This window comes from Pseudomonas sp. S32 (assembly GCF_016648095.1).
GTDB classification, from domain to species: Bacteria; Pseudomonadota; Gammaproteobacteria; order Pseudomonadales; family Pseudomonadaceae; genus Aquipseudomonas; species Aquipseudomonas parafulva.
Genome location: NZ_JACVVF010000030.1, coordinates 1 through 57,133 on the forward strand (window position 1 = coordinate 1; position 57,133 = coordinate 57,133).

Annotated in this window: 52 protein-coding genes (1 of these 52 cut by a window edge); 24 read left to right on the forward strand and 28 right to left on the reverse strand. The window is 62.6% G+C overall.

The genetic code is table 11. The features are described from left to right. Positions 1–81: 81 nt before the first annotated feature. The 5 genes from IAE38_RS16440 to rplM all read right to left on the reverse strand — a co-directional run bounded on the left by IAE38_RS16440 (position 82) and on the right by rplM (position 3,763). Entirely contained in the window at positions 82–861 is a 780-nt protein-coding gene (locus IAE38_RS16440) for a cytochrome c1 (protein ID WP_201165301.1), read from the reverse strand. Further along, positions 861–2,072 carry a cytochrome b gene (locus tag IAE38_RS16445; protein ID WP_201218345.1) on the reverse strand — a complete coding sequence of 404 codons (1,212 nt, stop codon included), beginning with the start codon at positions 2,070–2,072 and terminating at the stop codon, positions 861–863. The genes IAE38_RS16440 and IAE38_RS16445 overlap by 1 nt, the downstream gene beginning before the upstream one ends. Then, on the reverse strand, positions 2,072–2,665 hold the full coding sequence (gene petA / locus IAE38_RS16450) for a ubiquinol-cytochrome c reductase iron-sulfur subunit (protein WP_028635199.1): 594 nt from the start codon (positions 2,663–2,665) through the stop codon (positions 2,072–2,074). Before petA ends, IAE38_RS16445 begins: the two co-directional genes overlap by 1 nt. A gap of 262 nt (positions 2,666–2,927) precedes the next feature. Beyond that, positions 2,928–3,320 carry a 30S ribosomal protein S9 gene (rpsI, locus tag IAE38_RS16455; RefSeq protein WP_003251821.1) on the reverse strand — a complete coding sequence of 131 codons (393 nt, stop codon included), beginning with the start codon at positions 3,318–3,320 and terminating at the stop codon, positions 2,928–2,930. Between the two features lie 14 nt (positions 3,321–3,334). After that, complete coding sequence (gene rplM / locus IAE38_RS16460; RefSeq protein WP_008097538.1) at positions 3,335–3,763, reverse strand: 50S ribosomal protein L13; 429 nt, start codon at positions 3,761–3,763, stop codon at positions 3,335–3,337. Positions 3,764–4,021: 258 nt separating this feature from the next. Here rplM and IAE38_RS16465 point away from each other — a divergent pair, with 258 nt between their 5' ends. Continuing rightward, complete coding sequence (locus IAE38_RS16465; protein WP_028635200.1) at positions 4,022–5,062, forward strand: NADP(H)-dependent aldo-keto reductase; 1,041 nt, start codon at positions 4,022–4,024, stop codon at positions 5,060–5,062. Between the two features lie 251 nt (positions 5,063–5,313). Next, a complete protein-coding gene (locus tag IAE38_RS16470) occupies positions 5,314–6,234 on the forward strand; it encodes a GlxA family transcriptional regulator (RefSeq protein WP_201165320.1) in 921 nt (306 codons plus the stop codon). Positions 6,235–6,362: 128 nt separating this feature from the next. Here the strand turns inward: IAE38_RS16470 and zapE are convergent, their stop codons facing one another. From zapE to IAE38_RS16485, 3 genes are all read right to left on the reverse strand, one after another. After that, positions 6,363–7,457, reverse strand: coding sequence for a cell division protein ZapE (zapE, locus tag IAE38_RS16475; protein ID WP_201218315.1), 1,095 nt, complete (start codon positions 7,455–7,457; stop codon positions 6,363–6,365). A 108-nt stretch (positions 7,458–7,565) separates the two neighbouring features. Then, a complete protein-coding gene (locus tag IAE38_RS16480; protein ID WP_201218316.1) occupies positions 7,566–8,915 on the reverse strand; it encodes a tryptophan--tRNA ligase in 1,350 nt (449 codons plus the stop codon). 25 nt (positions 8,916–8,940) lie between these two features. Beyond that, positions 8,941–9,576, reverse strand: a complete 636-nt coding sequence (locus tag IAE38_RS16485; protein WP_201218317.1) for an alpha/beta hydrolase — start codon at positions 9,574–9,576, stop codon at positions 8,941–8,943. A gap of 135 nt (positions 9,577–9,711) precedes the next feature. Between IAE38_RS16485 and IAE38_RS16490 the strand changes: the two genes are divergently transcribed. Continuing rightward, on the forward strand, positions 9,712–10,149 hold the full coding sequence (locus IAE38_RS16490; RefSeq protein WP_028635205.1) for a YhcB family protein: 438 nt from the start codon (positions 9,712–9,714) through the stop codon (positions 10,147–10,149). A 65-nt stretch (positions 10,150–10,214) separates the two neighbouring features. On the opposite strand, the gene IAE38_RS16495 is transcribed toward IAE38_RS16490, so the two are convergent. Continuing rightward, a complete protein-coding gene (locus IAE38_RS16495; RefSeq protein ID WP_201218319.1) occupies positions 10,215–11,411 on the reverse strand; it encodes a methionine gamma-lyase in 1,197 nt (398 codons plus the stop codon). 126 nt (positions 11,412–11,537) lie between these two features. Between IAE38_RS16495 and IAE38_RS16500 the strand changes: the two genes are divergently transcribed. Then, a complete protein-coding gene (locus IAE38_RS16500; protein WP_028635207.1) occupies positions 11,538–12,017 on the forward strand; it encodes an Lrp/AsnC family transcriptional regulator in 480 nt (159 codons plus the stop codon). A gap of 33 nt (positions 12,018–12,050) precedes the next feature. On the opposite strand, the gene IAE38_RS16505 is transcribed toward IAE38_RS16500, so the two are convergent. Next, entirely contained in the window at positions 12,051–13,001 is a 951-nt protein-coding gene (locus tag IAE38_RS16505) for a helix-turn-helix domain-containing protein (RefSeq protein WP_060483254.1), read from the reverse strand. 356 nt (positions 13,002–13,357) lie between these two features. Here IAE38_RS16505 and oxdA point away from each other — a divergent pair, with 356 nt between their 5' ends. The 6 genes from oxdA to IAE38_RS16535 are packed head-to-tail and all read left to right on the forward strand — an operon-like array spanning position 13,358 to position 19,401. Next, entirely contained in the window at positions 13,358–14,443 is a 1,086-nt protein-coding gene (oxdA, locus tag IAE38_RS16510; RefSeq protein WP_201218320.1) for an aliphatic aldoxime dehydratase, read from the forward strand. An 11-nt stretch (positions 14,444–14,454) separates the two neighbouring features. After that, positions 14,455–15,321, forward strand: a complete 867-nt coding sequence (locus tag IAE38_RS16515) for a transporter (protein ID WP_201218321.1) — start codon at positions 14,455–14,457, stop codon at positions 15,319–15,321. A gap of 47 nt (positions 15,322–15,368) precedes the next feature. After that, positions 15,369–16,883 (forward strand): amidase, encoded by a 1,515-nt coding sequence (locus tag IAE38_RS16520; protein WP_201218322.1) that lies wholly within the window; start codon positions 15,369–15,371, stop codon positions 16,881–16,883. A 29-nt stretch (positions 16,884–16,912) separates the two neighbouring features. Further along, entirely contained in the window at positions 16,913–17,512 is a 600-nt protein-coding gene (gene nthA, locus IAE38_RS16525) for a nitrile hydratase subunit alpha (protein WP_201218323.1), read from the forward strand. A 36-nt stretch (positions 17,513–17,548) separates the two neighbouring features. Then, a complete protein-coding gene (gene nthB / locus IAE38_RS16530) occupies positions 17,549–18,196 on the forward strand; it encodes a nitrile hydratase subunit beta (protein WP_201165316.1) in 648 nt (215 codons plus the stop codon). Beyond that, complete coding sequence (locus tag IAE38_RS16535; protein ID WP_201218324.1) at positions 18,193–19,401, forward strand: GTP-binding protein; 1,209 nt, start codon at positions 18,193–18,195, stop codon at positions 19,399–19,401. Before nthB ends, IAE38_RS16535 begins: the two co-directional genes overlap by 4 nt. A gap of 185 nt (positions 19,402–19,586) precedes the next feature. Here IAE38_RS16535 and cysN read toward each other — a convergent pair whose 3' ends face one another. From cysN to IAE38_RS16555, 4 genes are all read right to left on the reverse strand, one after another. Continuing rightward, positions 19,587–21,488 (reverse strand): sulfate adenylyltransferase subunit CysN, encoded by a 1,902-nt coding sequence (gene cysN, locus IAE38_RS16540; RefSeq protein WP_028635215.1) that lies wholly within the window; start codon positions 21,486–21,488, stop codon positions 19,587–19,589. Between the two features lie 53 nt (positions 21,489–21,541). Next, the gene (locus tag IAE38_RS16545; RefSeq protein ID WP_201165633.1) at positions 21,542–21,883 is read right to left on the reverse strand and encodes a four helix bundle protein; all 342 of its coding nucleotides are present in this window, start codon (positions 21,881–21,883) and stop codon (positions 21,542–21,544) included. Positions 21,884–21,985: 102 nt separating this feature from the next. Further along, positions 21,986–22,903 (reverse strand): sulfate adenylyltransferase subunit CysD, encoded by a 918-nt coding sequence (cysD, locus tag IAE38_RS16550; RefSeq protein ID WP_028635217.1) that lies wholly within the window; start codon positions 22,901–22,903, stop codon positions 21,986–21,988. A 245-nt stretch (positions 22,904–23,148) separates the two neighbouring features. Further along, positions 23,149–23,907, reverse strand: a complete 759-nt coding sequence (locus IAE38_RS16555; RefSeq protein ID WP_060483249.1) for a Nif3-like dinuclear metal center hexameric protein — start codon at positions 23,905–23,907, stop codon at positions 23,149–23,151. 180 nt (positions 23,908–24,087) lie between these two features. Here IAE38_RS16555 and algW point away from each other — a divergent pair, with 180 nt between their 5' ends. Further along, positions 24,088–25,248, forward strand: a complete 1,161-nt coding sequence (gene algW, locus IAE38_RS16560) for a Do family serine endopeptidase AlgW (RefSeq protein ID WP_028635219.1) — start codon at positions 24,088–24,090, stop codon at positions 25,246–25,248. 36 nt (positions 25,249–25,284) lie between these two features. On the opposite strand, the gene IAE38_RS16565 is transcribed toward algW, so the two are convergent. The 4 genes from IAE38_RS16565 to IAE38_RS16580 all read right to left on the reverse strand — a co-directional run bounded on the left by IAE38_RS16565 (position 25,285) and on the right by IAE38_RS16580 (position 29,442). Continuing rightward, positions 25,285–26,049 (reverse strand): amino acid ABC transporter ATP-binding protein, encoded by a 765-nt coding sequence (locus tag IAE38_RS16565; protein WP_028635220.1) that lies wholly within the window; start codon positions 26,047–26,049, stop codon positions 25,285–25,287. Positions 26,050–26,059: 10 nt separating this feature from the next. Beyond that, positions 26,060–27,157 carry an amino acid ABC transporter permease gene (locus IAE38_RS16570; RefSeq protein WP_201218325.1) on the reverse strand — a complete coding sequence of 366 codons (1,098 nt, stop codon included), beginning with the start codon at positions 27,155–27,157 and terminating at the stop codon, positions 26,060–26,062. 10 nt (positions 27,158–27,167) lie between these two features. Continuing rightward, positions 27,168–28,346: an amino acid ABC transporter permease gene (locus IAE38_RS16575; protein WP_028635222.1), complete on the reverse strand. Its 1,179-nt coding sequence runs from the start codon at positions 28,344–28,346 to the stop codon at positions 27,168–27,170. 67 nt (positions 28,347–28,413) lie between these two features. Continuing rightward, a complete protein-coding gene (locus IAE38_RS16580; RefSeq protein ID WP_028635223.1) occupies positions 28,414–29,442 on the reverse strand; it encodes an amino acid ABC transporter substrate-binding protein in 1,029 nt (342 codons plus the stop codon). A gap of 333 nt (positions 29,443–29,775) precedes the next feature. Here IAE38_RS16580 and IAE38_RS16585 point away from each other — a divergent pair, with 333 nt between their 5' ends. Both IAE38_RS16585 and rhlB read left to right on the forward strand, forming a co-directional pair. Continuing rightward, the gene (locus IAE38_RS16585; protein WP_028635224.1) at positions 29,776–30,432 is read left to right on the forward strand and encodes an alpha/beta hydrolase; all 657 of its coding nucleotides are present in this window, start codon (positions 29,776–29,778) and stop codon (positions 30,430–30,432) included. Positions 30,433–30,532: 100 nt separating this feature from the next. Next, positions 30,533–31,990 carry an ATP-dependent RNA helicase RhlB gene (gene rhlB, locus IAE38_RS16590; RefSeq protein WP_201218327.1) on the forward strand — a complete coding sequence of 486 codons (1,458 nt, stop codon included), beginning with the start codon at positions 30,533–30,535 and terminating at the stop codon, positions 31,988–31,990. Between the two features lie 46 nt (positions 31,991–32,036). Here rhlB and moaE read toward each other — a convergent pair whose 3' ends face one another. The 5 genes from moaE to IAE38_RS16615 all read right to left on the reverse strand — a co-directional run bounded on the left by moaE (position 32,037) and on the right by IAE38_RS16615 (position 36,131). Then, complete coding sequence (gene moaE, locus IAE38_RS16595; protein ID WP_201165061.1) at positions 32,037–32,483, reverse strand: molybdopterin synthase catalytic subunit MoaE; 447 nt, start codon at positions 32,481–32,483, stop codon at positions 32,037–32,039. 2 nt (positions 32,484–32,485) lie between these two features. After that, entirely contained in the window at positions 32,486–32,731 is a 246-nt protein-coding gene (locus IAE38_RS16600) for a MoaD/ThiS family protein (protein WP_201165060.1), read from the reverse strand. Beyond that, complete coding sequence (gene moaC / locus IAE38_RS16605) at positions 32,731–33,201, reverse strand: cyclic pyranopterin monophosphate synthase MoaC (protein WP_201218328.1); 471 nt, start codon at positions 33,199–33,201, stop codon at positions 32,731–32,733. The genes IAE38_RS16600 and moaC overlap by 1 nt, the downstream gene beginning before the upstream one ends. A 126-nt stretch (positions 33,202–33,327) precedes the next feature. Further along, positions 33,328–34,722, reverse strand: a complete 1,395-nt coding sequence (locus tag IAE38_RS16610) for a PhoH family protein (protein ID WP_028635229.1) — start codon at positions 34,720–34,722, stop codon at positions 33,328–33,330. Positions 34,723–35,003: 281 nt separating this feature from the next. Continuing rightward, complete coding sequence (locus tag IAE38_RS16615; protein ID WP_028635230.1) at positions 35,004–36,131, reverse strand: polysaccharide deacetylase family protein; 1,128 nt, start codon at positions 36,129–36,131, stop codon at positions 35,004–35,006. A 137-nt stretch (positions 36,132–36,268) separates the two neighbouring features. Here IAE38_RS16615 and yaaA point away from each other — a divergent pair, with 137 nt between their 5' ends. After that, positions 36,269–37,048, forward strand: a complete 780-nt coding sequence (yaaA, locus tag IAE38_RS16620; RefSeq protein ID WP_201165054.1) for a peroxide stress protein YaaA — start codon at positions 36,269–36,271, stop codon at positions 37,046–37,048. Positions 37,049–37,071: 23 nt separating this feature from the next. Here yaaA and IAE38_RS16625 read toward each other — a convergent pair whose 3' ends face one another. From IAE38_RS16625 to IAE38_RS16645, 5 genes are read right to left on the reverse strand one after another with little or no spacing between them, the layout of a single operon-like run. Beyond that, positions 37,072–38,286, reverse strand: a complete 1,215-nt coding sequence (locus tag IAE38_RS16625) for an HlyD family secretion protein (protein WP_201218329.1) — start codon at positions 38,284–38,286, stop codon at positions 37,072–37,074. Next, positions 38,279–39,703: a TolC family protein gene (locus IAE38_RS16630; protein ID WP_201218330.1), complete on the reverse strand. Its 1,425-nt coding sequence runs from the start codon at positions 39,701–39,703 to the stop codon at positions 38,279–38,281. The genes IAE38_RS16625 and IAE38_RS16630 overlap by 8 nt, the downstream gene beginning before the upstream one ends. Then, entirely contained in the window at positions 39,693–40,862 is a 1,170-nt protein-coding gene (locus IAE38_RS16635) for an ABC transporter permease (RefSeq protein WP_201218331.1), read from the reverse strand. Before IAE38_RS16635 ends, IAE38_RS16630 begins: the two co-directional genes overlap by 11 nt. Further along, positions 40,855–41,520, reverse strand: coding sequence for an ABC transporter ATP-binding protein (locus IAE38_RS16640; protein WP_201218333.1), 666 nt, complete (start codon positions 41,518–41,520; stop codon positions 40,855–40,857). Before IAE38_RS16640 ends, IAE38_RS16635 begins: the two co-directional genes overlap by 8 nt. Continuing rightward, entirely contained in the window at positions 41,517–42,299 is a 783-nt protein-coding gene (locus IAE38_RS16645) for a hypothetical protein (protein ID WP_201218334.1), read from the reverse strand. The genes IAE38_RS16640 and IAE38_RS16645 overlap by 4 nt, the downstream gene beginning before the upstream one ends. Positions 42,300–43,742: 1,443 nt before the next feature. Between IAE38_RS16645 and IAE38_RS16650 the strand changes: the two genes are divergently transcribed. The 10 genes from IAE38_RS16650 to IAE38_RS16695 form a co-directional block, all read left to right on the forward strand. Continuing rightward, on the forward strand, positions 43,743–45,059 hold the full coding sequence (locus IAE38_RS16650) for a nucleotide sugar dehydrogenase (RefSeq protein WP_028635233.1): 1,317 nt from the start codon (positions 43,743–43,745) through the stop codon (positions 45,057–45,059). 70 nt (positions 45,060–45,129) lie between these two features. Next, a complete protein-coding gene (locus IAE38_RS16655) occupies positions 45,130–46,605 on the forward strand; it encodes a glycosyltransferase family 2 protein (RefSeq protein WP_201218335.1) in 1,476 nt (491 codons plus the stop codon). Positions 46,606–46,641: 36 nt separating this feature from the next. Next, positions 46,642–47,808 carry an alginate biosynthesis protein Alg44 gene (locus tag IAE38_RS16660; protein ID WP_201218336.1) on the forward strand — a complete coding sequence of 389 codons (1,167 nt, stop codon included), beginning with the start codon at positions 46,642–46,644 and terminating at the stop codon, positions 47,806–47,808. A gap of 21 nt (positions 47,809–47,829) precedes the next feature. Beyond that, complete coding sequence (gene algK, locus IAE38_RS16665; RefSeq protein ID WP_201218346.1) at positions 47,830–49,263, forward strand: alginate biosynthesis TPR repeat lipoprotein AlgK; 1,434 nt, start codon at positions 47,830–47,832, stop codon at positions 49,261–49,263. Then, positions 49,260–50,735: an alginate export family protein gene (locus IAE38_RS16670; protein WP_201218337.1), complete on the forward strand. Its 1,476-nt coding sequence runs from the start codon at positions 49,260–49,262 to the stop codon at positions 50,733–50,735. Before algK ends, IAE38_RS16670 begins: the two co-directional genes overlap by 4 nt. A gap of 18 nt (positions 50,736–50,753) precedes the next feature. After that, complete coding sequence (algG, locus tag IAE38_RS16675) at positions 50,754–52,313, forward strand: mannuronan 5-epimerase AlgG (RefSeq protein WP_201218338.1); 1,560 nt, start codon at positions 50,754–50,756, stop codon at positions 52,311–52,313. A gap of 13 nt (positions 52,314–52,326) precedes the next feature. Next, a complete protein-coding gene (locus IAE38_RS16680) occupies positions 52,327–53,769 on the forward strand; it encodes an alginate O-acetyltransferase (protein ID WP_201218339.1) in 1,443 nt (480 codons plus the stop codon). A gap of 7 nt (positions 53,770–53,776) precedes the next feature. Continuing rightward, positions 53,777–54,868, forward strand: coding sequence for a mannuronate-specific alginate lyase (locus tag IAE38_RS16685; RefSeq protein ID WP_201165039.1), 1,092 nt, complete (start codon positions 53,777–53,779; stop codon positions 54,866–54,868). Positions 54,869–54,989: 121 nt separating this feature from the next. Then, on the forward strand, positions 54,990–56,450 hold the full coding sequence (locus tag IAE38_RS16690) for an MBOAT family O-acyltransferase (RefSeq protein WP_201165037.1): 1,461 nt from the start codon (positions 54,990–54,992) through the stop codon (positions 56,448–56,450). 10 nt (positions 56,451–56,460) lie between these two features. After that, positions 56,461–57,133, forward strand: the 5' portion of a protein-coding gene (locus tag IAE38_RS16695; protein WP_201218341.1) for an alginate O-acetyltransferase. Its footprint extends 485 nt past the window's final position; the window shows 673 of its 1,158 coding nt (coding positions 1–673); the start codon lies at positions 56,461–56,463; its stop codon lies beyond the right edge, outside the window.

Consider the following 57,133-nt stretch of genomic DNA (forward strand, 5'->3'; position numbering starts at 1 on the left):
AGCAAACGGCTGTTGCCACGTGCAACCGGGTACACCGGCATCAGCGGCGGGCGCGTTCAACAACCAGAGACTACTGCGTGATCAATGCACGTCCTTCCAGTATTCACGCTTGAGCAAGTAGGCAAATACGAAGAAGAAAGCCAGGTACAGCAACACGTAAGTACCAATGCGCTGGCTTTCCAGTTTGACCGGGTTGGCCGAATAGGCCAGGAAGGTCACCAGGTTCTTGACCTTCTCGTCGAACTGCTCGGTCGTCAGGGTACCGGAATTCGGCGTGATGGTCAGCTGGTCGCAGGCCTCATGGGTCAAAGGGCTGCCGGTCAATGGGTCAAATTGTTTCTTCCCATCCACCACCGTCTGCACCTGCTTGCAACCGATGACCTGATTGCCCTGCAGGCCAACCAGCACGTTAGGCATGCCAACGTTTGGGAACACCTTGTTGTTCACCCCGTAAGGGCGCGACGGGTCCTCGTAGAAGGCCCGCAGGTAGCTGTACAGCCAGTCGGTACCACGCACGCGCGCCACCAGGGTCAGGTCGGGTGGTGCCGCACCGAACCAGGTCTTGGCATCAGCGGGCTTCATGCCAATCTGCATGTGGTCACCAATCTTGGCACCGGTGAACACCAGGTTGTCGAGCATCACATCGTGTGGGATGCCCAGGTCGTCGGCCACCCGCTCATAACGCTGGAACTTGGCACTGTGGCAACCCATGCAATAGTTGGCGAAGGTGCGTGCACCGTCCTGCATGGCGGCCTTGTCAGCCAGGTCGATATCGACCTTGTCCAGCTCTACCCCGTGTTCAGCGGCGAATCCAATGGCAGGCATCACGGCCAGCAAAAATACTGCAATCAACTTTTTCATCAGCCAGTCACCCTTTCCGGAACCGGTTTGGTCTTCTCGAGCCTTGTGTAGAACGGCATCAGCAGGAAGTAGGCGAAATACAACACCGTGCACACCTGCGACAACAAGGTACGCCCCGGGGTCGGTGCCAGTACGCCCAGGACACCCAGGATCACGAAGGCAACACAGAACACCAGCAGGAAGAGCTTGCTGATCCAGCCTTTGTAGCGCATGGAGCGCCCCGGGCTGCGGTCGAGCCAGGGCAGTACGAACAACACGGCAATGGCGGCACCCATGGCAATCACGCCCATCAGCTTGTCAGGCACCGCGCGCAGAATGGCGTAGAACGGTGTGAAGTACCAGACAGGGGCAATGTGTTCGGGCGTCTTGAAGGCGTTGGCTTGCTCGAAGTTGGGTTTTTCCAGGAAGTAACCGCCCATTTCCGGGAAGAAGAACACCACGGAGCAGAACACGAACAGGAACACCACCACGCCTACGATGTCTTTCACGGTGTAGTAAGGGTGGAACGGAATGCCATCCAGCGGAATACCGTTTTCGTCCTTGTGCTTCTTGATGTCGACGCCATCGGGGTTGTTCGAGCCCACCTCGTGCAGCGCCAGGATATGCAGCACCACCAGGCCCAGGATGACGATCGGCAACGCAACCACATGCAGGGCGAAGAAGCGGTTCAGGGTGATGCCGGAAATCAGGTAGTCACCACGGATCCACTGGGTGAGGTCATCGCCGATCACCGGAATGGCGCCAAACAGCGAGATGATCACCTGTGCGCCCCAGTACGACATCTGGCCCCAAGGCAGCAGGTAGCCCATGAAGGCCTCCGCCATCAGCGCCAGGTAGATCAGCATGCCGAACAGCCAGACCAACTCTCTGGGCTTCTGGTAAGAGCCGTAGAGCAGACCGCGGAACATGTGCAGGTACACCACGATGAAGAACGCCGACGCCCCTGTGGAGTGCAGGTAACGCAGAATCCAGCCGTATTCCACATCGCGCATGATGTACTCGACCGAGGCAAACGCCTCCTCGGCCGACGGTGTAAAGCTCATGGTCAGCCACACACCGGTCACGATCTGGTTGACCAGCACCAGCAGCGCCAGGGAACCGAAGAAGTACAGGAAGTTGAAGTTCTTGGGCGCGTAGTACTTGCTGAGGTGTTCTTCCCACATCTTGGTGGCGGGGAAGCGTGCGTCGACCCAGTCCATGAATTTGCTCATCATGCATTCTCCTGGTCGACGCCAATGACGACGATCTCATCCGACTCATAGGAGTGCGGTGGCACTGGCAGGTTAAGAGGGGCAGGCTGCGATTTGTAAACACGCCCGGCCAGGTCGTAGTGGGAACCGTGGCAGGGGCAGAAGTAGCCACCGACCCACTTGGGGCCCAGATCGGCGGGTGCAACTTCGGGACGGAAGGTGGGGGAGCAGCCCAGATGCGTACACAGCCCTACCAGGATGAGAATTTCAGGCTTGATGGAGCGCACTTGCGGGTCGACGTAGGTCGGCTGCACCGAGGCTTTGGAATCCGGGTCGGACAACTCGCCGGTGATTTTTTTCAGATTGCCGAGGATCTCGTCCGTTCGCCGCACGATGAATACTGGCTGGCCTCGCCATTCGGCGACCATTTGCTGCCCTGGCTCAACCTTGGCGATATTGACCTTTACCGGTGCACCTGCGGCTTTCGCCTTGGCGCTGGGGAACCATGACCCCACGAACGGTACCGCAGCCCCCACTGCTCCCGCTGCCCCGACCACGGATGTCGCGGCTACGAGGAAGCGGCGCCGGCCTGCGTTGACGCCGTCATTGCTCATTCAGTCCTCTCCCATCAGCTTGCTTGGCCTGTTGAACCAGGCTCGTACTTAGGTTGTGTCAGTGCGCTAAAAATTGGCCGCCATGGTAAGAAACAAATCCACACACTGACAAGGTGATTACCCCGGTGCAGGGGGACAACCCACGCTTTGCTTGATCTGCGTCTATGCGACAAGCGGTCACCGACATGCTGACAGGTTAGTTCAGGCGAAAAAAAAAGCCCGGTTCCAAGGAACCGGGCTTTTTTCGACTGCCGAAGCGGTATTAACGCTTGGAGTACTGAGGACGCTTACGCGCTTTACGCAGACCCACTTTCTTACGCTCGACTTCACGAGCGTCGCGGGTGACGTAGCCAGCACGACGCAGAGCGCCACGCAGGGTTTCGTCGTATTCCATCAGGGCGCGGGTGATACCGTGACGGATCGCACCGGCCTGACCGCTGACACCACCACCGGAAACGGTAACGTAGATGTCGAACTTCTCGACGCTTTCGGTCAGCTCGAGTGGCTGACGAACAACCATGCGAGCGGTTTCACGACCGAAGAACACGTCCAGAGAACGGTTGTTGATGGAGATGTTACCAGTACCCGGACGCAGGAATACGCGAGCGGTTGCGGTCTTGCGACGGCCAGTGCCGTAATTTTGAGTCGCCGACATAATGAACTATCCCGTTAGATCTTCAGTTCTTGAGGCTGCTGAGCAGTGTGTGGGTGAGCTGCACCCGCGTACACTTTCAGCTTACGGTACATGTCGCGACCCAGCGGGTTCTTAGGCAGCATGCCTTTGACCGCGGTTTCGATAACACGCTCAGGGGCCTTGGCGATCAACTTCTCGAAGTTGATTTCCTTGATGCCGCCCGGGAAACCGGAGTGGGAGTAGTACATTTTGTCGGAAGACTTGGCACCCGTTACACGAATCTGCTCGGCGTTGATGACGACGATGTAGTCGCCGGTGTCAACGTGAGGAGTGTATTCTGGCTTGTGTTTGCCACGCAGACGGCTAGCGATTTCGGTAGCCAGACGACCCAGGGTCTGGCCAGCGGCGTCGACTACGAACCACTCGCGCTTTACTGTTTCCGGTTTAGCAGTAAAAGTTTTCATTCTCTAAAGCCTCAGAGGCCGCCCAGCGAAAAATAGACGGCGAATCTTACTGGATAGTGCACGGCTTGCCAAGGGCAAGCGCGCAGCCGAACGCTGACGCTTTTGGGGGCTCGGGTCAGGCACGCCAATGTTCGACGGGGTTCTTCCTGCGTGGTGGTGCATCACTTCCGCCACACGGAGAGGCGCTGAATTATCCAGATTGCGCGAAAAATTTCAACCTGCTTTGATGAACAAACTTTCTGAAGGAGTATGCAACCGATGGAATACCGCCAGCTCGGCCGTACCGACCTCAACGTCAGCGCCCTGTGCCTGGGCACCATGACCTGGGGCGAACAGAACGATCAGGCCGAGGCCTTTGCCCAGATTGGCCGCGCCAAGGCCGCCGGCATCAACTTCATCGACACCGCCGAAATGTACCCGGTGCCGCCGCGCCCCGAGACCTACGCGGCCACCGAGCGCGTCATCGGCAACTGGTTTGCCAGCCAGGGTGACCGTGACGACTGGGTGCTGGCCAGCAAGGTGGCGGGCCCCGGCAATGGCATCAGCCACATCCGCGATGGCCAGCTCAGGCATAACCGCCAGCACATCGTCGCGGCCCTGGACGAAAGCCTCAAGCGCCTGCAAACAGACCGCATCGACCTGTACCAGCTGCACTGGCCCGAGCGCAGCACCAACTTCTTCGGCAAGCTGGGCTACCAGCACCTGCCCCAGGACCACTTCACGCCGCTGGAAGAAACCCTCGAGGTGCTGGACGAGCAGGTGCGCGCGGGCAAGATCCGCCACATCGGCCTGTCCAACGAAACGCCGTGGGGCACCATGAAGTTCCTGCAGCTGGCCGAGAGCCGGGGCTGGCCACGCGCCGTTTCGATCCAGAACCCCTACAACCTGCTCAACCGCAGCTTCGAGGTGGGCTTGGCCGAGGTCGCGATCCGTGAACAGTGCGGCCTGCTGGCCTACTCGCCCCTGGCCTTCGGCATGCTGTCGGGCAAGTACGAGAACGGTGCCCGGCCGCAAAACGCGCGCCTGACCCTGTTCAGCCGCTTCGCCCGCTACTCCAACCCGCAGACCACCCATGCCTGCAGCCGTTACGTGCAACTGGCCCGCGAGCACGGCCTGGACCCGGCGCAGATGGCCCTGGCCTTCGTCACCCGCCAACCCTTCGTGACCAGCAACATCATCGGTGCCACCAGCCTGGAGCAGCTGGACAGCAACCTGGCCAGCCTGTCACTGACCCTGAGCGACGAACTCTTGGCCGCAATCGAGGCTATCCACCAGGACCAACCCAACCCGGCACCGTAAGCCGCAGCCGCCTAGCTTGCAGCTTGCAGCTAGCAGCTCACCGCTTGCTGCTTGCTGCTTGCCGCTTGCCGCTTGCCGCTTGCAGCTTGCCGCTGCCCCCCCTTGCCGCTGGCCGAAAAAAATAAGACGATCCAGCCAGTGATTGACCACTCCACCCTATAAGAACAATGACAATGATGTTTACCCAACCCCCCGCGTCGCTGCGGCGCGTCAGCATCCTGGCCATTGACAAGGTGTTCGCTTCTACCTTGATGCAGGCCAAGGACTTCTTCCACCTCGCCAGCCTGCGTTACAGCAAGCAGCTGGGCCTGGGCTTGCAGCCCATGTTCGAGATTCACCTGGTCAGCCCTGACGGCCTGCCCGTGGAAAGTTTCAGCAATGTGCAATTGCCCGTGGACGGTGGGCTGGAAGATGCGGATGTGATCATCCTGCCGGCCTTCTGGGACGATTTCGACAACCTGCTGCAACGCTATCCCCAGGTATTGCCCTGGCTAAGGGCACAACATGCCCGCGGCGCGGTGCTGTGCGCAGAGGCAAGCGGGGTGTTCTGGCTGGCCGAGTCCGGCCTGCTGGATGGCAAGGAGGCCACCACCTACTGGCGATTCTTCGCCAGCTTCGCCGAACGCTTTCCGAGGATCCGCCTGAACCAGGACAAGCACCTGACCGATGCCGACAACCTGTATTGTGCCGGCGGCGCTACATCTGCGTGCGACCTGTACATCTACCTGATCGAGCGTTTCTGCGGGGCCAACGTGGCACGTGCGGTATCCCGCGACATCCTTTACGAGGTGCAGCGCAACTACTCGCCGGGGCGCATGGGCTTTGGTGGCCAGAAGCTGCACCAGGACCTGATCATCCTGCAGATCCAGCACTGGCTCGAAGAGCATTTCGCAGACAAGTTCCGCTTCGAGGACGTGGCACGCAACCACGGCATGAGCATCCGCAACTTCATGCGCCGCTTCCAGGGCGCCACAGGCGACAAGCCGCTGCATTACCTGCAACGCCTACGGATCGAGACAGCCAAGGGGTTGTTGTCCAGCACCCGCAAGAGCATCAAGACCATCAGTTACGAGGTGGGCTACGACGATGCCAGTTTCTTCGCGCGGCTGTTCCGCCAGCACACCGAACTGTCACCCAACCAGTATCGCCAGCAATTCATGCAGGAGGCCTAGGGGCCGCCTGCAGCGGCAAGCTATAAGCTGCAAGCTGCAAGCTGCAAGCTGCAAGAAAAAGCCACAGCAGCGCGTACACTGCACTGGCTTTAGCTTGCAGCTTATAGCTTGCCGCTTGCAGCTGCCCGCTAGGGCCTGTGGGGGCGAGAGAGGAACTCGTGGGACTGCATTTCCAGCAGCCGGCTGAGCGTGCGCTGGAACTCGAAGCTCAGGCGCCCGCCGGTGTACAGGTCTTTGAGCTCAACCTCGGCTGAGATGATCAGCTTGACGTTGCGGTCGTAGAACTCGTCCACCATGTTGATGAAGCGGCGGGCAATGTCGTCGGTAGCGACGCCCATCTGCTCCACATTGCTCAGCAACACGGCATGGAAGATCTTGCCCAGTTCGATGTAGTCGTTCTGGCTGCGCGGCCCGTCGCACAGGGCGCGGAAGTCGAACCAGGCCACGTCGTCGCAGGTGCGCAGCGCGTGGATCGGGCGGTTCTCGATCATCAGTACATCGTTTTCCACCGCCTGGGTGCACTCAGGCGTCAGCGCCTTGAAGCTGGCGCGCATGCTCTGCTGAGCGGCTTCATCGAGCGGGTGATGGAACAGTTCGGCCTGCTCCAGGTGGCGCAAGCGGTAATCGACCCCGCTGTCGACGTTCACCACGTCGGTGTACTGCTTGATCATGGCAATGGCCGGCAGGAAGCGCGCACGTTGCAGGCCGTCCTTGTAGAGGCCGTCCGGCACGATGTTGGACGTGGCCACCAGCGATACACCGTTCTTGAACAGTTCTTCCATCAAGGTGCCGAGGATCATGGCATCGGTGATATCCGACACGAAGAATTCGTCGAAGCAGATGACCTTGGCCTCTTCGCTGAAGCGCTTGGCAATAATGGTCAGCGGGTTCTTCTCGCCCTTGAGGGTTTTCATTTCCTCGTGCACCCGCTTCATGAAGCGGTGGAAGTGCGTGCGCATCTTCTGCTTGAACGGCAGCGCCTCGTAGAAGGTATCGACCAGGTAGGTCTTGCCTCGCCCTACCCCACCCCAGAAGTACAGGCCCTTGACCGGGGTCTGCTCCTTTTTGCCAAACAGTTTGCCGAACATGCCTGGCTTGCTGTTCTGTGCATGCACCAGGTCGTCGTACAGGCGCTGCAGGTGACGCACCGCATTTTCCTGCGCCGCGTCATGGAAGAAGTCGGGACGTTTCAGATCTGCTTGATAGCGTTCTAAGGGAGTCATGATTCGTTAGCGAGGCAACAAAAAACGGGCCGTCACTGTAGCGACCGGCCCGCTTAATGGCAATCAGACTTGCGGCGAAATGCCTCAGCCTGAGTGCATTTCCTACATTCAGCCTTGTTGCGGCTGCAGGGCTGCACGCAGGCTGTCGATGGCCGCATCACGGGCCTCGACGCTGCTGCATTGCGGCCCGTCGGCAACCTGCTCGCCGTTCAACCACAGGCCAAAGCCCAGGCCCTCGGCGCGTACATCGGCCTCGCCACCCTGCTGCAGCTGTTTGCTTACAGCCCCGGCGCTCTTGCCGTCGGCAAAACTGCGCGACAGCAGCAGTTGCTCGCCATCGGCGGCCAGCAGGCGGAAGCGGAAGCTGCCGTCTTCGTCACGGAAGCTGACGAAGCGGGCACTTTTGGCGGCCTTTTTCTTCACGTCGGCGGCAGCCTGTACGCTGCTACGGAACGAGCGCAAGCCTACCGCTTCACGCAGTTGCTCAAGGAACGGGGTGGCGATTTTGCGCGCCTTGGCAGCACCCGCCAGCAGGATGTCTTCCAAGTCGGCCGGGCGGGCGATCAACTGGTGGTAGTACTCGCGCTTTTCGGCCAACTGGCCGTCCAGCAACTGGAACAGGCGCTGTTTTGCTTCACCCCAGCCCAGGCCTTGCTCCAGCTCCGCGCGGAACTCGGTGCATTGCGCTGGCGTGGAGAACGCCTGGAACAGGGTGAACAGGTGCGCGTTGTCCGGGTCTTTCGCCTCGCCAGGGGCGCGCGAGTCGGTGACGATGCGCGAGATCGCATCCTTCATGTCCTTGGCGCTGGTGAACAGCGGGATGGTGTTGTCGTAGCTCTTGGACATCTTGCGCCCATCCAGGCCCGGCAGGGTCGCAACACTTTCCTCGATCACGGCCTCTGGCAGGGCGAAGAAGTCCTGACCCTGGCCGAACAGGTGGTTGAAGCGCTGGCCGATGTCGCGAGCCATTTCCACGTGCTGGATCTGGTCACGGCCCACCGGCACCTTGTTGGCGTTGAACATCAGGATGTCTGCCGCCATCAGCACCGGGTAGCTGAACAGGCCCATGGAAACGCCGGCATCCGGGTCTTCGCCGTTTTCCACGTTCTTGTCCACCGAGGCCTTGTAGGCATGGGCGCGGTTAAGCAGGCCCTTGGCGGCAACGCAGGTCAGCAGCCAGGTCAGCTCGGGGATTTCCGGGATGTCGGACTGGCGGTAGAAGGTCACCGTGTTCGGGTCCAGGCCACCGGCCAGCCAGGTGGCGGCGATTTCAAGGCGCGAGCGCTGAATGCGCAGCGGGTCGTCGCACTTGATCAGCGCGTGGTAGTCGGCCAGGAAATAGAACGAGTCGGCGCCGGGCTGCTGGCTGGCACGAATCGCCGGGCGGATGGCACCGGCATAGTTGCCCAGGTGCGGAGTGCCGGTGGTGGTGATACCGGTAAGGATGCGCGTGGTCATGGGTGTTCGCTTATTCAGGCTTGGCTCAGTTCGAAAGGCGTGGCAGCAGCAGATCCTTCAGATCGGTCAGCTTGCCATGGAAGAAGTGTCCGCATTCTGCCACTTTCAGCAGCTCATGGGGGCGCGACAGGTTGTGGGACCAATCGTAAACCAGCTGCGGCTCCACCACCTCATCCGCGTCGGGCTGCACCACCGTGATCGGGCACTGCTCCGGCAGCGGGAACGCTGCGGTCAGGCGCATCACCGCCGGGGCAATCATGAACAGGTGCTGCAACGTCACGCCGTCGGCTTCCAGGCGGCCGGCCAGGCTGGTGGCCACGAAGCCGCCGAACGAGAAGCCCATCAACACCAATGGCAGCGCAGGGTGAGTGGCCCGCAGCCAAGCGGCCGCGGCTTGTGCATCGGCCACCTCGCCAGCGCCCATGTCATGGGTGCCGGCGCTTTGCCCGACACCGCGGTAGTTGAAACGCAGGGTCACATAGCCAGCATCGCGGGCGGTGCGTTGCAGCGTCGAGACCACCTTGTTGAGCATGGTGCCGCCCTGGACCGGGTTGGGGTGGCAGATCAGCACCGCGCCACGGGCATCGGCAACGTCCAGGTACAGGGCTTCGAGCGGGCCACTGGGGCCGTCGATGAACAAGGCGGTTTCGCGGACAAGCAAGGCACTACTCCGTGACCTTGGGAGAGGTCGATTCGTCTAGGTGAGGAATTCTGTTCTGATTTGCGATCGCTCGCGGTATACAGCGCAGGTCTGAGCCGTTAACGTAAAGCAAAGCCGTTTATAGAGGAAGGACTCGTGGAACTCTCGCTCCTTGTTTGGTTGTTGCCGACCCTGGCCCTGGTCATTGGCGTGGTCGTAGGTTTCGTCGTGGCCCGCCTGTTGCCCAATGCCGCCCCCAGCAGCACACAGCGCCAGCTGGATGACATCCAGCAGCGTTTCGACAGCTACCAGAACCAGGTAGTTACCCACTTCAACAGCACGGCGGTGCTGGTTAAGAAGCTGAACCAGAGCTACCAGGATGTGCAGGATCACCTGGCCGACGGTGCCAACCACCTGGCCCTGGACGAGCTGACCCGCCAACGCCTGCTGGCCGCACTGCATTCGGAAGGCGCCCACGGTCACCGTGACCGCCTGACCCCACCGAAGGACACGGCCGAAGTGCCCCGCGACTACGCGCCCAAGACGCCGAACTCGCCAGGCATGCTGGACGAGAGCTACGGGCTCAAGCATTGAACCGCTGAACACAATGAAGGCCTCGCAAGAGGCCTTTTTTGTGGCTGGCGCGCGGCTACAACAGCCTAGGCACATGCGCGCAAGGCCTGCTGCACATCCGCCAACAAGTCCTCCACATCCTCCAGCCCCACCGATAAACGCACCAGCCCTTCGGAGATGCCGTGATGCGCCCGCTCCTGGGGCGTGTAGCTGGAGTGGGTCATGCTCGCCGGGTGCTGGGCCAACGACTCGGCATCCCCCAGGCTCACGGCCCGTGCAAACAGCTGCAAGGCATTCATGAACCGTCGCCCGGCCTCGATACCGCCCTTGAGCTCGAAAGCGATCATGCCACCTGGCAAGCGCATCTGGCGGTTGGCCAACGCACGCTGGGCAAAGGTTGGCAGCCCCGGGTAATGGATCAGTTCGACCTGCGGCTGGGCTGCCAGGTACTGCGCCACCTGCCCGGCATTGGCGCAGTGGCGGTCCATGCGCAGCGCCAGGGTCTTGATGCCGCGCATCAGCAGCGCCGCGTCATGGGGCGACAGCACCGCCCCGGTCATGTCCTTGAGCCCCTCCAGGCGGATGCGGTCGACCAAGGCCTGGCGCCCCACCACCAGCCCCGCAGTAATGTCACCGTGACCGCTCAGGTACTTGGTGGCCGAATGCACCACCAGGTCGGCACCGAGTTCCAGCGGGCGTTGCAGGTAAGGGGTGCAGTAGGTGTTGTCGACCACCACCCGCACATCCCGCCCGCGTACGGCCTCGGCAACCGCCGCGATGTCGACCAGTTGCATGGTCGGGTTGGCCGGTGTCTCGAAGTAGACCATGCGTGTGCGGCCGTTGAGCGCCGCCTTCAACGCCGCCGCGTCATTCAGGTCCACGTGGTGAACCTTTACCCCGAACTCGCCGATGCCATGGTGCAGAAAGGCGAACGTGCAGCCATACAGCGTGCGCCCGACAATCAACTCGTCGCCCGGGCGCAGCAGCGTCCACATCGTCGAGGTGATGGCACCCATGCCCGAAGCCAGCGCCAGCCCCGCTTCACCGCCCTCCAAGGACGCCATGCGCTGCTCCAGCAGGGCCAGGGTGGGGTTGGAAATACGGCTGTAGAAATGCCCGGCCTGCTCCCCGGCAAAGCACGCAGCACCGTACTCAACCGTCGGGAAGGCATAGGTGGCAGTTTGGTAGACAGGCGGCACCAAGGCACCACCCTGGGCCAAGGGGTCGTACCCGTAATGGATCGCCCGCGTAGAAAAACCGGTGTTGTTGTCGGAGCCGCGCATGGCAACTGCCTCTTGTAGGTTGCTCTAAGCTTATGCCAGTGCAACCCAAGAATTTTTCCAAAATCGCCAGCCTATCTACGCTGCTTTGGAACAAAAACAATAAATCTGAATACTCGAGGGCAAACCATGCCTGCACCTCTGGACCGCATCGACCGCGCCCTGCTCGCCGCCTTGCAGAACAATGCCCGCCTGACGGTCGCCGAGCTCGCCGACCTGGTATCGCTGACCACCTCGCCCTGCTGGCGCAGGGTCAAGCTGCTTGAAGAGAACGGCTATATCACCGGCTATCAGGCCATGCTTTCACCCAAATCGCTGGGGTTCGGGGTAACCGCCTTCGTCAGCATCATGATGGATTCCCACACCAAGCCCATGGCGCTGGCGTTCGAGCAGCGGCTGATGGAGATACCCGAGATTGTCGCCTGCCATCACATTTCCGGGCGGTACGATTTTTTGCTGGAAATCGTGGCCAGCGACCTGGAGTCCTTCGGCGAATTTGCCCGTGAGGTGCTGCAGCGCCTGCCGGGGGTGAAGGAGATCTATTCGAGTTTTTCCTACAAGGCGGTGAAGGAGCGGCGAATGGTCCCCGTCGCGGAAAAACACATTTGAGCAACAACGGCCGTGGTGCATGCAAGCGCCGTTTCAGTCCAAAGACACTTTCGTGCCCCGGTTCAATAAAGTGCACGGCGCCACACCAAATGCCTTGCGAAACGCGTGGCTGTAGTGGGAAAAATCGCTGAAGCCATAATCCAGCGCCGCCTGGGAAATGCTCTTGACTCGGCCGCGCTCCAACGCAGTGCGGCTGGCATCCAGTCGCTCTTTCCAGATGGCCGCCGCCGGGGTTTTCTGGTGGCGGGCGAAGGCCCGGGTAACGGTGCGCGTCGACACATGATGCGCCTGGGCCAGGCGCTCCAGATTGAGGTCGGGGTCGGCCAGGTGCTGGCGGATGTAGTGCATGACCCGGCCATGCAGGTCGAGTTCGTGCTGAGTGACGGTCAGGTCCTGCCACTCAAGGCTCAATACCAGCAAATCGAGCAAGGTGTCGGCGTAGCGCTCGCTGAGCACGTCGCTGCCAACCGTACCGTGGCTGGCTGCCTGCTGAATCATTGCCCGCAATGGCAATACGCCTGGTCGCCGCTGATCCAGCAGCATGCCGGTGCGTTGCTCGATGGCCGGTACACGGGTAGCCAGCCACGCCCGGGGGATACGCAGCAAGTGGTTTTCGGTACCACCCAGGCTGAAACGGAAACACTGGTCTGCGTCGTAAAGAAACACGTCTTCGGCAGAAAACGCAGCCTGCCGCCCACCTTGCTCGAATTGGCCGAAGCCTTTTGGGGTGAATGCCAGCCACAGGTCGTCATTCGGATCGCTGCGCACGTGACCAGGTTTGCGCGCCCAGTGATGCAGGGGTGAGGACAGGGTATAGAGCTCGAGCGCACCGATGCCCTTCACCGCCAGCATGCCTTCGAAATCGCTCTGCGACGCGGGTTGGCTGTCGGCCTTGAGGCAATGCTGGCAGACCACATCCTTCCAGTAATCGAAACGACGTGGCGCTTCCACTGCGACGGTCGAGTAGTGGCTGGGCACAGGCATGGCACTTACCTCACAAGGCGGACTGCGTCATGAATCGGGTGAGTCGCGGGCAACTCGCCAACCGATTTTTCAGCAAGTTCCACGCCAGCCCGGTAACCGCTGCCCCACGCTGCCGGGGCAGCAGCACGCCTCAATAAGTGCCCTCCAATGGCGCACGTGGCGAGCGCCCGGCACCACCCTCGAACACGCCTGCCGCCTTGGGGTAAACCTGTCCTTTCCAGCCAATCGGTTGTCACGCCGAACAAAGCGGGTGGGCCTTGCGCTGCATAACGTTTAGGCAACACCGGCCATTTCCCCGGTGCCCTCCAAGGCCATTGCGTGCGGCCTGATGAACATCAAGAAGAAAGGAGCAGCCTATGGAATCCGCGATCGACAAGCACCTCAAGTGCCCAAGAAGCCTGTCCCGCCGTGTGCCCGACGACTACCAACCGCCCTTCCCCATGTGGGTGGCCCGCGCCGGCGAGCACATGCAGCAGGTGGTGATGGCTTACCTGGGCGTGCAGTACCAGGGCCAACACCACCAGCCCGCCGCGCTGCAGGCCATGGGCCAGATCGTGGCGAGCTTCAGCCTGGCCGATGGCCCGCTGAACCATGACCTGACCCACCACACCGACAACAGTGGCTACGACAACCTGATGGTGGTCGGCTACTGGAAAGACCCGGCCGCCTATGGCCGCTGGCTGAACTCACCGGAAGTGGCCCAGTGGTGGGCCGCCGAAGCGCGGCTGCAGGATGGGCTGGGGTATTTCCGCGAGATCATCGCCCCACGGGCGGAACAGTTCGAAACGCTGTATGCCTTCCAGGACCGGTTGCCGGGTGTGGGCGCGGTAATGGACAGCACCAGCGGCGAGATCGAGGAGCATGGCTACTGGGGCTCCATGCGCGACCGTTTCCCGGTGTCGCAGACCGACTGGATGCTGCCCGACGGCGAATTGCGCATCGTCAGTGGTGACCCTGCCAAAGGCGGCCGGGTGGTGGTGCGCGGCCATGACAACATCGCGTTGATCCGCTCCGGGCAGGACTGGGTGGAGGCCGAGTCCGAGGAACGCTCGCTGTACCTTGACGAGATCCTTCCCACCCTGCAGGCAGGCATGGATTTCTTGCGTGACCAGGGGGCGCCACTGGGCTGCTACAGCAACCGCTTCGTACGCAATATCGACCTGCAGGGCAACCTGCTGGACTCAAGCTACAACATCGGCCACTGGCGGTCGGTGGAAAAGCTCGAGCGCTGGGCCGAGTCGCACCCTACCCACCTGCGCATCTTCGTCACCTTCTTCCGCGTGGCAAGCGGCCTGGAAAAACTGCGCTTGTACCATGAGGTGTCCGTGAGCGATGGCCGCCAGCAGCTGTTCGAGTACATCAACTGCCACCCCCATACCGGCATGATGCGCGATGCGCTACCCGCCGCTACCGGCTGCCCGCACCAGGCGCACGCATCATGAGGGCGCCCGGCATGAACAGGTTGCGCCTGCTTACCCTGGGCGCGTTGCTGCCGGCCGCCGCAGCCCAGGCCGTGGAAGTGGCACCCGGTGACTACGAACAGTACCCGGTGGGCGCCACCATCGGTGCGCTGTACTACCAGCACTCCACCACCAACGCGGCCTACGCCCAGGGCCACAAGATAAGCTCGGACTTCAAGCTCAGGTCGGACGTGGGCATTCTGCGCTTGCTGCACGTCATCGCCCTGAGTGACACGGTGACCGTCGACCCACAGTTCCTGCTGCCCTTCGGCCATGTGTCCAGTAGCGGCGATGCGTCGCCCCTGGGCAATGCCGACGGTATCGGCGACTTGATCCTGGCTGCGCCGTTCAAGCTACGGCTCAACGAAGCCCGGGACACCCTCAGCCTGACCCCGTACCTGTTCGTGCCGACGGGCACCTACGACCGCGACGACCCGCTGAACATCGGCGAAAACCGGTGGAAGTTCGAACTGCAGGGTGCCTATATCAAGCACTTCGACGCCCACTGGGCGGTGGACCTGGTCGGTGGCGCCACCTGGTATGGCGACAACGACGATTACGGGCCAGCTGGCCAGAAACTGGAGCAGGACGTGTCCTACGCTGCACAGATCATGGCCCGCTACATGCCGGACACGGCCACCACCTTTGCCGTTGGCGTCGGCCGCACCTGGGGCGGCGAAACCGAGGTCGAGCGTGTGGACCAGGACAACCGCCTGGGCACCACCAACCTGCGCCTGACCGCCACGCGCTTCGTCACTGCGCAGGACCAGCTGCAGCTGCAACTGGGGCGCGACCTGTCGGTGGACAACGGGCCCAAGGAGAACCTGCGCATCAACCTGCGCTATGCACACATCTTCTGAGGCAGCGTACCCCGCATTCATCACCCAATACCTGAAAGGATTGCCCCATGGCCATCGTCCGCCCCACCGCAACACAGGTACAAGACCTCGCTCAACGTCTGCACATGCAACTGAGCCCCGAACAGGCCACGGAGTACCTGGCACTGATGCAAGGCAGCTTCGATGCCTATGACCTGATCGACGAGTTGCCCGACTACACCCCGGTCACCGCTGGCAAGCCGCGCACCAGCCATCGCCCGACCGACGCCGAAAACCCGCTGAATGCCTGGTATCAGCGCACCGAAATCAGTGGTGCCAGCGATGGCAAGCTGGCCGGGCGCAGTGTGGCCCTGAAGGACAACATCGCCTTGGCCGGTGTGCCGATGATGAACGGTGCCGCCCCCCTGGAAGGGTTCGTGCCGGGGTTCGACGCCACCGTGGTTACGCGCCTGCTGGGCGCCGGGGCCACCATCGTCGGCAAAGCGACCTGCGAGCACTACTGCATCTCCGGCGGCAGCCACACGTCCGACCCTGCCCCGGTACACAACCCGCACCGTCACGGTTATGCGTCCGGGGGCTCGTCCTCGGGCAGTGCGGCGCTGGTCGCCGCTGGCCAGGTGGACATGGCCATTGGCGGTGACCAGGGCGGTTCCATTCGCATCCCCTCGGCTTTCTGCGGCACCTACGGCATGAAGCCCACCCACGGCCTGGTGCCCTACACCGGCATCATGGCCATCGAGGCGACCATCGACCATGCTGGCCCCATCACCGCCAATGTGCGCGACAACGCGCTGATGCTGGAAGTGCTGGCTGGTGCCGACGGCCTGGACCCGCGCCAGACCGCGCCGCAGGTGGACCACTACACCCAGTATCTGGACCGCGGCGTCAGTGGCCTGCGCATCGGCGTCCTTCAGGAAGGCTTCGAGCTGGACAACCTGGACCCACGGGTACGCGACACCGTGCACGCCGCCATCGAACGCCTGAGCGCACTGGGCGCGGTGGTGGAACCGGTATCCGTCGCCGAACATCGGCTGGCCGGCGCGCTGTGGCACCCCATCGGTTGCGAGGGCCTGACCCACCAGCTGATGCACGCCAACGGCGCCGGGTTCAACTGGAAGGGCTTGTACGACGTGGCGTTGCTGGACAAACAGGCCGGCTGGCGCAACCACGCTGATGTGCTGTCGCCCTCACTGAAGCTGTGCATGCTGGTGGGCCAGTACGGCCTGGAGCGGTACCACGGGCGCTACTACGCCAAGGCCCAGAACATTGCCCGCCTGGCCCGCGCAGGGTATGACCAGGCGCTGCAGCGCTACGACCTGCTGGTGCTGCCAACCGTGCCGATCATCGCCCAACCTCACCCGCCGGCAGGCTGTTCGATCAGCGAATACGTAGCCCGGGCGCTGGAGATGATCGGCAACACCAGCGCCCAGGACATCACCGGCCACCCGGCCATGTCCATCCCGTGCGGCAACGTGGACGGCCTGCCGGTGGGCCTGATGCTGGTGGGCAAGCACTACGCCGAGGGCCTGCTGTACCAGGCCGCCAGCGCCTTCGAAGCCAGCGTCGACTGGCGAACCCTTTGACCGCGATGCCTGATCAGGAGCCCACCATCATGAGCACATCAGTGCCAACCACCGACACCTCGACACCGGGCCAGCGTGCCCGGGCGCTGCTGAAAGTGATGCAGGACAAGGGCATGGTGCCCGACGGCTACATCGAACAGCTCACCGACCTGATGGAGAACCAGTGGGACCCGGCCAATGGCGCGCGGGTGGTCGCCCGTGCCTGGGTCGACGATGATTACCGCCGCCTGTTGCTGGAGGACGGCACCGCCGCCTGCGCCGAATACGGCTACACCGGCCCCCAGGGCGAATACATCGTGGCCCTGGAAGACACCCCCACGGTCAAGAACGTGATCGTCTGCAGCCTCTGCTCGTGCACCAACTGGCCGGTGCTCGGCCTGCCACCTGAGTGGTACAAGAGCTTCGAATTCCGCGCCCGCCTGGTGCGCGAAGGCCGAACGGTATTGCGCGAGCTCGGCACCGAGCTGCCGCCCAGCGTGCAGGTCTGCGTGTGGGACACCAGTGCCGAGAGCCGCTATCTGGTACTGCCCCAGCGCCCGGCCGGCAGCGAGCACCTGGATGAAGAGGCGCTGCGCCGCCTGGTCACCAAGGATGTGCTGATCGGCGTCGCCCTGCCCGTGGTGCGCTAGGCGCACCTTTTCCCCATTCCACACAGGTAAAGCGCAATGGACGGATTTCACGATCTCGGCGGTTTTCAGGGCTTCGGCAAGGTCGCCCACCGCATCGACACCCTCAGCTACAAACCGGTCTTCAAGGAAGACTGGGAGCACCTGGCGTACAGCCTGATGTTCGTGGCAAGTGACCACCTGGGCCTGTTCAGCATCGACGAGGCCCGCCATGCCGTGGAGCGCCTGGATGTGCGCCAGCATGTGGGCACCACCTATTACGAGCGCTATGTCATCGCCACCGCCTCGCTGCTGGTGGAGGCGCAGGCCATCACCCAGGAGGCGCTGGACGAAGCCCTGGGCTCACCGTTCAAATTGGCCAACCCGCCCCACAGCAAGGGGCGGGTGGCCATCACCGACCGCCCGCCGTTCGAGGTGGGCCAGCGGGTACGGGTACGTGACGAGCGCTTCGCCGGCCACGTGCGTTGCCCCGCCTACGTGCGGGGCAAGGAAGGTGTGGTGCTGCACCGCACCCGCGAACGCTGGCCGTTCCCCGACAGCATCGGCCACGGTGACCGCTCGGCGGCGCTGCAACCCACCTACCACGTGCAGTTCGAGGTGCGGGACCTGTGGGGCGAGGCGGCAGACGACGGGCGTGTGGTGGTCGACCTGTTCGAGAGCTACCTGGACCCGGTGCAGCCGGCATGAGCCGTGCAGCCGACAACCCCCTTCGGCTGCCCGTGACCGTACTGTCGGGTTTTCTCGGCGCAGGCAAGACCACCCTGCTCAACCACATCCTGCATAACCGCGAGGGGTTGCGGGTGGCGGTCATCGTCAACGACATGAGCGAGGTGAACATAGACGCCGAGAACGTTGGGCGTAACGTCACCCTGGAGCGTGGCAGCGACCGGCTGGTGGAGATGACCAACGGCTGTATCTGCTGCACCCTGCGCGCCGACCTGCTGGAGCAGGTAAGCGCGCTGGCCAGGGCCGGCTGCTATGACTACCTGCTGATCGAATCCACGGGCATCTCCGAGCCCATGCCGGTGGCCGAAACCTTCGCCTTTCTCGACCGTGACGGGTTCAGCCTGAGTGAGTTGGCGCGCCTGGACACGCTGGCCACGGTGGTCGACGCCAGCAGTTTCGAAGGTTTGTTGGGTGCCGCTGCCCCGGCCGGGGGTGAGCCCGGGCAGCGGCCGCTGGGCGACCTGCTGGTCGAACAGGTGGAGTATGCCGACGTCATTCTGGTGAACAAACTCGACCTGCTGGAACCCCAGCGCTACCCGGCGCTGGAGGCCCTGCTGCGCCAGTTGAACCCGCGTGCGCGCATCGTGCCAATGGTGCGCGGCGAAACAGACCTGGCCAACGTGCTGGGTACGCACCTGTTCGACCTGCCGAGCCTGGTGCAGTCGCCGGGCTGGATGCAGCAGATAGACCGTGCGGCACAGCCGGAACCGGAATCGGAAACCTACGGCATCACGTCATGGGTGTACCGAGAGCGCGCGCCCTTCCATCCGCAACGGCTGCGGGCGTTGTTCGAACAACCGTGGGCACACGGGCATCTGCTGCGCTGCAAAGGCTATTTCTGGTCGGCCAGCCGGTTTTTCGAAATCGGCATGCTGGCGTTGAGCGGCGGGCGGTTCGAGTGGGAATACAGCGGGCGCTGGTGGCGCTTCGTCGAGCAGGCACAGTGGCCGCTGGAAGCCTATCGGCGCCAGGCGATCATGGGCAAATGGGATGAAAACGTGGGCGATTGCCGGCAGGAAATCGTGTTCATCGGCCAAGGGCTGGACGTTGATGCGCTGAGGGTGGCGCTGGATGAATGCTTGCTGAGCGAGGAGGAGATATTGGCGGGGCCGCAGAGCTGGGTACAGCTGGAAGATCGCGAGCTGCGCTCTCGCGCAGAGCATTGATTTCGCAAGCAAGCCCGCTCCCTGTGGGAGCGGGTTTACCCGCGAAGCAGACAGCGCGGTGGAGGGCACCGGCTGCGCCGGTGTTCGCGGCTGAAGCCGCTCCCACAGGTCCCTGCTGGCTCAAAGGTTACTTGCAGTTCTGCCAGAGCGAGCGCAGCTCGCCCCAGCCTAACCTTCAAAAACCGTCAGATCGCTCCACGCTGGCGAAGCGCGTCCAACACCAACTTGACGCCTTCGTCCACGCTGGTGGCCTGGGTGTCGATCACCACGTCTGCATCCAGCGGCACATCGAACGGGAAGCTCTCACCCGGGATGTTGTCGCCGCCGGCTGCGTAAAGCCCCTGTGGGTCACGCTCGCGGCACGCCAGCGGCGAGGCCTGAACGTACACCGTCACCAGGCGGTCTTTGCCGATCAGCGCCTTGGCCTGCTCACGGCCTTCGGCATCCGGGGCCACGAACGCTGCCAACGTCAGCAGGCCGGCTTCGTTGAACTGGCGCGCCACATGGGCGGCGCGGCGCCAGTTTTCAGTACGCCCGGCGCGGTCCTGTGGCAGGCCCTTGTTCAGGTCATGACGCAGGTTCTGGCCATCGAGCACATACACCGCCCGGCCCATGTCGAACAGCTTGCGCTCAACCGCATAAGCCAGGGTGCTCTTGCCGGCACCGGACAAACCACTGAACAGCACGGTGGCAGGCTGCTGGCCGAAGCGCAGCGCACGTTCCTCGGTAGACACGTGCGCCAGCTTGCCATGCTGGCCGGTATTGCCGTGGGGCAGCACAGGGGGCGCGATGATCATGCCCGCGCCGACGGTGCCGTTAGTCAGGCGGTCGATGACGATGAAGGCACCGGTGGTGCGGTTGCTGTCATAGCCATCCAGGGCAATAGACGCATCCAGGGCCACCTTGACCTGGCCGATCTCGTTCAGTTGCAGCGCGCTGGCACTGCCCTTCTCCAGGGTGTTCACATCCACCTTGTGGGTGATGCTGGCAATCGAGCCAGGCACGTAGCTGGTGGCACGCTTGATGTCGTATTTCTTGCCCGGCAGCATCGGCTCTTCGGCCATCCACACCAGCATGGCGTCGAACTGGTCAGTTACCGGGGGCACGTTGTCGGCATGCACCAGCAGGTCGCCACGGGAGATATCGATCTCGTCTTCCATGGTCAGCGTCACCGCCTGGCCGGGGCCTGCGCTTTCCAGTTCACCTTCGTAGGTAACAATGGATTTCACGCGGCTGCTCTTGCCCGATGGCAGCACCACGACCTCGTCGCCCTTGTGCACCACGCCGCTGGCCAGGGTACCGGCGAAGCCACGGAAGTTCAGGTTCGGCCGGTTCACGTACTGCACCGGGAAGCGCAGGTCAGTGAAGTTGCGGTCAGCCGACACTTCAACGGTTTCCAGGATTTCCATCAGCGTCGGGCCGGCATACCACGGCGAACGCTCGCTGTGGTTGACCACGTTGTCGCCCTTGAGCGCGGACATCGGCACGAAGTGCAGGCTGCTTGGCGTCAGGTTGATCGCTTCGGCGAACGCCAGGTAGTCGGCCTTGATCGACTCGAACACCTGCTCGTCAAAGCCCTTGAGGTCCATCTTGTTGACCGCGACCACGATGTGCTTGATGCCCAGCAGCGACGCGATGTAGCTGTGGCGGCGGGTTTGGGTCTGCACGCCATAGCGGGCATCAACCAGAATGATCGCCAGGTCGCAGGTGGACGCGCCGGTGGCCATGTTGCGGGTGTACTGCTCGTGGCCCGGGGTGTCGGCGATGATGAACTTGCGCTTGGCAGTGGAGAAGTAGCGGTAGGCCACATCGATGGTGATGCCCTGCTCCCGCTCGGCCTGCAGGCCGTCCACCAGCAGCGCCAGGTCGACTTCCTCGCCGGTGGTGCCAGACTTCTTCGAATCACGGGTGATGGCCTCGAGGTGGTCCTCGTAGATCATCTTCGAGTCGTGCAGCAGGCGCCCGATCAGGGTGCTCTTGCCGTCATCCACGTTGCCGCAGGTGAGGAAACGCAGCAGTTCCTTACGCTCGTGCTGGGCCAGGTAGGCGAGGATGTCCTCGCTGATCAAATCGGATTGGTGACTCATTTCATTCAAGCTCCAAGCTGTCAGCTTCAAGCGGCAAGCTTGTCGGCGTACAACTAGTTAGAAATTCTGTTGATCAACCCACTTAGCATTCGGGAGAGCTCGCGGGTTTCGTTAATCCAGCCGGTAGCCAGCCCAGCGTCGATGTAACCTATCTCACCACCGATCATCAGCTGCGTACGCAACTCCCCGCAGGACGCTTTCGCAACGCTGAGATACCAAACCTTCTCTCTGCTCCCGCGCCGCTCCATGCCCTCGGCACTATTGGACGGGATGGAAAGTGCCGACCGCGTGATCTGATCCTTGAATCCATAATCACGACACCCAGCCAGTGTCCGGTACAACTCAATGGCCAGACGCTTACTCCGTTGCCAAACTGCCAGCTTCTCAAAATCCATTACGAGCGCTCCGGGCCGCCCGCAATGCAGGCGGCAATCCACAAGGCTCAAACGCTACGCGCTCTGCTTATGTCTTGCAGCTTGCCGCTTGTAACTTGAAGCTTAAAAATACCCTTGGCGTTTCTTGTCTTCCATGGAGCCAGCGCCATCGTGGTCGATGACCCGGCCTTGGCGCTCGGAAGTGCGCGTCAGGAGCATTTCCTGAATGATGTCGGTGAGCGTCTCGGCTTCCGACTCGACAGCGCCCGTCAGCGGGTAGCAGCCAAGGGTACGGAAACGCACCTTCTTCTTGACGATGCGGGCCTTTTCTTCCTCGGAGAGGTGTTCGAGGATGCGCTCGTCGTCGATCATGATCAGGGTGCCGTTCTTCTCGATCACTTCACGCTCGGCGGCGAAGTACAGCGGCACGATCGGGATGCCTTCGAGGTAGATGTACTGCCAGATGTCCAGCTCGGTCCAGTTCGACAGCGGGAAGACGCGGATCGACTCGCCCTTGTTGACCTTGCCGTTGTACACGTTCCACAGCTCGGGGCGCTGGTTTTTCGGGTCCCAGCGGTGCTTGCTGTCGCGGAACGAGTACACGCGCTCCTTGGCCCGCGACTTCTCTTCGTCGCGGCGCGCACCACCGAAGGCGGCATCGAAGCCGTGCTTGTCCAGTGCCTGCTTCAGGCCCTGGGTCTTCATGATGTCGGTGTGCTTGGAGCTGCCATGGGTGAATGGGTTGATGCCCTGCGCCACCCCTTCAGGGTTGACGTGGGTGATCAGCTCCAGGCCCATTTCCTCGACCATCTTGTCGCGGAAGCGGTACATTTCCTGGAATTTCCAGCGGGTGTCGACGTGCATCACCGGGAACGGCAGCTTGCCCGGGAAGAAAGCCTTGCGCGCCAGGTGCAGCATCACGGCGGAATCCTTGCCGATCGAGTACAGCATCACCGGGTTGTCGAACTCGGCGGCCACCTCGCGGATGATGTGGATGCTTTCCGCCTCCAGCTGTTTCAAGTGCGTCAGTTTGTCGACCATGGCTACTCACGAAAAACGATCTTATGGACGGCCAGCGGGCCGTGTTCGAGCGAGCCACTCTATCACAGCAGATGCTTCTATTTAGGCGGCTGGCTAGATCGAAAGCGTCTAACCATATGACTGGGGGTTTGGGCGTTGCAGGCCAGGCCCTTCGCGGGTAAACCCGCTCTCACAGGGCTGACACGGGCCTTGAATGCTGTGCGATCCCTGTGGGGGCCAGCCTGCCGGCGATGAGGCCGCCAAGGTCAGATAGGGTTCGGGCAATCGATGAACAGGTGCTCCACGGCAAACCGCCGCGCCAGGTAATCACCCAGCGCCTGCACGCCATACCGCTCGGTGGCGTGGTGCCCGGCGGCAATGAAGCTGACCCCATTCTCGCGGGCACTGTGGTACGTCTGCTCCGAAGCCTCACCGGTCAGGTACAGGTCCACCCCTGCGGCAATGGCATCGTCGATGTAGCCCTGCCCACCCCCGGTGCACCAGCCTACCCGGCGAATCATCTGCTCGCCCTCCACCAGCAGCGGCTCACGGCCCAGCACTTCCTGCACCCGGCGGGCAAAGTCGCGGGCGGTCATGGGTTCTGCCAGTGACCCGACCAGCCCGACCACCTTCGGGTTGGCCGGGTCCAGAGCGCCTTCGACAGTGATATCCAGCTGGCGCGCCAGCTGCACGTTGTTACCCACCTCGGGGTGCAGGTCCAGCGGCAGGTGGAACGCCAGCAGGCTGATGTCATGGTTCAGCAGGGTTTTCAGGCGCCGCTGACGAATCCCGGTGATGCAGGGGTTTTCGCCCTTCCAGAAGTAGCCGTGGTGCACCAGCACCAGGTCAGCCTGCGCCTCCACGGCCGCGTCCAGCAACGCCTGGCTGGCAGTCACGCCGCTGACAATACGGCCAACCTGGGGCCGGCCTTCGACCTGCAGGCCGTTGGGGCAATAGTCCTGGACCTTGCTGCTGCCCAGAAAGCGCTCGGCTTCCTCGACCAGGGTATTGAGAGCGACGGCCATTAAATTCTCCTCGAAATCTGCGCATCCCACAGGCACAACGCCGGCTGAACGCCCGTATAATGCCGGCCATTATGGGCCGTCGTCGGCACCGGGGGAACCGGTGCCTGCGCGTGCGGTTCACGTACCCCTGCATGCCCTACTCGGTGGCCCCTGGCCCCCTGCTCTATCCAGGACTCGTTCATGTTCAAGGCGTTGCGTTACTTTGGCTGGCCCCTGCTCACCGGTGTGCTCATTGCCGTGCTGATCATCCAGCGTTTCCCCGAGTGGGTCGGCCTGCCCAGCCAGGATGTCAACCTGCAACAGGCACCCCAGACCACGCGCGTGGTCCAGGGCCCGGTTTCCTACGCTGATGCCGTGACCCTGGCCGCCCCCGCGGTGGTCAACCTGTACACCACCAAAGTGGTGAACAAGAGCTCGCACCCGCTGTTCGAAGACCCGCAGTTCCGCCGCTTCTTCGGGGACAACCTGCCCAAGCAGCGGCGTTGGGAGTCCAGCCTGGGCTCGGCAGTCATCATGAGCCCCGAGGGTTACCTGCTCACCAACAACCACGTCACCAGCGGTGCCGACCAGATCGTCGTGGCCCTGAAAGACGGCCGCGAGACCCTGGCCCGGGTTATCGGCAGCGACCCGGAAACCGACCTGGCGGTGCTGAAGATCGACCTGAAGAAACTGCCGGCCATTACCATCGGCCGCTCCGACACCATCCGTATCGGCGATGTGTCGCTGGCCATCGGCAACCCGTTCGGCGTAGGCCAGACGGTGACCATGGGCATCATCAGCGCCACCGGCCGCAACCAGTTGGGGCTGAACAACTACGAAGATTTCATCCAGACCGACGCGGCGATCAACCCGGGTAACTCCGGCGGTGCACTGGTGGATGCCAATGGCAACCTGATCGGCATCAACACCGCGATCTTCTCCAAGTCTGGCGGCTCCCAGGGCATCGGTTTTGCCATCCCGGTGAAGCTGGCGCTGGAAGTGATGAAGTCGATCGTCGAGCACGGCCAGGTGATCCGTGGCTGGTTGGGTATCGAAGTGCAGCCACTGAGCACCGAACTGGCCGAATCGTTCGGCATGAAAGACCGGCCAGGCATCGTGGTCGCGGGTATATTCCGCGAGGGGCCGGCGGCCAGGGCCGGGTTGCAGCTGGGTGACGTGATTCTGAGCATCAACGGCGAACCGGCCGGTGACGGGCGCAAGTCGATGAACCAGGTGGCGCGCATCAAGCCCAACGAGAAGATCACCATCGAGGTGATGCGCAATGGGCAGCAGTTGAAGCTGGTGGCCGAAGTAGGCCTGAGGCCGCCGCCGGCGCCAGTGGCCAAACAGGAAGAGAAATAGCCTGTAGAGGGGGCTGCAAAGCAGCCCCTGCCTGCATCAATGCAAGATCTGGCTCAGGAACAACCGGGTACGGTCACTGCGCGGCCGGTCGAAGAAATCATCCGGCGCGGCCTGCTCCACAATCTCTCCCTTGTCCATGAAGATCACCCGGTTGGCCACGGTGCGGGCAAAGCCCATCTCGTGGGTAACGCACAGCATGGTCATGCCGTCTTCAGCCAGCCCTACCATGGTATCGAGCACTTCCTTGACCATTTCCGGGTCCAGCGCCGAAGTTGGTTCGTCGAACAGCATGATCTTGGGCTTCATGCACAGGGCACGGGCAATGGCCACCCGCTGCTGCTGGCCACCGGACAACTGCCCCGGGAATTTGTGCGCCTGCTCCGGAATGCGTACCCGCTCCAGGTAGTGCATGGCGATTTCCTCGGCCTTGCGCCGCGGCATCTTGCGTACCCACATGGGCGCCAGGGTGCAGTTTTCCAGAATGCTCAGGTGCGGGAACAGGTTGAAGTGCTGGAACACCATGCCCACCTCGCGGCGGATGGCCTCGATCTGCTTCAGGTCGTTGGTCAGCTCTACCCCGTCGACCACAATGCGCCCCTGCTGATGTTCCTCCAGGCGGTTGAGGCAGCGGATGGTGGTGGACTTGCCCGAACCCGACGGCCCGCACAGCACGATGCGCTCGCCCTGGCGCACGTTCAGGTTGATGTCCTTGAGCACATGGAACTGGCCATACCACTTGTTTACGCCCTGCATCTGGATGATGCCTTCGGGGCCAGCAGGCTGCTTGATCGCTTCACTCATTTCGAAACTCCTAACGCTTGTGGCCAGTGTCCAGCTTGCGCTCCAGATGCATGGAGTAGCGGGACATACCGAAACAGAAAATCCAGAACACCAGGGCCGCGAACACGTAGCCCTCGGTGGCCATACCCAGCCAGGCCGGGTCGGCAGCTGCTTGCTTGACGCTGTTGAGCAGGTCGAACAGGCCGATGATGATCACCAGGCTGGTGTCCTTGAACAGGGCAATGAAAGTGTTGACGATGCCGGGGATCACCAGCTTCAGCGCCTGGGGCAGGATCACCAGGCCCATCGAGCGCCAGTAACCCAGGCCCATGGCCGCCGCAGCCTCGTACTGGCCTTTGGGAATGGCCTGCAAGCCACCGCGCACCACCTCGGCGATATACGCCGACTGGAACAGAATCACACCGATCATGGCCCGCAGCAGCTTGTCGAAGCTCATGCCCTCGGGCAGGAACAACGGCAGCATCACGGACGACATGAACAGCACGGTGATCAGTGGCACGCCGCGCCAGAACTCGATGAAGGTCACACACACCACCTTCACCGCCGGCATGCGCGAGCGCCTGCCCAGCGCCAGCACAATGCCCAGGGGCAAGGCACCGACGATGCCGACCGTGGCGATGACCAGGGTCAGCATCAGCCCGCCCCACTGGCTGGTGGCCACCGTGTCCAGGCCCAGGTAGCCGCCGTGCAGCAGGGTATAGGCCAGCACCGGGTACAGCACCAGGAAGCCCAGGCCGTACACCGCCTTGCGCGGGAAGCGGCTGATGAACAACGGTGCCGCGCCGAGTACCGCCAGCCACACGGTCAGGTCCACCCGCCAGCGCAACTCGGCAGGGTAGTAGCCGTACATGAACTGCCCAAAGCGCTGCTGCACGAACACCCAGCAGGCGCCCTCCTTGGTGCAATCGGCGCGGGTGGTACCCACCCAGTTGGCATCGATTAGCGCCCATTGCAGCAACGGCGGCACAATCAGCCACAGCAGATACACGGCGAACAGGGTGAGCAGTGTGTTGAGCCAGCTGGAAAACAGGTTGGCACGCATCCAGGCGAGCACGCCGACGGTTTTTACCGGTGGCGGGATGTCAGGTTTGAAAACATGGGCATTCACAGGCGTATCCTCACCGCTCGATCAGCGCAATGCGCTTGTTGTACCAGTTCATCAACAGCGAAATGCTGATGCTGATGGCGAGATAGACACTCATGGTGATGGCGATCACCTCAATGGCCTGGCCGGTCTGGTTCAACACCGTGCCGGCAAACAGCGAGACCATTTCCGGGTAGCCGATACCGGCCGCCAGCGACGAGTTCTTGGCCAGGTTCAGGTACTGGCTGGTGAGCGGCGGAATGATCACCCGCAGTGCCTGGGGGATGATCACCTTGCGCAGGGTCGGCCCTTCGCGCAGGCCCAGCGACCGAGCAGCCTCGGTCTGGCCGTGGCTCACCGAACGGATGCCCGAACGCACGATCTCGGCAATGAACGCGGCGGTATAGATGGTCAGCGCCAGGGTCAATGCCAGCAGCTCGGGGATCAGCACCCAGCCACCCACGAAGTTGAAGCCTTTCAACTGCGGCACTTCCCACTGTACAGGGCTGCCGAACAGCAGCACGCAGGCACCGGGGATGACCACGAGCAAGGCCAGGCCCACCCAGAACTTGTGAAAGGGCTCACCTGTTTCTTCGAAACGCCGGTTGGCCCGCCGCACCATCACCACCACGGCCAGCACAGCCAGGGCAACGGCGATGACGAATGGCCAGAAGCCCTCGGCCATGGAGGCCCCCGGCATGTTCAGGCCACGGTTGCTGATGAAGAAGGTATCGTCGATGTTGATGCTGCCCCTGGGCCCCGGCAGCGTGAGAAACACCGCGAAGTACCAGAACAGGATCTGCAGCAGCGGCGGGATGTTGCGGAAGGTTTCCACATACACCGTCGCCAGCTTGTTGATCATCCAGTTCGGCGACAACCGTGCCACACCGATGATGAAGCCAAGAATGGTGGCCAGCACCACGCCGATCAGTGTCACCAGCAGGGTGTTGAGCAAGCCGATGACGAATACCCGGGCGTAGCTGTCCGATTCCACGTAGGGGATCAGGTGCTGGGCGATGCCGAAGCCGGCACTGCGGTCGAGGAAGTCGAAGCCAGAGGTAATGCCGCGGTGTTGCAGGTTGGTTTGCGTGTTGTGAAACAGGTACCAGCCCAGACCCACCACGAAGACGATGGTAAGGATCTGGAACAGCCACGCACGCACACGTGGATCGCTCAGGGATAAACCCTTTTGTGCGCCGATTCGATTTTGCATGAAATGCCCCGGAAGAGAGGGTGCCGAACTGCCTGCGGCGGCAGGATGCCGCCGCAGGGTGCAACCATCAGCGCACAGGTGGCGCGTACTGGATGCCGCCGTTGTTCCACAGGGCGTTCATGCCACGGTCGATCTTCAGGTCGGTGCTCTGGCCCAGGTTCTTCTCGAACACTTCGCCGTAGTTGCCGACTTGCTTGACGATCTGCACTACCCAGTCTTTGGGCAGCTTGAGGTCCTTGCCGTATTCACCGTCGCCACCCAGCAGGCGGGCCACGTCAGGGTTCTTGGTGCCCTTGGCTTCGGCTTCGACGTTCTTGGAGGTGATGCCCGCCTCTTCGGCGTTGAGCATGGCGAACAGCGTCCACTTGACGATGCTGAACCACTCTTCGTCGCCTTTGCGCACCACCGGGCCCAAGGGCTCCTTGGAGATGGTTTCTGGCAGCACTACATACTCGGTGGGTGCGGCCAGCTTGGAACGCTGAGCGAACAGCTGCGACTTGTCAGAGGTCAGTACGTCGCAACGGCCCGACTCCAGCGACTTGGCGCTTTCGTCAGAGGTGTCGAAGGTGATCGGGGTGTATTTCAGGTTGTTGGCGCGGAAGAAGTCGGACACGTTCAGTTCGGTGGTGGTACCTGCCTGGATGCAGATGGTAGCGCCATCGAGTTCCTTGGCGCTGGAAACACCCAGCTTCTTGTTGACCAGGAAACCGACGCCGTCGTAGTAGGTGACACCGGTGAACACCAGGCCCATGCCGGCATCGCGCGAACTGGTCCAGGTGGTGTTGCGCGACAGCACGTCGACTTCGCCCGACTGCAGGGCGGTGAAGCGTTCCTTGGCGTTGAGCTGGCTGAACTTGACCTTGGTCGCATCGCCGAACACCGCCGCCGCTACGGCGCGGCAGACGTCGGCATCGATGCCGATGATCTTGCCCTGGGCATCCGGTACCGAGAAGCCAGGCAAGCCGTCACTCACGCCACACTGGACGAAGCCCTTCTTTTTAACCGCATCGAGAGTGGCACCGGCCTGGGCAGTGCTCACGGCGCCCAGCGCGGCGGCAGCGGTCAGGACTGCCAGGGTGGTTTTCAACATCTTCATTCACTACCTCCACATCGCTCTTGTTGTATCGAGCCGGAATTGCACCGCACCCTTTTGAGGCGCATCCGACCCGTATTGGCTTGTTATTGGGTCAATTGGCGCAATGGGCTGTTCTGTGACAGCCTTCGCTTACAGAGGGTGTTACCGTTCACGGCCTACCCTTTGCATCACAGATGGAATTGCAAAGCGCGTACCAGTTCGCTTGGCTGGAGCGATTAAGCCAGAGTCAAGTGGGTAAAGTTTCAGCGTTGCGACATTCTCGTTCTCGCGCGCTGCACACGCGCTTTATATTCATGCACGCTAACCGCCCAACCGCACACTTTCGGAGCAGCAATGACCGACCCACTGATCCTGGAACCCCAGACCACCGCAGATGCCTGTGTGATCTGGTTGCACGGCCTGGGGGCCGACCGTTACGACTTCCTACCTGTAGCTGAATTCATGCAGGAGCGGCTGAACAGCACGCGCTTCATCATGCCCCAGGCGCCGACCCAGCCGGTCACCATCAACGGCGGCTACGCCATGCCGAGCTGGTACGACATCAAGGCCATGAGCCCGGCCCGCGCCATCGACGAGGCGCAGCTCGACGCGTCGGCCGACCAGGTCATCGCGCTGATCAAGGCCGAGCAGGCCAAGGGCGTCAGCCTGTCACGCATCTTCCTGGCCGGTTTCTCCCAGGGCGGCGCGGTGGTGCTGCACACCGCCTATATAAAGTGGCAGGAGGCCCTGGGCGGGGTGCTGGCACTGTCTACCTACGCGCCCACGTTCAGTGAAGGGCATCAGCTCAGTGCCTGCCAGCAGCGGACCCCGGCGCTGTGCCTGCACGGCGTGCATGACCCGGTGGTGATCCCGTCGATGGGCCGTACCGCCTTCGAATACCTCAATACCTGGGGCATTGCCGCAACCTGGCAGGAGTACCCCATGGAGCACGAGGTGGTGGTCGAGGAGCTGAACGACATCTACCACTGGCTGGCCAGGCAACTTCAATAAGGCACGCCGCCTGTAGTTGTGCGTCAGTTCCACTACGCCGCGCGGGGTTCTTGCATTACACTGCCCGGCGTACATTCCTTAACCAGTTGACGAGACGACCGTGCTCAAGGCACTTAAAAAAATATTCGGCAAGGGAGACGACGCCCCGCAGGCTGTCGCGCCTGCTGCCAGCGTTGCATCGCCCGCGCCCGTTTCCGAGGCCCGTCCAGTAACCCCATCCAAGCCCCCGCGCGCCAAACCTGCCCCCAAGGCCAGCCAGCCGGTGGCAACTGCGCCTGCGGCGGCAACGCCGGCAAAAGAAAAACCGCGCCGCGAGCGCAAGCCCAAGCCGCAGGCCAGCCTGTGGAAGCCGGAAGACTTCGTGGTCGAGCCGCAGGAAGGCAAAACCCGCTTCCATGACTTCAAGCTGTCCAACGAACTGATGCACGCCATCCACGACCTGGGCTTCCCATACTGCACGCCGATCCAGGCACAGGTGCTGGGTTACACCCTGCGTGGGCAGGACGCGATCGGCAGGGCCCAGACTGGTACGGGCAAAACTGCTGCGTTTCTGATCTCGATCATTTCCCAGTTGCAGCAGACCCCACCGCCCAAAGAGCGCTACATGGGCGAACCCCGTGCGCTGATCATCGCGCCCACCCGCGAGCTGGTAGTACAGATCGCCAAGGACGCTGCGGCCCTCACCAAGTACACCGGCCTGAACGTGATGAGCTTCGTCGGTGGCATGGACTTCGACAAGCAACTGAAGGCGCTGGAAGCACGGCACTGCGATATTCTGGTGGCCACCCCAGGCCGGCTGCTGGACTTCAACCAGCGCGGCGAGGTGCACCTGGACATGGTCGAGGTGATGGTGCTGGACGAAGCGGACCGCATGCTGGACATGGGCTTCATCCCCCAGGTACGACAGATCATCCGCCAGACCCCGCCCAAGAGCGAACGCCAGACCTTGCTGTTCTCGGCCACCTTCACTGACGACGTGATGAACCTGGCCAAGCAGTGGACGACCGACCCGGCCATCGTCGAAATCGAGCCCGAGAACGTCGCCAGCGAAACGGTCGAGCAGCACGTGTATGCGGTGGCGGGCAGCGACAAGTACAAGCTGCTGTACAACCTGGTTACCCAAAACGAGTGGGAACGGGTGATGGTGTTCGCCAACCGCAAGGACGAAGTGCGGCGCATCGAGGAAAAACTGGTGCGTGACGGCATCAATGCCGCGCAGCTTTCAGGCGACGTGCCCCAGCACAAGCGTATCCGCACGCTGGAAAACTTCCGTGAAGGGCGCATCACCGTGTTGGTTGCCACCGATGTGGCCGGGCGGGGTATTCACATCGACGGCATCAGCCACGTCATCAACTTCACCTTGCCCGAAGACCCGGACGACTACGTGCATCGTATCGGCCGTACTGGCCGTGCAGGCACCAGTGGTGTGTCGATCAGCTTTGCCGGGGAGGATGACTCGTATCAGTTGCCGGCGATCGAAGAACTGCTGGGCCGCAAGATCAAGTGCGAAATGCCGCCGGATGAACTGCTGCAGCCCGTGCCACGCAAGCATCACTGACCTGTACCCGCGAACCGGGGCATAGCCCCGGCCACCCAACACAGGGCTACCAGCGCCCCGCCGCATCCTGGTCACTCTGCCTGCCCTCGACCCAGCGCGGGCCGTCCCCGGTCATTTCTTTCTTCCAGAACGGCGCCCGGGTTTTCAGGTAATCCATGATGAAGTTGCAGGCATCGAACGCGGCCTGCCGGTGAGCACTGGCCACACCCACAAACACAATGGGCTCGCCCGGCTCCAGTGCACCGATGCGATGCAGCACCTCAATCTTCAGCAGCGGCCAGCGCTGCTGGGCCTCGGCGGCAATCTTGGCCAGGGCCTTCTCGGTCATGCCCGGGTAGTGTTCAAGAAACATCCCCGCCACCTCGCGCCCTTCGTTGAAATCCCGCACGTAGCCGACAAAAGCGACAACCGCCCCCACACCCACGTTGGCCGCGTGCATGGCATTGACTTCCAGCCCCGGGTCGAATGCAGCCTCCTGAACGCGTACAGCCATGTTCAGCCTCCTGTTACCGGCGGGAAGAACGCCACGTCATCGCCCTCTTCCAGCGGCTCATCAAGCTTGCACAGTTCTTCGTTGCGCGCACACATCAGGTTCTGCTCACTCAGCACGTCGTACGGAGCGCCCCTGGCCACCAGCGCCTGACGCACATCGTCGAGCACCGCGAATGCACCTTCGACACGCTCCGCGTCCACCCCCAGCCGTTCGCGGTAACGGGCGAAGTACATCACCTTCACGTTCATCAGCTTTGCACCTTGTAATGGCCACTTTTGCCGCCGAGCTTTTCCAGCAGGCGCACCTGTTCGATGACCATACCCTTGTCTACGGCTTTGCACATGTCATAAAGGGTCAGTGCCGCGACACTGGCCGCCGTCAGCGCTTCCATCTCCACACCGGTCTGCCCGGCCAGCTTGCAGCGGGCGACGATCTTCACCGCATCCTCACCCTCGGCATCAAGCTCCACCTTCACGCTGGTCAGCATCAATGGGTGGCACAACGGGATCAGGTCACTGGTCTTCTTCGCCGCCTGAATGCCGGCGATGCGCGCCACGGCAAACACATCGCCCTTGGGGTGTGCGCCTTCCACGATCATCTGCAAGGTTTGCGGCAGCATGCGCACCCGCGCCTCGGCGGTGGCCTCACGCTCGGTGACGGCTTTTTCAGTGACGTCGACCATGTTGGCCCGCCCCTGGGAATCAAGATGTGTCAGCACTGCTCTGCTCCTGTGAAGGGAGCAACGAGTGTAAACCCGTGGGTCAGCTTTAGGCACGGGTTTGTAGCCGGGCGGGAAGTTGGAGCGGCCTGGGCAGGCCGCCCCGATGTGCCGTTAGATGTGCCGTTACATGTGCGACTCGGCGTACTCGGCCAGCACCGACCGCGGCACACCCTGCAGGGTGATGTGCACGCCGTGGGGGAAGTCCTTGAAGCGCTCGGTGAGGTAGGTAAGGCCAGAGCTGGTGGCGGACAGGTAAGGCGTGTCGATCTGCGCCAGGTTACCCAGGCACACCACCTTGGAGCCGGCACCGGCACGGGTGATGATGGTTTTCATCTGGTGCGGGGTGAGGTTCTGGCATTCATCGATGAGGATCAGGCTCTGCTGGAAGCTGCGCCCACGGATGTAGTTCAGCGACTTGAACTGCAACGGTACCCGCTCGAGGATGTACTCCACGCTGCCATGGGTGCTTTCGTCGTCCATGTGCAAGGCTTCGAGGTTGTCGGTGATCGCACCCAGCCAAGGCTCCATCTTCTCGGCCTCGGTACCCGGCAGGAAGCCGATCTCCTGGTCCAGCCCCTGCACGCTGCGGGTGGCGATGATGCGCCGGTAGCGCTTGCTGACCATGGTCTGCTCGATGGCGGCAGCCAGTGCCAGGATGGTCTTGCCCGAGCCCGCAGCGCCGGTCAGGTTGACCAGGTGGATGTCTGGGTCCAGCAGGGCGAACAGCGCCAGGCTCTGGTGAATATCCCGTGGCTTCAGGCCCCAGGCTTCCTGGTGCAGCAGCGGCTCCTGGTGCAGGTCGAGCAGCAGCAGTTCGTTTTCACGGATGCCTTTGATCCAGCCAACGAAGCCCTGCTCGTCGATGATGAACTCGTTGACGTGCACCGCCGGCAGGTTCTCGGCCAGTTGCACGCGGTGCCAGGTACGGCCACGTTCCTGGCGCGTATCCACCTTGTTCACCCGGTCCCAGAACGAACCTGTGACCGAGTGGTATCCCTTGGACAGCAGCGACACGTCGTCTACCAACTGGTCGGTGCTGTAGTCTTCGGCCGCAATGCCACAGGCGCGGGCCTTCAGGCGCATGTTGATGTCTTTGGTGACCAGCACCACGTCCAGGTCGGTGCGCCGTGCCCGCACTTCCAGCAGCTGGTTGATGATGATGTTGTCGTTGAGGGTTTCCGGCAGCAGGCGATTAGGCTCGTTGCGCGGGGTCATCAGAATGGACAGGAAGCCCTTGGGCCCGCTCTTGCCACGCTGGATGGGTACACCCTGCTCGACCACGCTGGGTGAGGCGTCCCCCAGGGTCTGATCGATCAGGCGGATAGCCTGGCGGCATTCGGCGGCGATGCTCTGTTTGCCGGCCTTGAGCTTGTCGAGTTCCTCCAGCACCGTCATCGGGATGGCGACGTGATGCTCCTCGAAGTTGAGTAATGCGTTAGGGTCGTGAATCAGGACGTTGGTATCGAGCACATAGAGGATTGGCTTGCTGGAGGAAGGGGTGCGTCCTTGGTCATCCATACTCGGTCACCTTATGTCGAAGCCACACGGCGCGGTCTGTTACGCCGCAAAGTGACTGCCGGTCTCCCCGTATCCGCGTTGTTACGGGCGGGAAGCGAACCTGGCCAGGTGAGCCTGTATGACGCCACCTGTGCTGCAGGAATCGGCTGTCTGGTTTCTTCATACCGCAAAAGGCATGACCGGAAAAAGCATTTTTACGCGTTTTTGAAGTTTATTTTTCCGATTGACGAACTGCCCTTGGCGGGGCGGCCAGGCGGGTCTACAGTCAGAAGTCAGATTGCTCATTGTGCATAAGCATATTCCTTGCAGCCCTGCCAGCCGATGCCGCTCTGTGCGGTGTGCTCCAGCAGCCATTGCACGGCCGGCTGGGCTTTGGGCAGGGCATCGTGAAACTGGATCACCCCCTTGCGCCACAGCAGCATCAAGGTCAGCACCCGCTGGGCCGAGGCCTGGGCATCCAGCGCGCCGTCATCCTGGGCGTCGATGTCCCACAGTGACACGCGCAGTTGCTGGCTGGCCATGAACGCGTCCCCATCCGCCCTGCGCTGGCCATAGGGGGGCCGGAACAATGGCACGTATTGCTCAGGCAGGTCTGCCTGCACCCGCCCCTGGCTGCGCCTGAGCGAGTCCTGCCAGCCATTCCACTGCGCGTGGGACCTGTACTCCCAGCCCTGAATACCTACGCACTGCCCGTCATACAACGTGCGCAGGGCGTCGAGCGAGGTGCCCTCGCGACGTTGCTGCAAGCGGTTGCCCAGGACGAAAAACGTCCCTTCCAGCTTCTGCCCGCGCAGGTAGTCGGCCAACGTATCGGTACTGCCACCCACCGGCCCCGGCCCACCGACGAAGGTGAGCAGAAACAGCCGGTCGTTCAGTTCGTCGCCGTTGCGCTCGGCCGGTGACAGCCGCTCCACCTCACTGCTGGTTTGCGGCATCAATGCCGCCTTGCGCAGCTGCTCGTCCAGGTAGCGCACATGGAAGCGGTGGCTGGGTTCGACCCAGCCGGTGTAGAACGCGCCAACATCGGCAGCGAAGGTAGCGGCTTGCGTGCGCAGTTCTGCCATGGAGGTGACGGCGTAACAGAACGAGGCATCCTGCTCGCAACTGCGCTGGGCCTGCTGGTAACCGCTCCACAGGCGCTGCCACATGCGCGCCCGCACCAGGCGCACCTTGTGCAGGTTGATCTGGCGCAGCCCCAGCCGCGCCGCCAGCGCCGCATCGTCGAGCAGCTCGCTTTCATGCAGCACCTGGGCAAACGACAGTATCTCGGCACGCGACGCCACGTCGAACAGCACCGGGCTGTCCAACTGCTCGGGCCACAGGCTGCGGTCCAGGCTCACCTGGTCGCTGGGCGCGGCGTGCACGGCCACGCTCAGCAGCGCGGCCAGCAGGGCTGAGGCTATGCGCACGGTCCAAGGCTCCCCAATGGCAAAACAGGCACTATAGCGCCTGCACGGTCCATGAGCGCCCACTATCGTCGCCATAGTTTGGACTTGCCACGCCCAGCCCGTAGAATTCACGGTCAATGATGCCAGGAGCCGACCCGATGCTGACGGTGATTTCCCCCGCCAAGACCCTCGACTACGACACCCCGCCGGTGACCGAGCGTTTCACCCTGCCCGCTTACCTCGACGACTCGCAGGAATTGATCGGGCAACTGCGCGAACTGAGCCCGGCGCAGATCAGCGAACTGATGCACCTCTCCGACAAGCTTGCCGGCCTGAACGCCGCCCGCTTCGGCAGCTGGACGCCGCACTTCACCCCACAGAACGCCAAGCAGGCGTTGCTGGCCTTCAAGGGCGACGTGTACACCGGGCTGGCTGCCGAAACTCTGGGCGAAGACGACTTCACCTTCGCCCAGGGCCACTTGCGCATGCTCTCGGGCCTGTACGGCCTGCTGCGCCCGCTGGACCTGATGCAACCCTACCGCCTGGAGATGGGCACCAAGCTGGCCAACGCCCGCGGCAAGGACTTGTACGCCTTCTGGGGCACCCGCATCAGCGAATGGCTGAACCAGGCCCTGGCCGAACAGGGCGACGACGTGCTGCTGAACCTGGCCAGCAACGAGTATTTCAGCGCAGTGAAGCGCAGCGCGTTGAACGCCCGGGTGATCAACGTGGACTTCAAGGACTTGAAGAACGGCCAATACAAGATCATCAGCTTCTACGCCAAGAAAGCCCGCGGCATGATGACCCGCTTCGCCATCGAAGAGCGCATCAGCGACCCAGCGCAGCTCAAGCAGTTCGATGTGCAGGGGTACTACTACAGTGCCGAGCAGTCGAAAGCGGATCACCTGGTGTTTTTGCGGGATCAGCCAGGCGAGTGAGCCCGGTTGCGAGCGGGCTGGTGTCAGGGCAGTCGCACGTACCCTGACCTCAGCCCGGCCACTTCCAACCCCTGTGGCCATATCGAGCCAATGCTCACCGGCACCTTGCTCGGCAACTGGTTGGGGTGCTCACGGAACCACACATAACTCAGCCCTGCCTTGTCTTGCTCGACGGCATCGGGTGGCACTACCCATACCCGGTCCTTGCTCGAAACCAGCACTTCAACCTGGGCACTCATGCCCAAGCGCAGAGGTCGGCCGGGCTCCAGCGAAGGCAGATCGATGTCCGCCACCAGGTCGTACCAGGCGTCTTGCGCACCTTCGGTTCTGGGCAGCTGTGCAATGTGGGCAACCCGGCCTTGGAAAACCTGCCCGGCGACTGTAACCCGGGCCAGCTGGCCTTCATGAACGGTAGGCAGGTCCTGTTGCTCGACCGCTGCCAGTACCTGGATCTGACCAAGGTCAATCAATTCAACCAAAGGCGTGCCCCTCGACACAGGCAGGCCTGGCTGCAACCGCTGTGACGCGTTGGCGCCTGATGCTGTGGCATTCACCACCAGCGCGCTGAACGGCGCCTTGACCTCCTGTTGCTCACGCAAGGCGACCAGCGCGGTTCTGTGTGCCTGGGCATTGGCAAGCTCCATGCGCGCTACACGCAGGGCATCCCCTTGCCCTTGCGCCAGTGTTTGCTCAAGGTCCTGTTCGGCATCCAGCAGCAACTGATGCTGGCTCTCGACTTGCTGGGCAAGGTTGCGCACCTCCATGCCGGCGACGATGCCCCGCTCGAACAAGCGTTGGTTTTCGTCCAGAGCGGCGCGGCTTGCGGCCAGCGCGTTGCGCGCGCTCGCCAACATCCGGCGGGCCCTCGCAACTTCAGGGCCGGCGACCCATGCCTCAAGCGTTGCCGTATTGGCGCGGGCCTTCAACCACGTAGCCTCCGCCTGCCGCAGCTGGACTGCCAGCTGAGCGGTATCCAGCCTGAACAGCGTGTCACCTGTTTTCACATGCTGGCCATGCGTAACCGCAACGGCTGCCATTACACCGTCGAACGGAGCTGCCACGATGATCCGCCTGGCAGCTTGCAGTCGCCCGGCCAGGCCCAGCCATTGTTGCAGGCTCTGGGGCTCGATCTGCACCCAGCGCTCGGCGTCCACAGGTGCGCGCCAAGGCCATGCATACCAAAAACCGCTGCCGGTTATCGCGAGCAACAGGCACATCACCTTTCGCCAGTCAGTCATGCAGTTCCACACCCCAACGCTCAAGCGTGGCGCCCAGTATCTGATCGAGAATGGCCTGGCCATTGAGGTAGGCAACGGCCGCATCCAGGCGGGCATCCTGGGCGTGGCGCAGGTCGTTCTCGAAGCTGAGCACCTCGAAATTGCTCGAGCGCCCCAGTGTGAGTTTTTCCTGCTCGATATCGAGCTTGCGCCTGGACAGCGTCAGTGCCCGCCCCGCGATCTCCAGCTGGCGCCATCGCACCTGTAGATCCCGTACGGCGTCGGCTACATCGCGCTGCAACTGCTGCTCGGCCTCGGCCTGGAGCAGATCGTGGCTCTGCAGGGCGGCCTGAGCTTGCACCTGTACCTGCCGCCGTCGCAGGTCGCCGATGGGTATGTCCAGCTCAAGGCCTACATAACGTTCCCAACTCAACTGATGGGCGCTGCGCTCCCTCGCTTGGCTCGCGCCGGCTATCAAGGACAGGTCCCACCATTGCTGGTCGTTGGCAACCATCAGGTCCAGGGCAAGCAGTTCGCCGGTGATCAGTTGCATCAGGTAGGCAGGTTGCAAGGCCCGGGCGCTGACCAGTGCCTGCCCAGCATCGATCTGCACCTGATGTATCTCCAGCTCATCGACGGCAACCAGCGGTGTGGATAAGTCCACAGCCAAGGCCTGGGCCAGCGCAAGGCGGCTTTCCTGCAGGTGGTTGCGGCTGCTTTCCTGTGCCAGCTCCCGGTTGGCCACTTCAGCTTCGGCCTGAACGATATCGAACGCCGCCATGCGCCCGGCAACAATCAAGGCCTGGTTTACCTGCACCAGTTGCCGGGCACGCACCACGCCCTGCTCAGCTATTTTCAGTTGCTCCTGGGCCCGCAACAACGCCCGGTAGAGAACAATCACCTGGCTGATGGTTTGCCCAATGGTGTCCTTGAGTGCCAACCTGTTGCGCTGCTCGAACAGCTGCGCTTGCCGCAAAGGTGCCCCTGCGACTTTCCGGCCTGCCCCCCGCAACAACGGCTGAATCACCATGAGGTTGGCCCCATCCCGGTACTGTGGCCTGCCCCCGTCGGTTTGAGCATGCCCATAGGCCCAGTCCAGGCTGAAGCGCGTTCCGTAAGGGGTCAGCAAGCTGGCACTGGGTGCCAGCTCGGTATCCTTTCGCCGTACCTGCTGATCCCGACTGCGTCGATAGCGCGCCTTGAGGGACAGCTGCGGTGCGTATTGATAGTGCGCTACCCGCAGGTCGAACTTTTCCGCTACGCGCTGGAGATGGGCGCTGCGGATGGCGCGGTTGTTACGCAAAGCCAACGCTACGGCATCGTCCAGGTGCAGCGCCACTGCACGCGCTTGCGCAGTTGCAAGCGCACTGACACCTTCAGCAACGGCCGCAGGCGACAGTACCAGCATGCAGGCTACTACCCGCCAGTCAATCTTCATGCAGGGCCTCTACTGGCAGTAAACGTGCAGCCCCAAGCGCGGGATACAGCCCTGCCGCCAAGCCTGCAAACAGCGAGCTGGCGATGCCTGACGGAACCGAAGCAGGGGCTATCGAAGGCGGCCAACCGGACAACCATGCGAACAGCCAGCCCGCCAGGATCCCTGCCACGGCGCCGCACACTGCCCCTGTGCACGACAACAACAACGCTTCGAGCAAAAACGACCAACCGATGTCCCGAGCCCGCGCCCCTAATGCCAGGCGAAGACCGATTTCTCGGCGCCGTTCGCCTACGCTCATGAGCATTACGTTCATCACGCCGACCCCCCCCAGCAGCAGAGCGATGCCGGCGAACCCCGAAAGCAGCCAGGCAAGCATTCGGGACTGCCCAGCCATCCCTTCCAGTAACTGGATTGGCAGCCTTACAGTGATATCGTGATGCGGCAATTGTGCTCGCAGGTGTGCCCCGAGGTGTTCGGCGGCCAGCGCCAACGATTGCGAGTCACGCCCCCTTGCCAGCACCAGGCCCACCTCAGGCGCAGGCACCAGTCGGCGTATACCTGACAATGGCATGAGCACGGCCTGATCCAGCATGACGGGGAGCAGCGGGTTATCACCTGTCCTCGCCATAACGCCTATGACGTCGAACACATACTGCCCCATCTGCAGCCTGTCACCTGATCTGGCGCCTAATTGCGCAGCCAGCTGGTTGCCCACCAGCACGTGCAATGCGCGCCCGTCATATTGAGACAGCAGGCGACCTTCTCCAGGGCGCAGTTGCAATACACGGGCAAGTTCCTCGCGGCTGCCGATGACCATCGCATCCACCTGCCGCCCTTTCAGCCGAACACGGGTCGCGGCCACGACGACCGGCGCTGCCGCTTTCACCAGGTCCGACACACCCGTCAGATCCGGCTCTGTCAGCCCGCCTGCCAGCCCCTCATGTGAAAGCTCGGCAACCATCAGTTCGCTGCCAAGGCCTTCGAACAGCAAGCGCGCGTGCTGAGCGGCGCCGTGCCCCATATTGAGCAGGGCCACCACGGCGGCGCAGCCTACTCCGATACCCAGCAACGCCAGCCAAGCCCTGCGACCCATCAATCTGATGTTGAACAGTGCCTCGCTGAACCGGTGCGACCAACTCGGGCCGTAAACGTCAGGCATCCGTCAGCCGCCCCTGCTCTACCCGCAGACACCGCTGAAGTTGCTGCGCCATCCCAAGGTCATGGGTGACCATCAGCAGCGTGGTTCCCAGCTCCTGATTCAACCTGAGCAACAGGCGCAGAACCTCTTTCCCCGTCTGGGTATCCAGGCTGCCGGTAGGCTCGTCCGCCACCAATAACCGGGGCTCGGTTACCAAAGCCCGGGCGATGGCAACACGCTGGCGCTGGCCACCCGATAGCTCGGCAGATCGTTGCGGGCCAAGTTCGCCAATACCTACCGCCTCCAGTTGGTTCTGGGCGAGCACCCGGGCTGCTGGCAGGCGCAACCCACGGTAGGAAAGCGGCAGCGCGACGTTATCCAGGGCGGACAGACGCGGCAGCAGGTTAAAGCTCTGGAAGACGAACCCGATCAGACGATTGCGCACGACAGCGCACTGGTCGGCGCTGGCCCCTGTCATATCATTACCCACCAACTGCACACGGCCAGAGCACGGCCTGTCCAGCAGACCGATCAGGTTCAACAGCGTACTTTTGCCTGAACCGGATGGGCCGACAATGGCGCACGTTTGCCCACTTGGAACAACAAGGTTGACGTCCTTGAGCACGGGCAACCCGGCATGGAAGCGGCTCACCTCGGTGAGGCTCACGATGGCGCTCATGCGGGGCCTCCGGGCTTGATCGATGGATCAATCGGCGAATGCGCTTTTTCAGCCTCATCTTCGAGTTTACGCACCGTTTTCAAGATCACTTCGATCAGCGGATCGTCTTCGCTGCTTTGTCGCTGGTCCGTTTTGCCGATCAGCAGCGTTAGATCGATTTCATAGTTACCAAAGCCTGCCTCCATAATGGGGGGCAAGGCTTTGTAATAAGCAATAACTTCACGGATGGTTTCATCCTGATAACCCGTGCTTTGATATTCAGCACGCGCTTTTTCGACAATAGCGCTTGACCACAGTGAATAGCGATGCCCCAGTTCTCTGCTGGCTGCAAGCCGCTCGTTATATGTAAAATCCCCTCCCTCATCGTAGCCAATCAGCGACAGCTGTTCGAGGGTCAATGCTTTGAAGGGATTATCGCCTCGCCCATTCACGAAAGCGGTCGCTTGTTCAGCGCGTGCCAAGCGTTCCTGATCGTCAGTATCCGGTACAAAGGCATCATGAAGAGGCTTGGTCAACCTGTAGCCGACCCCGCCGAGATCCATCTGAATCCGCGCGCCCAACGTTGCCAACTCTTGGCGGCTTAACTGACTGTCCCTGACCGCGGCACGCTCTGCAGCGCCGGCGAGCTGACGAGATAGCACAGACAAAGCAAGTTTTGTGTCGACCTCGTTACTGAAACTACCCGTACGTTGACTTGACACTTCACGAGAGCGGGGAAGTGCGTTGATATTGAGCAAGGGGGCGCCTGACGCAGCATTAATATCGCTTATCTTTGACATAGATCCAACCTGGCTGATGATTCAATCCTGATGTAATACAAGCCTGCGCAGTTGCATCACTCATGATCGCTATACACGAGCGATGCAACGCGACTTGACTACTTCATGGTGAACTCAGCCCTCCATGAATAGTTAGCGCTGAACCCAGAATTCACTGCGGTGCAAGTTGCACCGCCAGTGGGCGTTGCAGTCTTGTTCCACTTGGGTTGCTTGACCCCTCCAGACATCATCATCACGAACGTGGTGCTGAATGCACACACCTTACGCCCCACCGAATAACGGAGCATGGCGCCATTCGTATCGGGGCTGACCAATCGTTGCACCCTAAAGGTTATGGAGGACCCAGGCTGTACTTCCTGAGCGGGCGTGGGTACCGCAATCTGGTACGTACTCGTCTCATTGGCATTCGTCAGCTGAAGCTTCACCGGCTCAGTGCCAAGGTTCCTGAAGGTCACTTCGACAGGTGGCCCGGCAAGCGCTGTACTCGCCGCAAGCAATGCGGCCGCCCCACAAAGGGTTCGGGTAAATGTTTTCATCGGTATCAAGCCTCGTCTCTTCCCTGTGGTTATGGGTGAGACGCCGTCATGGCAATAGCCACGGGCTGCCTGAGACGCTCCTTCGTACACAGTCATCCTCGACGACGTCCAGTGTGATTGACGGCCATCGTGATAAAAACCTTAGCGTCCGAAGGGTCTTCAGTCGTAACAGGATATGCAAGCGAACCGCTAAACCTGCGTCAGCGCTACAGAAATTTGACGCCAAAAAATAAACATCACTGTGAAAATTTCATAACGCCATCATACCGCTTAACCCTTTTTGCAATTTTTTTATTAAAAAGATACCGATACTGGCACAAATACATCTCGATACAATTTCACCCCGTCTATACGGGGGTCCCATCGAACAGTGCTATCAAATTGAAACCACCTGATGATGATCGATATCTGAAAGATCCTTCATGCCAACCAATCCCACCGCGGAACTTACCTTCCTGAGGCCGCTCATAACGCCGTAACGATTTTCATGCCCCCGGGTTGTGAGAAATGACGTACAGATGAGCAGGCAGGCTTAAACGCCTCAACCTGAAACTTTCGACCGGCCAGGCGACCGCGTTCGCAACGGCTGTTCATGCAGGAGAAACGCGCCCAACACATCGTCCATGTGGTTGATTTCAAAGGTTTTTTCAACTTGAAAGAACAAGCACTGCAGCGCGCCAGGTAGCGCACTGCAATAAAGACGACGACAGACCAGGGCCTGTTTTTAATTAACGGCTTAATGCTGCCTACTTGCAGTGCATCTACAAATGCGCTGAACAACTTACTTTATCTGCGCTTGGCGAAGTGTGCATCTGCCACGCCCCCTTGCGCCCAGAAATTGCAGTTGATCAACCCCGTTCGACGCTGGCGAACAGTGTCGGCATGATAAACACATGAGGTGATAGCGATGCGTATCAGCATCTTTGGTTTGGGTTATGTAGGTGCAGTCTGTGCAGGCTGCCTCACGGCACGTGGCCATGAAGTGATCGGTGTGGACGTGTCCGCTACCAAGATCGACCTGATCAATCACGGCAAGTCGCCCATCGTCGAGCCGGGCCTGGAAACGCTGCTGCAACAGGGTATCGCCAATGGCCGCCTGCGCGGCACCACCGACTTTGCCGAAGCCATCCGCGCCACTGACGTGTCGATGATCTGCGTGGGTACGCCGAGCAAGAAAAACGGCGACCTGGGCCTGGAGTACATCGAGTCGGTGTGCCGTGAAATCGGCTATGTGCTGCGTGAAAAGGCCAGCCGCCACACCATCGTGGTCCGCAGCACCGTGTTGCCGGGTACCGTGAAGAACGTGGTCATCCCGATTCTGGAAGACTGCTCGGGCAAACGCGCCGGCATCGACTTCGGCGTGGCGGTGAACCCGGAGTTCCTGCGTGAAAGCACCGCCATCAAGGACTACGACCAGCCGCCCATGACCGTCATCGGTGAACTGGACAGCGCCAGCGGCGACGTGCTGCAGGCCCTGTACGAGGAGCTGGATGCCCCGGTCATCCGCAAGTCGGTCGAAGTGGCCGAGATGATCAAGTACACCTGCAATGTGTGGCATGCCACCAAGGTCACGTTCGCCAACGAGATCGGCAACATTGCCAAGGCCGTGGGCGTGGATGGCCGCGAAGTGATGGAAGTGGTGTGCCAGGACAAGGCGCTCAACCTGTCCCAGTACTACATGCGCCCTGGCTTCGCCTTCGGCGGCTCGTGCCTGCCCAAGGACGTGCGCGCCCTCACCTACCGCGCCGCCAGCCTAGACGTGAAGGCGCCGCTGCTGGACTCGCTGATGCGCAGCAACGAATCCCAGGTGCAGAACGCCTTCGACATGATCGAAAGCCACGACAAGCGCAAGGTCGCCCTGCTGGGCCTGAGCTTCAAGGCAGGCACCGACGACCTGCGCGAAAGCCCACTGGTGGAACTGGCCGAACGCCTGATCGGCAAAGGCTACCAGCTCGATATCTATGACGAGAACGTGCAGTACGCCCGCGTCCACGGGGCCAACAAGGAGTACATCGAGTCGAAGATCCCGCACGTGTCCTCGCTGCTCAACGCCGACTTCCAGAAGGTGATCGACAACGCCGACATCATCGTGCTGGGCAACCGTGACGAGCAGTTCCGCGCCCTGGCTCAAAAGGCACCGGCGGGCAAACAGGTGATCGACCTGGTGGGCTTCATGAGCAAGCCAACCAGCGCCCAAGGCCGTACCGAAGGCATCTGCTGGTAACGGCCGGGCCACGCGACGCGGGCACCTCCCCGCGTTGCCTCTACTTCTGAATTCTCCACGGATGCTGAACATGCAAAGGCTTCAGACAGTGCTGTTGCAGTGCGCCGGTTGGCTGCTCTACATGAGCCTGCTCATGCTGATCGCCCTGGCCCTGCCAGCCGACATCTTCGACGCGCAGTCCAAGCACTTCATCTTCCTGGTCGGCGCAGTCGGCATCTGGCGCTACTCCATGGGCGCCACCCATTTCATCCGCGGCATGATCTTTCTCTACGGGGTGTACCCGTACCTGCGCCGCAAGGTGCAGCGCATGGGCAAGGCCGCCGACCCCTCGCATGTGTACCTGATGGTCACCAGCTTTCGCATCGAAGCGCTGACCACCGCCCAGGTGTACAGCTCGGTGATCCGTGAAGCGATCAACTGCGGCTTCCCTACCACCGTGGTGTGCTCGCTGGTGGAGATGTCCGATGAACTGCTGGTGAAGAGCCTGTGGGCCAAGTACAACCCGCCGCCTCACGTCACCCTGGACATCGTGCGCATTGCCGGTACCGGCAAACGGGACGGCCTGGCCTACGGCTTTCGCGCCATCTCGCGCATGCTGCCGGACGAAAATGCCGTGGTGGCGGTGATCGATGGCGACACCGTGCTGGCCGACGGCGTGGTACGCAAGACCGTGCCCTGGTTCAAGCTCTACCCCAACGTCGGTGGCCTGACCACCAACGAGTTCTGCGAAGTGCGCGGCGGCTACATCATGAGTGAATGGCACAAGCTGCGCTTCGCCCAGCGCCACATCAACATGTGCTCCATGGCCCTGTCCAAGCGCGTGCTGACCATGACCGGGCGCATGTCGATGTTCCGCGCCAGCGTTGTGACCGACCCCGAGTTCATCGCCGACGTGGAAAGCGACTCGCTGATGCACTGGCGTCTGGGCCGTTTCAAGTTCCTGACCGGTGACGACAAATCCAGCTGGTTCAGCCTGATGCGCCTGGGCTACGACACCTTCTATGTGCCGGACGCAGCCATCAACACGGTTGAACACCCGCCGGAAAAAAGCTTCTTCAAGGCCAGCCGCAAGCTGATGTACCGCTGGTACGGCAACAACCTGCGGCAGAACTCCCGCGCACTGGGCCTGCGCCGGCTGGGCCTGTTCACCGGCATCGTGCTGTTCGACCAGCGGGTGTCGATGTGGACCAGCCTGCTGGGCCTGACCGTAGCGGTGATCGCCAGCCTCAAGTTCGGCCTGGCCTTCTTGCTGGTGTACCTGCTGTGGATCGGCATCACCCGGCTGATCCTCACCATCATGCTGCTGTGCTCAGGCCACAGCGTGGGCCCGGCCTACCCGCTGATCCTCTATTACAACCAGATCATCGGCGCGCTGATGAAGATCTACGTGTTCTTCCGCCTCGACAAGCAGTCGTGGACGCGCCAGCCCACTGCCCTCAAGCGTGACCTCGCCAGCTTTCAACAATGGTTCAACACCTGGTCCTCGCGGGCCATGACCTTCTCGGCCGCCAGCATCTTCGTCGCTGTGCTGTTCATGGTCGTGTGACCCAACCCGGATCGGAACTTACAGGAACAGAGCCCCATGAATACCGCCGTGAACGTCAACGTCGTGCATGAGTCCGAAGCCCAGCGCCAGCATGCCCGGGTCCGCATCCCTGCCAAACTGCGTTTCCTCGATGCCCAGCGCCAGCCCCACGAAGTCAAGGTCGAGGACCTGTCCGCGGGTGGCCTGAGCTTCCATACCCAGCAGCCGCTGGCCGTGGGCGAGGTACTGCGCGGGCGGCTGCAGTTCACGGTCGACAACCTCGGTTTGTCGATGGACATCGAGTTCCAGGTACGTGCCTACAACGCAGGCGATGGCCGCACCGGCGCGCAGTTCCAGAACCTGGAGCCCCGCGATATCGCCACCTTGCGCCACCTCATCACCAGCCACCTGTCCGGTGAGCTGATCACCATGGGCGACGTGCTCAGCACCCTGCAACGCGACAACTTCACCAAGGCGCGCAAGCAGAAGGACAGCGGCAGCGGCCTGACCCCTTTTGGCCGCTTCAAGGCGGTCAGTGTGACCCTGGGTGTGTTCGTGGTGGGCATCGCCGCCTTTGGCTTTGTCGCCAAGTCGCTGTACGGCATGTACTTCGTCAGCCGCGCCGAAGCCGGCGTGGTCGCCGTGCCCGCCACCACCATCACCATGCCCCGTGACGGCACCGTCAACAGCCTGGTGCAGGCCGGCGAGCAGATCGGCAAGGGTGCGCCCCTGGCCAGCTTCACCACCAGCATGCTGGACATGCTCAAGGGCAGCATGGACGACGCACAGCTGGAACCGGCCAAGATCGAAGAGCTGTTCGGCAAGCAGCTGTCCGGTACCCTCACCAGCCCCTGCGACTGTGTGGTCGCCCGCCAGTGGGTGGACGACGGCCAGTACGCCGCCAAGGGCCAGCCGATCTTCCAGCTGATCCCGCGCACCACCACCCCGACCGTGGAAGCACGCTTCAGCTACCGCCAGTTCGACGAGGTGAAGCCAGGCACCCGGGTCAACTTCCAGGTCGCCGGTGAAGACCAGGTGCGTACTGGCCAGATCGTCGGCAGCAGCAGCCTGAACAGCGAAGACCTGGCTGCCGACATCCGCGTGCAGATCAAACCCGACAGCGGCTTGCCGGCAGAACTGGCCGGGCGCCCGGTGGCGGTCAGCAGCGACCGTGGGCCCTCGTTGAACTGGCTGTTCGACAGCGCTCAAGCCCGTGGGTTGTAAGGGGAACGCGTGATGAACTGCATGCCGCCGCTGCAAGGGCTGTGCCCTCGCCCCTTCACCTGGTGCACGCTCGCCCTGGCCGTGACCCTGGCCGGCTGCGCGGGCCTGCCCGACCAGCGCCTGGCCAACGAAGCCCTCAAGCGCGGGGACACCGCACTGGCCGAGCGCAATTACCAGGCCCTGGCAAACCTAGGCTACAGCGATGCCCAGGTGGGGCTGGCCGACATCAAGGTGGCCACCGGCAACCCGGCGCAACTCGAACAGGCCGAGGCGACCTACCGCGCTGCCGCGGCCACCTCGCCCCGTGCCCAGGCGCGCCTGGGCCGCCTGCTGGTGGCAAAGCCCGGCAGCACCCAGGCCGAACGCGAAGAGGCGCAAACCCTGCTCAAGCTCGCCGCCCGCCAGGGCCAGGGCAACACCCTGATCCCGCTGGCGATGCTGTACCTGGTGTACCCGCAAAGCTTCCCCGGTATCAATGCGCAGAAACAGATCGACCAGTGGCGCGCCGACGGTTACCCGGAGGCAGGCGTGGCCCAGGTGCTGCTGTACCGCACCCAGGGCACCTACGACCAGCACCTGGACGAGGTCGAACAGCTGTGCAAGGCCGCATTGGCCACTGCCGACAGCTGTTATGTGGAACTGGCCACCGTCTACCAGAAACGCGGCCAGGCCGAGCAGCAGGCCGCCCTGCTCAAGCAGCTCAAGTCGGCTTACGCCCGCGGCGCCGTACCGGGCACCCGGGTAGACAGCGTGGCCCGGGTGCTGGCTGATCGCAGCCTTGGCCAGACCGACGAGAAAGCCGCCCAGGCGCTGCTCGAACACATCGCCCCGGCCAACCCGGCGTCCTGGGTGAGCCTGGCGCAGTTGCTGTACGACTTCCCAGAGCTGGGCGATACCGACCACTTGCTGGCTTACCTCGAAAAAGGCCGTGACGCGCAGCAACCCCGCGCCGACCTGCTGCTGGGCCGCCTGTACTACGAAGGCAACAGCGTACCTGCCGACGCTGCCAAGGCCGAACAGCACCTGCAAGCGGCCGCCGAAGCCGGTGAGACCAGCGCCCGTTACTACCTGGGCCAGCTGTACCGCCGCGGCTACCTGGGCAATGTCGAGCCGCAGAAGGCACTGGACAACCTGCTGGCCGCCGCCCGCGGCGGGCAGAACAGCGCCGACTATGCCCTGGCCCAGTTGTTCAGCGAAGGCCACGGCGTGCGCCCGCAGCCCGCCGACGCCTGGGTGTTCGCCCAACTGGCCCAGGCCAACCCTACGCCGCAGTCTGCCGAGCTGCTGCAGCAACTCGACCAGCAGCTCACGCCCGAGCAGCGCGACCAGGCCCAGCACACGCTCGACCAGGAAACCCAGGCTCGCAGTGCCATGGCGCAAGGCGCCAACAGCATTCTGGCCCTCCAGGCCCTGCAGGGCGATGAACAAGACGAAGACGCCGAGGATTCGCTATGACGCTCAATGCCTTCATGAAAGCCGGCATCGGCCTGAGCTTCGCCCTGCTGTGGTCCTGCCCCACCCTGGCGCAGCTGACCGCCGACAAGAATTTCGGCCTGGAAGTGAAAGTCACTGGCCAGTCCGAAGACGACCGCGACCTGGGCACCCGCCCCGGTGGCGACGTCAATGGCCTGGGCTTGGACCTGCGCCCTTGGGTGTACGGCGAGCGCGGCAACTGGAGCGCCTACGCCATGGGCCAGGCGGTCACCGCTACCGACACCATCGAAACCGACACCCTGCGCCAGAACGACGACGGCACCACCACCGACACGGCTGAAGACAGCCGTCAGCCAGACAAAAGCTACCTGGCCATGCGTGAGTTCTGGGTTGGCTACAGCGGCCTCACCGCCTACCCCGGCGAGCAACTGCGCCTGGGCCGCCAGCGCTTGCGCAGCGATGACGGCATGTGGCGGGACACCAACATCGAAGCCCTCAACTGGACCTTCGACACCACCCTGCTCAAGGCCGACCTGGGCGTTGCCCAGCGCTTCAGCGAATACCGCACCGACCTCACCGAACTGGCGCCACAGGACAAGGACCGCACCCACGTATACGGCAACATAGCCACCCAGTGGACGCCTGGCCACTGGGTTGGCCTGCGCGCCCACCATACCCATGACAGCGGCAGCCTGAAGAGGCCGGGTGAAACCGTTGATGCGCTGGACAAGACCCGCACCGGCGACCTGACCTGGCTGGGCCTGGAAGCCAACAGCGACGCCTACAACTGGCGCAACGATCACAACATCAACTACTGGGGCAGCCTGACCTGGCTGACCGGTAACCGCGACACCCTCGGCAGCCGCCAGGTCGGCGACCAGCAAGTGGCCAGCGGCACCCAGCGCGGTGACGTGAATGCCTGGGCCACCGACCTGGGTATGCGCCTGCGCCTCAACCCGCAGTGGCAAGTCGGCGCCGCCTATGCGCGCGGCAGTGGCGGCGGGGACGACGGCGGCAACAATTTCGAGCAGACCGGCCTTGAGAGCAACCGCTCCAACTTCACCGGCACCCGGTCGCGCGTGCACCGCTTCGGCGAAGCGTTCCGCGGCGAGCTGGGCAACCTGCAGGCGGCCACCCTGTTCGCCTCCTGGCAACTGCGCGACGACTACGACGCCAGCTTCCTCTACCACAAGTTCTGGCGCGTGGACGGCAAGCAAAATATCGGCTCCAGCGGCATCAACGCAGTGGTCAACGACAACGGTGTGAACCGCCCGCTGGTCGATGGCGAAAAGGACCTTGGCCAGGAAATGGACGTGGTCGTCACCAAGTACTTCAAGCAAGGCCTGCTGCCGGCGTCGATGAGCCAGGCCATCGACGAGCCCTCCGCACTGGTACGCCTGCGCGCCGGGGTATTCAAGCCGGGCGATGCATACGGCAAGGAGGCGGACAGCTACATGCACCGCGCCTTCGTCGATGTGATCTGGCGTTTCTGAGGCCGCAAGGGGATTGCCATGAACCTTCATCCACATTTGCGCCACGGCCTGCTGGCCAGCGCCCTGCTGCTGGCCAGCGGCCTGGCCGCCGCCGCAGAGCCGCGGCTGCTGGCCAAGGAACTGCAGCAGGCCCGCACTTATATGGTGTCCAGCGCGCCGACCGAACCGCTGCACATGGACCCGCCCACGCTGCCTGACCTTTCCGGCTACACCGCGCAAGCCGTGCAGAGCAAGATCGACCGCAGCCACCCGGGCAAGGTGACGGTGCGCCGCATGTTCCAAGAAGACAGCCTCAAGGAGTTCGTCGGTGGCGACAACAAGGCCGCCGAATGGGTGCAGCGCCAGCACGGCATTCCACAGGCCATCTTCATCGATGACGGCCATGTCGACCTGGCGCAACTGAGCCGCCAAGTGCCCAGGCAGTACCTGAACGAAGTGCAGCCGGGCGTGTACCTGGCACGCCTGCCCATCGTGGTCGGGCGCAAGGGCACGCTGGAGATCAACAGCAAGGTCAGGCAACTGCGCCTGTCCGAGGAAGGCGGTGCGTTTCTGGTGAACGACGGCAAGCTGTTCGTCACCGACACCCAGGTGACCGGCTGGCGCGAACAAAGCAACGGCCCGGCCACGTTCCGCTCGCCCAAGGCGTTTCGCCCGTTCCTGCTGTCGTGGGGCGGCACCGAGACCTACATCGTCAACACCACCATGGCCAGCCTCGGCTATGCCAAGTCCAAGTCCTACGGCGTGAGCATTTCGCAGTACACGCCCAACCTGGCCAGGCGCATGGGCCGGCCCGAGCCGACCGGCTGGATCATCGGGTCGCAGTTCAGCGACATGTGGTACGGCTTCTACTGCTATGAAACCCGCGACTTCGTGGTGAAGGACAACACCTACCGCGACAACATCGTCTACGGCATCGACCCGCACGACCGTTCCCATGGCCTGATCATCGCCGGCAACACGGTGCATGGCACGCGCAAGAAGCACGGCATCATCGTGTCCCGCGAGGTGAACGACAGCTGGATCATCAACAACAAGAGCTTCGACAACAAGCTCTCCGGGGTGGTGATCGACCGTAACAGCATCAACAACCTGGTGGCCTACAACGAGATCTACCGCAACCACACCGATGGCATCACCCTGTACGAAAGCGGCGACAACCTGATCTGGGGCAACAAGCTGGTCAACAACCGTCGCCACGGCATCCGCGTGCGCAACAGCGTGAACATCCGGCTGTACGAAAACGTCGCCATGGCCAACGGCCTGGTGGGGGTGTACGGCCATATCAAGGACCTGTCCGACACCGACCGCGACATCGCCCTGGACCCGTTCGATGCCAAGGTGTCGCTGATTGTGGTGGGCGGGCAACTGGTGGCCAACGGCTCCGGCCCGCTGTCCATCGACTCGCCGTTGTCGGTGGAGCTGTACAAGGTGGCCATGCTGGCCCCGCGCAAGGCCAGCGGTATCACCCTCAGTGGCGTGCTGGGCCAGCGCCAGGACGAAATCCTCGACCTGCTGGTGCGCCAGCAGAAGGCTGTGCTGATCGACCCGGTCGAACGCCAGGCCGAAATGATCGATTAAGGAAGCCCCGACCATGACCGCACACACCCTCAAACTGCTGGGCGTTACCTGCGCCCTTCTGGCCATCAGCCAGGGCGCGCGCGCCGACCAGGTGACGGCCCCCACCTTCACCGCCGAGCCGTGCTGCCAGCTGTGCCCCGAAGCGCACGATGCCAGCCGCTACACCACCCGCTACCAGCAGAACTTCACCACGCTGGTGCAGGCCAAAGGGGACTGGCTGTTCCGTACCCGGGAAGACCTGCGCACCGAATTCGACACCACACAGGCCGGCTACAAACGCCTGCAGCAGGTGCACGACGCCTTCAAGAAGCGCGGTGTCGAGCTGGTAGTGGTGTACCAGCCCACCCGTGGCCTAGTGAACCGCAACATGCTCGAACCGGCTGAAAAAGCCGCCTTCAACTACCAGAAGGCATTGGGCAACTACCAGGCCATGCTCAAGCGCTTTGCCGGCATGGGCTACAACGTGCCCGACCTGTCGCCCCTGACCAACGAGCAACTGGCCGCTGCCGACCAGGGCAAGGACTTCTACTTCCGCGGCGACCAGCACTGGACCCCGTACGGCGCCGAGCGCGCCGCGCGAATCGTGGCCGACACGGTGCACAACATGCCGGCTTTCGAGGGCATCCCGCGCAAGGAATTCGAAACCACCAAGTCTGGGCGCATGGGCAAGACCGGCACCCTGCATAACGTGGCCGGGCAGCTGTGCGGCACCAGCTACGCCGTGCAGTACATGGACCAGTTCAGCACCGAGCCCAAGGGTGCCAGCGGCGATGGCGACGACCTGTTCGGCGACGAAGGCAACGCCCAGATCACCTTGGTGGGCACCAGCCACAGCGGCAAGAACTACAACTTTGCCGGCTTTCTGGAGCAGTACATCGGTGCCGACGTGCTGAACGTCGCCTTCCCCGGCGGCGGCCTTGAAGGCTCGATGATCCAGTACCTGGGCAGCGAGGAGTTCAGGAAGAACCCGCCGAAGATCCTGGTGTGGGAGTTCTCGCCGCTGTACCGCCTGGACCAGGAGACCATCTGGCGGCAGATCCTCGGCCTGCTCGACGATGGCTGTGACGACCGCCCCGCGCTGATGAGCGCCAGCACTGCGCTCAAGCCTGGCGAGAACCAACTGATGGTCAATGGCAAGGGTGGCGTGATCAAGCCCTTGGTCAACCGCAACCTGCAGATGGACGTGAAGTTCGAAGACCCGTCGGTGAAGGTGCTGCAAGCCACTCTGTGGTACCTCAACGGCCGGCACGAAGACATCAAGCTGGAAAAGCCGGAAACCTCCGATACCGACGGCCGCTTCGTGTTCCAGATGCGCGAAGACGAGGACTGGGCCGATCAAAGCCTGTTGGCCTTCGAGGTGCAGGGGCCGGAAAAAGGCACCCAGAACGTCGAGGCCAAGCTCTGCAAACGCAACAACTTCGCCGGGCCTGCGCACACCGCGCAAGCCGGCCAGTGAGGCGACCATGACCCATTACACGCACATCTTGCGCCCCGCCCTGCTCGCCCTGGCCCTGTGCGGCAGTGCCGCACAAGCCGCCCTGGTACCGCCGCAGGGGTACTACGAAGGCATCGAAAAGCTCAAGACCGGCGACAGCAAGTTCCGCTGTGAAGCTGCGCCCAAACCCTATACCGGCGCGCTGCAGTTTCGCAGCAAGTACGAGGGCTCGGACAAGGCGCGGGCCACCCTCAACCTCGACTCCGAACACGCCTTCCGCACCTCGACCGAAGCCATCACCACCCTTGAAAAAGGCGTGAGCAAGATGGTCACCCAGTACATGCGTGACGGCCGCCCGGCGCAGCTCGATTGCGCACTGACCTGGCTGGGCACCTGGGCCCGGGCCGATGCGCTGATGTCCACCCAGTACAACCACACCGGCAAGTCGATGCGCAAATGGGCGCTGGGCAGCATGAGCGGCTCCTGGCTGCGCTTGAAGTTCTCCCGTTCGCAACCGCTGGCGGCCCACCAGGCCGAGGCCGAACTGATCGAAAAGTGGTTCGCCCGCCTGGCCGAGCAGACCGTGCGCGACTGGAGCAACCTGCCCTTGCAGAAGATCAACAACCACAGTTACTGGGCAGCCTGGTCGGTGATGGCCACTGCCGTGGCCACCGACCGCCGCGACCTGTTCGACTGGGCCGTGAAGGAATACAAGGTGGGCGCCAACCAGGTCGACGAGCAGGGCTTCCTGCCCAATGAGATCAAACGCAGGCAGCGCGCCCTGGCCTACCACAACTACGCCCTGCCGCCGCTGGCGCTGATCGCAAGTTTCGCCCAGGCCAACGGCGTGGACCTGCGCAGCGAGAACAACTTCGCCCTGCAGCGCCTGGGCGAAGGCGTGCTGGCCGGCGCCCGCGACCCGCGCCATTTCGCCGAACGGGCAGGCGAGAAACAGGACATGAAGGACTTGAAAGTGGACACCAAGTACGCCTGGCTCGAACCCTGGTGTGCGCTGTACCACTGCGTGGGCGACACCCTGCAGCGCAAGCACGGCATGCAGCCGTTCAACAGCTTCCGCATGGGTGGCGACATGACCCGGGTGTATGACCCGAAAAACTGACGCAAGCCGGTAGGCGCGGGTAAAACCGCGCCTACGGAAAGTCTAGGTAGCCCACCACGTCTGCGTGGGGGGTTTGGGGGGCGTTTGCCCTGAATGCTGTGAGCAAATTAGGAGAACCGGGATGGTCTTCTCGTCCAACGTGTTCCTGTTCCTGTTCTTGCCGATCTTTCTCGGCCTGTACTACTTGAGCGGGCAGCGCTATCGCAACCTGCTGCTGCTGGTCGCCAGCTACATCTTCTACGCCTGGTGGCGGGTGGACTTCCTGGCCCTGTTCGCCGGCGTCACCCTGTGGAACTACTGGATCGGCCTGAAGGTTGGAGCAGCCGGCGTGCGTACCAAGCCGGCGCAGCGCTGGCTGCTGCTGGGCGTGGGCGTGGACCTGGCAATACTGGGCTACTTCAAGTACGCCAACTTCGGCGTCGACAGCCTCAACGCCATCGTCACCTCGTTCGGCCTGGAGCCGTTCATCCTCACCCACGTGCTGCTGCCGATCGGTATCTCGTTCTACATCTTCGAGTCCATCAGCTACATCATCGACGTGTACCGCGGCGACACCCCGGCCACCCGCAACCTGATCGACTTCGCGGCGTTCGTGGCGATCTTCCCGCACCTGATCGCCGGCCCCGTACTGCGCTTCAAGGACCTGGTGGAGCAGTTCAACAACCGCACCCACACCCTGGACAAGTTCTCCGAAGGCTGCACCCGCTTCATGCAGGGCTTCATCAAGAAGGTGTTCATCGCCGACACCCTGGCCGTGGTCGCCGACCACTGCTTCGCCCTGCAGGCACCCACCACCGGTGACGCATGGCTGGGGGCACTGGCCTACACCGCGCAGTTGTACTTCGACTTCAGTGGCTACAGCGACATGGCCATCGGCCTTGGCCTGATGATGGGCTTCCGCTTCATGGAGAACTTCAAGCAGCCGTACATCAGCCAGTCGATCACCGAGTTCTGGCGCCGCTGGCACATCAGCCTGTCGACCTGGCTGCGCGACTACCTGTACATCACCCTGGGTGGCAACCGCAAAGGCACCTTCAACACCTACCGCAACCTGTTCCTGACCATGCTACTGGGTGGCCTGTGGCACGGCGCCAACTTCACCTACATCCTCTGGGGCGCCTGGCACGGCATGTGGCTGGCGATCGAACGCGCGCTGGGCATCGACACCAACCCGCAGCGTTTCAACCCGGTCAAATGGGCATTCACCTTCCTGCTGGTGGTGGTCGGCTGGGTGATCTTCCGCGCCGAAAACCTGCACGTGGCCGGCCGCATGTATGGCGCTATGTTCAGCTTCGGCGACTGGCAGCTGTCGGAGCTCAACCGCGCCCAGCTGACCGGCCTGCAGGTGGCCACCCTGGTGATTGCCTACCTCACCCTGGCGTGGTTCGGCCTGCGCGACTTCTATCGCACGGCCACCCCGGCAGCGGCCCTGCCCACCCCGGCGCAGGTCAACGCCGACGGTTCGGTGGGCATGGACGTGACGCGGGTGCTGACCCGTGTGCTGGTGCTGCTGTTGTTCGCCGCCTCGGTCCTCAAGCTTTCGGCGCAGAGCTACTCGCCGTTCCTGTACTTCCAGTTCTGAGGGGCCTCACATGACCCGCATATTACGCATCACCTATTCCCTGTCGTTCCTCGGCCTGCTGGTAGGCATGGGCGTGTGGTCCCTCGGTGGCCTGCAGGGGTTCCAGCGCACGGCGCCGATGACCCTGCTGGACGGCAAGCTGGCCAAGGCCGCCGAGACGCACTACGACGCGCAGTTCCCGATCAAGCGCCTAGGCACCAACCTGTGGGCGGCCATGGATTTCAAACTGTTCAACGAGGGCCGCCCCGGTGTGGTATTGGGGCGCGACCAGTGGCTGTACAGCGACGAGGAATTCAAGCCCGCAGCTGGCGCCGAGCAACGGATGCAGGACAACCTGGCACTGATCCGTGGCGTGCGCGACACCCTGCAGCAACAGGGCAGCCAGCTGGTACTGGCGATCGTACCGGCCAAGGCGCGGGTGTATGACGAGTACCTTGGCAAGCAACGCCCGGCCAGCCTGCACGACGACCTGTACAACCGCTTCCATGCCAGGGCGCGCCAGGCCGGGGTGTTTGCCCCAGACCTGATGGCGCCGCTGGAACAGGCCAAGGCCCGCGGCCAGGTGTTCCTGCGTACCGACACCCACTGGACGCCGATGGGCGCCGAGGCCGCAGCCCAGGCCCTGGCCGAAGCGGTCGGCCGCCAGCACCTGCTCGAAGGCGAGCAACAGGCCTTCGTTACCG

Coding starts and splice junctions, on each gene's coding strand:
- IAE38_RS16440 (WP_201165301.1), bottom strand. CDS start 861: ATGAAAAAGTTGATTGCAGTATTTTTGCTGGCCGTGATGCCTGCCATT.
- IAE38_RS16445 (WP_201218345.1), bottom strand. CDS start 2,072: ATGAGCAAATTCATGGACTGGGTCGACGCACGCTTCCCCGCCACCAAG.
- petA (WP_028635199.1), bottom strand. CDS start 2,665: ATGAGCAATGACGGCGTCAACGCAGGCCGGCGCCGCTTCCTCGTAGCC.
- rpsI (WP_003251821.1), bottom strand. CDS start 3,320: ATGTCGGCGACTCAAAATTACGGCACTGGCCGTCGCAAGACCGCAACC.
- rplM (WP_008097538.1), bottom strand. CDS start 3,763: ATGAAAACTTTTACTGCTAAACCGGAAACAGTAAAGCGCGAGTGGTTC.
- IAE38_RS16465 (WP_028635200.1), top strand. CDS start 4,022: ATGGAATACCGCCAGCTCGGCCGTACCGACCTCAACGTCAGCGCCCTG.
- IAE38_RS16470 (WP_201165320.1), top strand. CDS start 5,314: ATGCAGGCCAAGGACTTCTTCCACCTCGCCAGCCTGCGTTACAGCAAG.
- zapE (WP_201218315.1), bottom strand. CDS start 7,457: ATGACTCCCTTAGAACGCTATCAAGCAGATCTGAAACGTCCCGACTTC.
- IAE38_RS16480 (WP_201218316.1), bottom strand. CDS start 8,915: ATGACCACGCGCATCCTTACCGGTATCACCACCACCGGCACTCCGCAC.
- IAE38_RS16495 (WP_201218319.1), bottom strand. CDS start 11,411: ATGCGCGGCTCCGACAACAACACCGGTTTTTCTACGCGGGCGATCCAT.
- IAE38_RS16500 (WP_028635207.1), top strand. CDS start 11,538: ATGCCTGCACCTCTGGACCGCATCGACCGCGCCCTGCTCGCCGCCTTG.
- IAE38_RS16505 (WP_060483254.1), bottom strand. CDS start 13,001: ATGCCTGTGCCCAGCCACTACTCGACCGTCGCAGTGGAAGCGCCACGT.
- oxdA (WP_201218320.1), top strand. CDS start 13,358: ATGGAATCCGCGATCGACAAGCACCTCAAGTGCCCAAGAAGCCTGTCC.
- IAE38_RS16515 (WP_201218321.1), top strand. CDS start 14,455: ATGAACAGGTTGCGCCTGCTTACCCTGGGCGCGTTGCTGCCGGCCGCC.
- IAE38_RS16520 (WP_201218322.1), top strand. CDS start 15,369: ATGGCCATCGTCCGCCCCACCGCAACACAGGTACAAGACCTCGCTCAA.
- nthA (WP_201218323.1), top strand. CDS start 16,913: ATGAGCACATCAGTGCCAACCACCGACACCTCGACACCGGGCCAGCGT.
- nthB (WP_201165316.1), top strand. CDS start 17,549: ATGGACGGATTTCACGATCTCGGCGGTTTTCAGGGCTTCGGCAAGGTC.
- IAE38_RS16535 (WP_201218324.1), top strand. CDS start 18,193: ATGAGCCGTGCAGCCGACAACCCCCTTCGGCTGCCCGTGACCGTACTG.
- cysN (WP_028635215.1), bottom strand. CDS start 21,488: ATGAGTCACCAATCCGATTTGATCAGCGAGGACATCCTCGCCTACCTG.
- IAE38_RS16545 (WP_201165633.1), bottom strand. CDS start 21,883: ATGGATTTTGAGAAGCTGGCAGTTTGGCAACGGAGTAAGCGTCTGGCC.
- cysD (WP_028635217.1), bottom strand. CDS start 22,903: ATGGTCGACAAACTGACGCACTTGAAACAGCTGGAGGCGGAAAGCATC.
- IAE38_RS16555 (WP_060483249.1), bottom strand. CDS start 23,907: ATGGCCGTCGCTCTCAATACCCTGGTCGAGGAAGCCGAGCGCTTTCTG.
- algW (WP_028635219.1), top strand. CDS start 24,088: ATGTTCAAGGCGTTGCGTTACTTTGGCTGGCCCCTGCTCACCGGTGTG.
- IAE38_RS16565 (WP_028635220.1), bottom strand. CDS start 26,049: ATGAGTGAAGCGATCAAGCAGCCTGCTGGCCCCGAAGGCATCATCCAG.
- IAE38_RS16575 (WP_028635222.1), bottom strand. CDS start 28,346: ATGCAAAATCGAATCGGCGCACAAAAGGGTTTATCCCTGAGCGATCCA.
- IAE38_RS16580 (WP_028635223.1), bottom strand. CDS start 29,442: ATGAAGATGTTGAAAACCACCCTGGCAGTCCTGACCGCTGCCGCCGCG.
- IAE38_RS16585 (WP_028635224.1), top strand. CDS start 29,776: ATGACCGACCCACTGATCCTGGAACCCCAGACCACCGCAGATGCCTGT.
- moaE (WP_201165061.1), bottom strand. CDS start 32,483: ATGGCTGTACGCGTTCAGGAGGCTGCATTCGACCCGGGGCTGGAAGTC.
- IAE38_RS16600 (WP_201165060.1), bottom strand. CDS start 32,731: ATGAACGTGAAGGTGATGTACTTCGCCCGTTACCGCGAACGGCTGGGG.
- IAE38_RS16610 (WP_028635229.1), bottom strand. CDS start 34,722: ATGGATGACCAAGGACGCACCCCTTCCTCCAGCAAGCCAATCCTCTAT.
- yaaA (WP_201165054.1), top strand. CDS start 36,269: ATGCTGACGGTGATTTCCCCCGCCAAGACCCTCGACTACGACACCCCG.
- IAE38_RS16625 (WP_201218329.1), bottom strand. CDS start 38,286: ATGACTGACTGGCGAAAGGTGATGTGCCTGTTGCTCGCGATAACCGGC.
- IAE38_RS16630 (WP_201218330.1), bottom strand. CDS start 39,703: ATGAAGATTGACTGGCGGGTAGTAGCCTGCATGCTGGTACTGTCGCCT.
- IAE38_RS16635 (WP_201218331.1), bottom strand. CDS start 40,862: ATGCCTGACGTTTACGGCCCGAGTTGGTCGCACCGGTTCAGCGAGGCA.
- IAE38_RS16640 (WP_201218333.1), bottom strand. CDS start 41,520: ATGAGCGCCATCGTGAGCCTCACCGAGGTGAGCCGCTTCCATGCCGGG.
- IAE38_RS16645 (WP_201218334.1), bottom strand. CDS start 42,299: ATGTCAAAGATAAGCGATATTAATGCTGCGTCAGGCGCCCCCTTGCTC.
- IAE38_RS16650 (WP_028635233.1), top strand. CDS start 43,743: ATGCGTATCAGCATCTTTGGTTTGGGTTATGTAGGTGCAGTCTGTGCA.
- IAE38_RS16655 (WP_201218335.1), top strand. CDS start 45,130: ATGCAAAGGCTTCAGACAGTGCTGTTGCAGTGCGCCGGTTGGCTGCTC.
- IAE38_RS16660 (WP_201218336.1), top strand. CDS start 46,642: ATGAATACCGCCGTGAACGTCAACGTCGTGCATGAGTCCGAAGCCCAG.
- algK (WP_201218346.1), top strand. CDS start 47,830: ATGCCGCCGCTGCAAGGGCTGTGCCCTCGCCCCTTCACCTGGTGCACG.
- IAE38_RS16670 (WP_201218337.1), top strand. CDS start 49,260: ATGACGCTCAATGCCTTCATGAAAGCCGGCATCGGCCTGAGCTTCGCC.
- algG (WP_201218338.1), top strand. CDS start 50,754: ATGAACCTTCATCCACATTTGCGCCACGGCCTGCTGGCCAGCGCCCTG.
- IAE38_RS16680 (WP_201218339.1), top strand. CDS start 52,327: ATGACCGCACACACCCTCAAACTGCTGGGCGTTACCTGCGCCCTTCTG.
- IAE38_RS16685 (WP_201165039.1), top strand. CDS start 53,777: ATGACCCATTACACGCACATCTTGCGCCCCGCCCTGCTCGCCCTGGCC.
- IAE38_RS16690 (WP_201165037.1), top strand. CDS start 54,990: ATGGTCTTCTCGTCCAACGTGTTCCTGTTCCTGTTCTTGCCGATCTTT.